At 62.9% G+C, this 53,868-nt stretch carries 52 protein-coding genes and 1 tRNA gene; 41 read left to right on the top strand and 12 right to left on the bottom strand.

Translation table 11 applies throughout. The features are described from left to right. Positions 1-94 precede the first annotated feature (94 nt). Positions 95-170: transfer RNA gene (locus ABF990_RS11005), tRNA-His, on the bottom strand. A gap of 73 nt (positions 171-243) precedes the next feature. Then, positions 244-1,422: an aminotransferase gene (locus ABF990_RS11000; RefSeq protein ID WP_415491826.1), complete on the bottom strand. Its 1,179-nt coding sequence runs from the start codon at positions 1,420-1,422 to the stop codon at positions 244-246. Between the two features lie 287 nt (positions 1,423-1,709). On the opposite strand from ABF990_RS11000, the gene ABF990_RS10995 reads away from it, so the two are divergent. The 9 genes from ABF990_RS10995 (at position 1,710) to ABF990_RS10955 (ending at position 13,139) form a co-directional block, all read left to right on the top strand. Continuing rightward, a complete protein-coding gene (locus ABF990_RS10995; RefSeq protein ID WP_415491836.1) occupies positions 1,710-2,048 on the top strand; it encodes a P-II family nitrogen regulator in 339 nt (112 codons plus the stop codon). Positions 2,049-2,153: 105 nt separating this feature from the next. Further along, entirely contained in the window at positions 2,154-3,599 is a 1,446-nt protein-coding gene (glnA, locus tag ABF990_RS10990; protein WP_415491825.1) for a type I glutamate--ammonia ligase, read from the top strand. A gap of 267 nt (positions 3,600-3,866) precedes the next feature. Then, entirely contained in the window at positions 3,867-6,278 is a 2,412-nt protein-coding gene (locus tag ABF990_RS10985; protein ID WP_415500993.1) for a glucose/quinate/shikimate family membrane-bound PQQ-dependent dehydrogenase, read from the top strand. 225 nt (positions 6,279-6,503) lie between these two features. Beyond that, complete coding sequence (locus ABF990_RS10980; RefSeq protein WP_415491835.1) at positions 6,504-6,740, top strand: hypothetical protein; 237 nt, start codon at positions 6,504-6,506, stop codon at positions 6,738-6,740. Next, positions 6,737-7,471, top strand: a complete 735-nt coding sequence (locus ABF990_RS10975; protein ID WP_415500281.1) for a helix-turn-helix transcriptional regulator — start codon at positions 6,737-6,739, stop codon at positions 7,469-7,471. The genes ABF990_RS10980 and ABF990_RS10975 overlap by 4 nt, the downstream gene beginning before the upstream one ends. A gap of 158 nt (positions 7,472-7,629) precedes the next feature. Continuing rightward, a complete protein-coding gene (lepA, locus tag ABF990_RS10970) occupies positions 7,630-9,435 on the top strand; it encodes a translation elongation factor 4 (protein ID WP_415491822.1) in 1,806 nt (601 codons plus the stop codon). A gap of 103 nt (positions 9,436-9,538) precedes the next feature. Then, complete coding sequence (metX, locus tag ABF990_RS10965; protein WP_415500282.1) at positions 9,539-10,711, top strand: homoserine O-acetyltransferase MetX; 1,173 nt, start codon at positions 9,539-9,541, stop codon at positions 10,709-10,711. Continuing rightward, entirely contained in the window at positions 10,711-11,319 is a 609-nt protein-coding gene (gene metW, locus ABF990_RS10960; RefSeq protein ID WP_415491820.1) for a methionine biosynthesis protein MetW, read from the top strand. The genes metX and metW overlap by 1 nt, the downstream gene beginning before the upstream one ends. A 536-nt stretch (positions 11,320-11,855) precedes the next feature. Further along, complete coding sequence (locus ABF990_RS10955; protein ID WP_415491819.1) at positions 11,856-13,139, top strand: DEAD/DEAH box helicase; 1,284 nt, start codon at positions 11,856-11,858, stop codon at positions 13,137-13,139. A 99-nt stretch (positions 13,140-13,238) separates the two neighbouring features. Here ABF990_RS10955 and ABF990_RS10950 read toward each other — a convergent pair whose 3' ends face one another. The 3 genes from ABF990_RS10950 to ABF990_RS10940 form a co-directional block, all read right to left on the bottom strand. Then, entirely contained in the window at positions 13,239-14,099 is an 861-nt protein-coding gene (locus ABF990_RS10950) for an endonuclease/exonuclease/phosphatase family protein (protein ID WP_415506607.1), read from the bottom strand. A gap of 196 nt (positions 14,100-14,295) precedes the next feature. Continuing rightward, positions 14,296-14,982, bottom strand: coding sequence for a carbonic anhydrase (locus ABF990_RS10945; protein WP_415491817.1), 687 nt, complete (start codon positions 14,980-14,982; stop codon positions 14,296-14,298). 127 nt (positions 14,983-15,109) lie between these two features. Further along, positions 15,110-15,727 carry an NYN domain-containing protein gene (locus tag ABF990_RS10940; RefSeq protein ID WP_415500285.1) on the bottom strand — a complete coding sequence of 206 codons (618 nt, stop codon included), beginning with the start codon at positions 15,725-15,727 and terminating at the stop codon, positions 15,110-15,112. Positions 15,728-15,935: 208 nt separating this feature from the next. On the opposite strand from ABF990_RS10940, the gene folK reads away from it, so the two are divergent. From folK to gloA, 20 genes are all read left to right on the top strand, one after another. After that, a complete protein-coding gene (folK, locus tag ABF990_RS10935; protein WP_415500286.1) occupies positions 15,936-16,454 on the top strand; it encodes a 2-amino-4-hydroxy-6-hydroxymethyldihydropteridine diphosphokinase in 519 nt (172 codons plus the stop codon). A gap of 87 nt (positions 16,455-16,541) precedes the next feature. Continuing rightward, entirely contained in the window at positions 16,542-16,913 is a 372-nt protein-coding gene (gene rpoZ, locus ABF990_RS10930) for a DNA-directed RNA polymerase subunit omega (protein WP_415491814.1), read from the top strand. Positions 16,914-16,984: 71 nt separating this feature from the next. Next, a complete protein-coding gene (locus tag ABF990_RS10925; RefSeq protein WP_415500301.1) occupies positions 16,985-19,264 on the top strand; it encodes a RelA/SpoT family protein in 2,280 nt (759 codons plus the stop codon). Continuing rightward, a complete protein-coding gene (acpS, locus tag ABF990_RS10920; RefSeq protein ID WP_415491750.1) occupies positions 19,261-19,668 on the top strand; it encodes a holo-ACP synthase in 408 nt (135 codons plus the stop codon). The genes ABF990_RS10925 and acpS overlap by 4 nt, the downstream gene beginning before the upstream one ends. Positions 19,669-19,818: 150 nt before the next feature. After that, a complete protein-coding gene (lepB, locus tag ABF990_RS10915; RefSeq protein WP_415491751.1) occupies positions 19,819-20,622 on the top strand; it encodes a signal peptidase I in 804 nt (267 codons plus the stop codon). A gap of 2 nt (positions 20,623-20,624) precedes the next feature. Next, positions 20,625-21,353, top strand: a complete 729-nt coding sequence (rnc, locus tag ABF990_RS10910) for a ribonuclease III (protein ID WP_415491781.1) — start codon at positions 20,625-20,627, stop codon at positions 21,351-21,353. An 8-nt stretch (positions 21,354-21,361) separates the two neighbouring features. Further along, positions 21,362-22,261 (top strand): GTPase Era, encoded by a 900-nt coding sequence (gene era / locus ABF990_RS10905; RefSeq protein WP_415491752.1) that lies wholly within the window; start codon positions 21,362-21,364, stop codon positions 22,259-22,261. A gap of 127 nt (positions 22,262-22,388) precedes the next feature. After that, positions 22,389-23,126, top strand: coding sequence for a UMP kinase (gene pyrH, locus ABF990_RS10900; RefSeq protein WP_415491753.1), 738 nt, complete (start codon positions 22,389-22,391; stop codon positions 23,124-23,126). A 139-nt stretch (positions 23,127-23,265) separates the two neighbouring features. Then, positions 23,266-23,787 (top strand): ribosome recycling factor, encoded by a 522-nt coding sequence (gene frr / locus ABF990_RS10895; RefSeq protein WP_415491783.1) that lies wholly within the window; start codon positions 23,266-23,268, stop codon positions 23,785-23,787. A 59-nt stretch (positions 23,788-23,846) separates the two neighbouring features. Further along, entirely contained in the window at positions 23,847-24,587 is a 741-nt protein-coding gene (uppS, locus tag ABF990_RS10890) for a polyprenyl diphosphate synthase (RefSeq protein WP_415491754.1), read from the top strand. Then, the gene (locus ABF990_RS10885; protein WP_415491755.1) at positions 24,584-25,414 is read left to right on the top strand and encodes a phosphatidate cytidylyltransferase; all 831 of its coding nucleotides are present in this window, start codon (positions 24,584-24,586) and stop codon (positions 25,412-25,414) included. Before uppS ends, ABF990_RS10885 begins: the two co-directional genes overlap by 4 nt. Positions 25,415-25,475: 61 nt before the next feature. After that, on the top strand, positions 25,476-26,633 hold the full coding sequence (dxr, locus tag ABF990_RS10880) for a 1-deoxy-D-xylulose-5-phosphate reductoisomerase (RefSeq protein WP_415500288.1): 1,158 nt from the start codon (positions 25,476-25,478) through the stop codon (positions 26,631-26,633). A 189-nt stretch (positions 26,634-26,822) separates the two neighbouring features. Further along, positions 26,823-27,932, top strand: coding sequence for an RIP metalloprotease RseP (gene rseP, locus ABF990_RS10875; protein ID WP_415500289.1), 1,110 nt, complete (start codon positions 26,823-26,825; stop codon positions 27,930-27,932). Between the two features lie 85 nt (positions 27,933-28,017). Next, positions 28,018-30,516, top strand: a complete 2,499-nt coding sequence (bamA, locus tag ABF990_RS10870; RefSeq protein ID WP_415491758.1) for an outer membrane protein assembly factor BamA — start codon at positions 28,018-28,020, stop codon at positions 30,514-30,516. 4 nt (positions 30,517-30,520) lie between these two features. Next, positions 30,521-31,387 (top strand): OmpH family outer membrane protein, encoded by an 867-nt coding sequence (locus ABF990_RS10865; protein ID WP_415491784.1) that lies wholly within the window; start codon positions 30,521-30,523, stop codon positions 31,385-31,387. Between the two features lie 2 nt (positions 31,388-31,389). Then, on the top strand, positions 31,390-32,475 hold the full coding sequence (gene lpxD, locus ABF990_RS10860) for a UDP-3-O-(3-hydroxymyristoyl)glucosamine N-acyltransferase (protein ID WP_415500290.1): 1,086 nt from the start codon (positions 31,390-31,392) through the stop codon (positions 32,473-32,475). Next, positions 32,472-32,996 carry a 3-hydroxyacyl-ACP dehydratase FabZ gene (gene fabZ, locus ABF990_RS10855; RefSeq protein WP_415491760.1) on the top strand — a complete coding sequence of 175 codons (525 nt, stop codon included), beginning with the start codon at positions 32,472-32,474 and terminating at the stop codon, positions 32,994-32,996. Before lpxD ends, fabZ begins: the two co-directional genes overlap by 4 nt. A 121-nt stretch (positions 32,997-33,117) precedes the next feature. Next, the gene (gene lpxA, locus ABF990_RS10850; RefSeq protein ID WP_415491785.1) at positions 33,118-33,972 is read left to right on the top strand and encodes an acyl-ACP--UDP-N-acetylglucosamine O-acyltransferase; all 855 of its coding nucleotides are present in this window, start codon (positions 33,118-33,120) and stop codon (positions 33,970-33,972) included. Continuing rightward, complete coding sequence (locus ABF990_RS10845) at positions 33,969-34,835, top strand: LpxI family protein (protein ID WP_415500291.1); 867 nt, start codon at positions 33,969-33,971, stop codon at positions 34,833-34,835. The genes lpxA and ABF990_RS10845 overlap by 4 nt, the downstream gene beginning before the upstream one ends. Before the next feature lie 44 nt (positions 34,836-34,879). Next, positions 34,880-35,272 carry a lactoylglutathione lyase gene (gloA, locus tag ABF990_RS10840; RefSeq protein WP_415491763.1) on the top strand — a complete coding sequence of 131 codons (393 nt, stop codon included), beginning with the start codon at positions 34,880-34,882 and terminating at the stop codon, positions 35,270-35,272. 67 nt (positions 35,273-35,339) lie between these two features. Here gloA and ABF990_RS10835 read toward each other — a convergent pair whose 3' ends face one another. Then, positions 35,340-35,774, bottom strand: a complete 435-nt coding sequence (locus tag ABF990_RS10835; protein WP_415500292.1) for a hypothetical protein — start codon at positions 35,772-35,774, stop codon at positions 35,340-35,342. A gap of 158 nt (positions 35,775-35,932) precedes the next feature. Here ABF990_RS10835 and rpmH point away from each other — a divergent pair, with 158 nt between their 5' ends. From rpmH to ABF990_RS10795, 8 genes are all read left to right on the top strand, one after another. Further along, positions 35,933-36,067, top strand: coding sequence for a 50S ribosomal protein L34 (rpmH, locus tag ABF990_RS10830; RefSeq protein ID WP_415491765.1), 135 nt, complete (start codon positions 35,933-35,935; stop codon positions 36,065-36,067). Positions 36,068-36,125: 58 nt separating this feature from the next. Beyond that, positions 36,126-36,503 carry a ribonuclease P protein component gene (gene rnpA / locus ABF990_RS10825; protein ID WP_415491766.1) on the top strand — a complete coding sequence of 126 codons (378 nt, stop codon included), beginning with the start codon at positions 36,126-36,128 and terminating at the stop codon, positions 36,501-36,503. A gap of 150 nt (positions 36,504-36,653) precedes the next feature. Beyond that, a complete protein-coding gene (gene yidC, locus ABF990_RS10820) occupies positions 36,654-38,408 on the top strand; it encodes a membrane protein insertase YidC (protein WP_415500293.1) in 1,755 nt (584 codons plus the stop codon). After that, a complete protein-coding gene (yihA, locus tag ABF990_RS10815; protein WP_415491769.1) occupies positions 38,405-39,085 on the top strand; it encodes a ribosome biogenesis GTP-binding protein YihA/YsxC in 681 nt (226 codons plus the stop codon). Before yidC ends, yihA begins: the two co-directional genes overlap by 4 nt. Before the next feature lie 30 nt (positions 39,086-39,115). After that, positions 39,116-40,033, top strand: a complete 918-nt coding sequence (gene argB, locus ABF990_RS10810; RefSeq protein ID WP_415500294.1) for an acetylglutamate kinase — start codon at positions 39,116-39,118, stop codon at positions 40,031-40,033. A 349-nt stretch (positions 40,034-40,382) separates the two neighbouring features. After that, the gene (gene dapD / locus ABF990_RS10805; RefSeq protein WP_415491771.1) at positions 40,383-41,231 is read left to right on the top strand and encodes a 2,3,4,5-tetrahydropyridine-2,6-dicarboxylate N-succinyltransferase; all 849 of its coding nucleotides are present in this window, start codon (positions 40,383-40,385) and stop codon (positions 41,229-41,231) included. A gap of 24 nt (positions 41,232-41,255) precedes the next feature. Beyond that, positions 41,256-42,596, top strand: coding sequence for a succinyl-diaminopimelate desuccinylase (dapE, locus tag ABF990_RS10800; RefSeq protein ID WP_415500295.1), 1,341 nt, complete (start codon positions 41,256-41,258; stop codon positions 42,594-42,596). Next, complete coding sequence (locus ABF990_RS10795) at positions 42,593-43,216, top strand: hypothetical protein (RefSeq protein ID WP_415491773.1); 624 nt, start codon at positions 42,593-42,595, stop codon at positions 43,214-43,216. Before dapE ends, ABF990_RS10795 begins: the two co-directional genes overlap by 4 nt. Positions 43,217-43,505: 289 nt before the next feature. Here ABF990_RS10795 and truA read toward each other — a convergent pair whose 3' ends face one another. The 3 genes from truA to def all read right to left on the bottom strand — a co-directional run bounded on the left by truA (position 43,506) and on the right by def (position 45,902). Next, entirely contained in the window at positions 43,506-44,285 is a 780-nt protein-coding gene (gene truA / locus ABF990_RS10790) for a tRNA pseudouridine(38-40) synthase TruA (protein WP_415491774.1), read from the bottom strand. Further along, positions 44,278-45,228, bottom strand: a complete 951-nt coding sequence (gene fmt, locus ABF990_RS10785) for a methionyl-tRNA formyltransferase (protein WP_415491775.1) — start codon at positions 45,226-45,228, stop codon at positions 44,278-44,280. The genes truA and fmt overlap by 8 nt, the downstream gene beginning before the upstream one ends. Positions 45,229-45,341: 113 nt before the next feature. Beyond that, positions 45,342-45,902 (bottom strand): peptide deformylase, encoded by a 561-nt coding sequence (gene def, locus ABF990_RS10780; protein ID WP_415500296.1) that lies wholly within the window; start codon positions 45,900-45,902, stop codon positions 45,342-45,344. A 251-nt stretch (positions 45,903-46,153) separates the two neighbouring features. Here def and ABF990_RS10775 point away from each other — a divergent pair, with 251 nt between their 5' ends. Together ABF990_RS10775 and ABF990_RS10770 are read left to right on the top strand one after the other, a co-directional pair. Further along, positions 46,154-46,654, top strand: a complete 501-nt coding sequence (locus tag ABF990_RS10775; protein WP_415491777.1) for an Hsp20 family protein — start codon at positions 46,154-46,156, stop codon at positions 46,652-46,654. Positions 46,655-46,670: 16 nt separating this feature from the next. After that, positions 46,671-46,937, top strand: coding sequence for a hypothetical protein (locus tag ABF990_RS10770; protein ID WP_415491778.1), 267 nt, complete (start codon positions 46,671-46,673; stop codon positions 46,935-46,937). Between the two features lie 145 nt (positions 46,938-47,082). Here ABF990_RS10770 and hpf read toward each other — a convergent pair whose 3' ends face one another. Further along, complete coding sequence (hpf, locus tag ABF990_RS10765) at positions 47,083-47,676, bottom strand: ribosome hibernation-promoting factor, HPF/YfiA family (RefSeq protein ID WP_415491779.1); 594 nt, start codon at positions 47,674-47,676, stop codon at positions 47,083-47,085. A 314-nt stretch (positions 47,677-47,990) separates the two neighbouring features. On the opposite strand from hpf, the gene ABF990_RS10760 reads away from it, so the two are divergent. Next, positions 47,991-48,269 carry a hypothetical protein gene (locus ABF990_RS10760; RefSeq protein ID WP_415506606.1) on the top strand — a complete coding sequence of 93 codons (279 nt, stop codon included), beginning with the start codon at positions 47,991-47,993 and terminating at the stop codon, positions 48,267-48,269. A gap of 97 nt (positions 48,270-48,366) precedes the next feature. Here the strand turns inward: ABF990_RS10760 and ABF990_RS10755 are convergent, their stop codons facing one another. Both ABF990_RS10755 and tauD read right to left on the bottom strand, forming a co-directional pair. Then, positions 48,367-49,794 (bottom strand): amino acid permease, encoded by a 1,428-nt coding sequence (locus tag ABF990_RS10755; protein ID WP_415500298.1) that lies wholly within the window; start codon positions 49,792-49,794, stop codon positions 48,367-48,369. Between the two features lie 106 nt (positions 49,795-49,900). Continuing rightward, entirely contained in the window at positions 49,901-50,830 is a 930-nt protein-coding gene (gene tauD, locus ABF990_RS10750) for a taurine dioxygenase (protein WP_415492447.1), read from the bottom strand. A gap of 283 nt (positions 50,831-51,113) precedes the next feature. On the opposite strand from tauD, the gene ABF990_RS10745 reads away from it, so the two are divergent. Further along, entirely contained in the window at positions 51,114-53,717 is a 2,604-nt protein-coding gene (locus ABF990_RS10745) for a TonB-dependent receptor (protein WP_415500299.1), read from the top strand. Positions 53,718-53,868 lie beyond the last annotated feature (151 nt).

Below are 53,868 nucleotides of genomic sequence, written 5' to 3'. Positions count from 1 at the left end.
GCACAGGGCACAGGGCACAGGGCACAGGGCACAGGGCACAGGGCACAGGGCACAGCCATATGCCGTAAAACAGGAGATGATCTGGGGAAAATGCTGGGGCGAACGACGGGACTTGAACCCGCGACCACCGGTACCACAAACCGGCGCTCTACCAGCTGAGCTACGTCCGCCGCACAGCAAGCGGACGTTTAGAGAAAAGAGCCTGGGCCGTCAATCGGCAGATGGATTTTTCATGCAGAAAAATCACGTCCGGGCATTTTTCCAGGCCTTGATCCGCAGCACGGCCTCGATCAGGATTTCCTCCCGCTTGCAAAAGGCGAAGCGGATGAGGTTGCGCGGTGGCTCACCCCCCTGTGCATCGTAAAAGGCAGAGGCGGGGATTGTGGTGACACGGGCCTGTTCGCTCAGCATGCGTGAAAACGCCACGTCGTCCATGCCGTTGGCCAGCGGTGTTATGTCGGCCATGACAAAATAGCTGCCCTGGCTGGGCAGGACATCAAAGCCCGCCTCCTGCAGTCCGGATGACAGGATCTGGCGCTTGCGTCCCATGTCGCGCGCCAGTTCGGCAAAATAGTCCGTATCCTTGTTCAGCCCGAAGGCCACGGCGCGTTGCAGGTTGGGCGGGGTTGAGAACACCAGGTTCTGGTGTGCCTTGGCCACGACGGATGCCAGCGCGGGCGCGGCCACCACGTACCCCACCTTCCACCCGGTCAGGGAAAAACTCTTGCCCGCGCTGCCAATGCGCAGGCAGCGCTCGCGCATGTCGGGCAGGGACATCAGGCTGACATGGGTCGCGTTATCGAACACCAGGTGTTCGTATACTTCATCGCAGATGGCGTAGGCGTCGTGGCGGCGCAGGAGCTGGGCGATAAATGCCAGTTCGTCAGGTGTGAACACCTTGCCCGTGGGGTTCATGGGCGTGTTCAGTACCATGACCTTGGTGCGGTCCGAAAACGCCTGTTCCAGGGCCGCGCGGGGCAGGGTCCAGTCCGGGGCTTCCAGCCGGACAAGGCGGGGTATGCCGCCAAGCTGGCGTATGACGGGCAGATAGGTGTCATACAGGGGTTCTATCAGAACCACCTCGTCCCCCGGTTCGATCAGGGCGAGGAAAGCCGCCGCCAGCGCTTCTGTCGCGCCCGATGTCACCACCACTTCCGAATCGGCGCATACCGTCATGCCCATAAAACGCCCGCAGGCGTCCGCCACCGCATGGCGCAGTTCGGGCAGGCCGGTCAGCGGTGCGTACTGGTTGCGTTCGTCCAGCAGGGCGTCGGCCGCAAGCTGCACCATGTCCTGTGGGCCCTGCGTGTCGGGAAAGCCCTGGCCGAGATTGATGGCGTCATGCTGGCGCGCCAGTTCGGACATGGTCGTGAAAATGGTGACGGGCAGGTTGGCGAAAGTCTGGTTAAGGGGTTTCGTCACAATAAAATTTCCTTACTCGCCCTGTGCGCCCGTCTATCGGGGGAGAGCAGAATGCAGCGAAATGGAATGGGCAGGAATGGCCGTTTTGCAAGGGATTGTCCATGCCCGCCTGCATGCGGCGATCTGTGTACGGGTGCGATACAAATTCGTCTCTATCCGATTGCCCATAAAGGCAAGGCGTGCAAGTGTGCGGCTATTCCGGCCGCGCGGCCCTGACGGGGCGCGTGGCGGGGAAAAAGGACAGGCCCGCATGGCGGGCGCAGCAACTGGTGTGCAGACGACGCGAGATGAAGAAAATCGAGGCCATTATCAAGCCTTTCAAGCTCGATGAAGTGAAGGAAGCCCTTCATGAACTCGGGCTGCAGGGCATTACCGTCATCGAGGCCAAGGGTTTCGGTCGGCAGAAGGGGCATACGGAGCTTTATCGCGGCGCGGAATACATCGTTGATTTTTTGCCCAAAATGAAAATTGAGGTAGTCTGCCCGACACCCATGGTGGAACGCGCGGTCGAGGCAATTTCGGCCGCGGCCCGGACCGGCCGGATCGGGGATGGCAAGATTTTCGTGATTCCGGTGGATGACGTGGTACGAATCCGCACGGGAGAACGGGGGGAAGACGCGATCTGATCCCCTCCGGTCAACCGGGGGTTCCAGGCGCGGATTTGTTCAGTATGACGACACAGCGCGTTTCGCAGGGTGCGGCGCGTGGATTGGCTTGTAGGTGAAGAGATTATGGTAAAGAAAACAGCTTCGGCGGGGGACAGCAAGGCTGCCGCGATCGCCAAGGTTTTTGACCTGATTCAGGAACATTCGGTCGAACTGGTGGACCTGCGCTTTACGGACCCGCGTGGCAAGTGGCACCACACATGCCAGCATGTCAGCACCGTTGAGGAAGACAGCTTCACCGATGGCTTCATGTTCGACGGCTCTTCCATCGGCGGCTGGAAAGCCATCAATGAAAGCGACATGGTGCTGCTGCCCGACCCGACATCCGCGGTCATGGACCCGTTCTCGGCCCGTCCGCAGCTGATCCTGTTCTGCGACATCATCGAACCGTCCACCGGGCAGCCCTACAACCGCGACCCGCGCTCCACCGCCAAGCTGGCCGAGCAGTATCTGCGGTCCTCCGGTCTGGGTGACACGGCCTTTTTCGGCCCCGAAGCCGAGTTCTTCATTTTCGATAACGTCCAGTTCGGCACGGGCCCCAACTACGGCAAGTTCCAGCTCGACAGCATCGAAGGCCCCGACGCCTCCCTGAAGGACTACCCCGAAGGCAATATGGGCCACCGTCCGGGCGTGAAGGGCGGGTATTTCCCCGTTGCTCCCGTGGACAGCGAAAGCGACCTGCGCGCCGAAATGCTGGCCACCATGGGCGAAATGGGCCTGGCCATCGAAAAGCACCACCACGAAGTGGCGCAGTCCCAGCACGAACTGGGCACCAAGTTCGAAACGCTGGTGCGTTCGGCCGACTTCATGCAGATCTACAAATACTGCGTGCATAACGTCGCCCATTCCTACGGCAAGACGGCAACCTTCATGCCCAAGCCGATCTATGGCGACAACGGTTCGGGCATGCATGTCCACCAGTCCATCTGGAAGGATGGCAAGCCGACCTTCGCGGGCAATGGCTATGCCGACCTGTCCGATACGGCGCTGTATTACATCGGCGGCATCATCAAGCACGCCAAGGCGCTCAACGCCTTCACCAACCCGTCGACCAATTCCTACAAGCGTCTGATCCCGGGTTTCGAAGCGCCGGTGCTGCTGGCCTATTCCGCCCGCAACCGTTCCGCGTCCTGTCGTATTCCCTACGCGACCAGCCCCAAGGCCAAGCGTGTGGAAGTGCGTTTCCCCGACCCGACGGCCAACCCCTACCTGTCCTTTGCCGCGATGCTGATGGCCGGTATCGACGGTATCAAGAACAAGATCCACCCGGGCGACGCCATGGACAAGGATCTGTACGACCTGCCGCCCGAAGAACTCAAGCAGATCCCGACTGTCTGCGGCTCCCTGCGCGAAGCGCTGGACGCCCTGGCCGCCGATCACGAGTTCCTGCTGGCTGGCGGTGTGTTCACCAAGGACCAGATCGAGAGCTACATCACCCTGAAATGGGACGACGTGTATCGCTTCGAACACACGCCGCACCCCATCGAATTCGAAATGTACTACTCCGTCTGAGAGCAGTTTCCCGGCCGGGCTTTCCATCGGGAAAGTCCGCGCCCTGGGGGCAGGCAGTTCTGCCTGCGGATAATAAAAAACGCGGTGCCGCTTGTGCGGGCCGCGTTTTTTATTATCCGCCCTGTCAGGGCCTATCCGGCACTATCGCACCCCCTGTCACGTTGAGTACGGGCGGCAACGATGTAGTGACTGCACAATACATTCATTTGCTGTATAAGATGATGGATATTCCTTTTTGTTATGACATAAATGAGTGGTTTAAACGTCATGATATCTGAGCGGACCGGTTTTCTACTCAAGGCAACGGCCATCATCATGGCCCTTCTCGGGCTCGTGCTTGGCGGTGGCGGCGCGTGGCTGGCCGCTCTGGGTGGGTCAGGGTTCTATGTGGGCAGCGGTCTGGCCCTGCTTGTGGCGGCGGCACTGTTATGGCAGCGTCGGCGTGAGGCGCTGTGGCTTTACGCCGCACTGGTTTTTGCGGTTCTGGCCTGGTCGGTCCACGAAGCCGGGTTCGATTTCTGGGCGCTGGCCCCGCGCGGGGATATCGTGCTGCCGCTGGGTGTGTGGCTGCTGCTGCCCTTCGTAACCCGTGGCCTCGTTCCCGCATCGGCCTGGAACCGCGCGCCTCTGGCCCTGGGTATTGTGGCCGCGCTGGGCGTGTATGGCTATGCCCTGACCCAGGACCCGCAGGATGTTGCGGGCGCTCTCCCTGAACAGTCCACCCACGCGGCCGTCGCGCTGCCCGGAGATGCAACACCCGTGGCCGCGGCTGACTGGCCCGCTTACGGTCGAACCCAGGCGGGGGACCGTTATTCCCCGCTTGCGCAGATCACGCCCGCCAATGTGCGAGGGCTGAAGGTGGCGTGGACTTTCCGCACGCACGATCTCAAGCGCCCGGACGACCCCGTTGAAATCACGGATGAGGTTACGCCCATCAAGGCGGGCAATACGCTGTATCTGTGTTCGCCCCACCAGATACTGTTCGCGCTGGATGCCGCAACCGGGCGGGAACGCTGGCACTTCGACCCGAAAATTACGTATAATCCGACATTCCAGCATATGACGTGCCGGGGTGTGTCCTATGTCGAAACTCCGCTGGATCAGGCGGTGGCGCATGGGGTCACCGCGCCGGATAGCTGTGCGCAGCGCATTCTGCTGCCCACCAACGACGGGCGGCTTTTCGCGCTGGATGCGCAGACCGGGGCACGGTGTTCAGCCTTTGGCAGTCAGGGCGAGTTGAACCTGACCGAAGGCATGCCCATGCGCACGCCTGGCTTTTACGAACCGACGTCTCCGCCGGTCGTCACGGGCAAAGTGGTGATCATTTCCGGGGCGGTGACGGATAATTTCTCCACCCATGAACCGTCGGGGGTTACGCGGGGGTACGACCTGTATAGCGGGCAGCTTGTCTGGGCGTTCGATCCCGGCAACCCCGACCCGAACGCGTTGCCGTCGGCCATGCATCATTACACGCCCAATTCTCCCAATTCGTGGATCACCTCGGCGTATGATGCGAAACTGAACATCATCTACATTCCCACCGGTGTGACCACGCCCGATATCTGGGGTGGTTCGCGCACACCCGATCAGGAACGCTACGCTTCGGGCATTCTCGCGCTCGATGCCGATACGGGGCGCAAGGTCTGGTTCTATCAGACCGTTCATCATGACCTGTGGGACATGGATGTACCCTCCCAGCCCAGTCTGGTGGACGTGACCCGGCCTGACGGCACGACGGTACCGGCACTGTATGCCCCGGCCAAGACCGGCAATATTTTCGTGCTGGACCGTCGGGACGGCCACCTGCTGGTGCCCGCGCCCGAAACGCCGGTGCCCCAGGGTGCCGCCGCCGGGGACCACCTGTCCCCCACGCAGCCTTATTCCGCCCTGTCGTTCCGCCCGCGCGAGAAACTGACAGATGCCGATATGTGGGGCGCGACCATGGTGGACCAGCTTGTCTGCCGGATCATGTTCAAGCAGATGCGTTACGACGGGCCGTTCACCCCGCCATCCGAGCAGGGAACGCTGGTCTTTCCGGGTAATCTTGGCATGTTCGAATGGGGAGGGCTTGCGGTTGACCCCGTGCGGCAGGTGGCCTTTGCCAACCCGATCGCCATTCCTTTTGTGTCCAGACTGGTGCCGCGCGGGCCGGGCAATCCGGCGCAGCCACCGGCCAATGGCGCGCCATCGGGCACGGAAACGGGGGTGCAGCCGCAATATGGCACGCCGTTCGGGGTGGACCTGCATCCGTTCCTGTCGCCTCTGGGTATTCCGTGCAAAAAGCCGGGCTGGGGCTATGTGGCGGGGATCGATCTCAGGACCAACCGCATTATCTGGATGCACCGCAACGGCACCACGCGCGACAGTTCACCCCTGCCGTTCGGCTTCAGACTGGGCATTCCCTCATTGGGTGGGCCTATCGTCACCGCAGGCGGGGTGGCGTTCCTGACATCCACGGCGGATTATTACATTCGCGCCTACGACGTTACGACCGGGCGGCAGATCTGGCAGGACCGCCTGCCGGCGGGCGGCCAGTCCACCCCCATGACGTATGAACAGAACGGTCGCCAGTATGTGGTCACAGCCGATGGGGGGCATGGTTCCTTCGGCACCAAGCTGGGAGATTACGTGGTGGCCTACGCCCTGCCGGACGGCCAGGGCGACAGCCCCCGGCAGTAAGGCGGTCAGGGCAGGATCTGTGGCAGGATCTTTGACCGGGCGCGTGACCGGGCGTGTGACTGGGGCTGTGGCTGAATCTGTGGCCGGGGCGGCTTGAGGGCGGGCCGGGGATGGGCCGGGGGGCAGGACTTCCGGCTGCCCCGGACCTTGCGTTTTGTGTTCGGTCAGGGAGCTGGCGCAAGGAGATGCTTGCTCACACGCGCCGGATCGACGATCCTGCGCGGTATGTGGAACGAGCCCTATCTTGAAACCTGCTGCCGGGCCGCCCTGCACAGGCTCTGTCTGGCGGGGGAGCATGGCCGTCCGTCCGGCCTGCAGGACGATCCGTGTCTCGCGCGCATGCGCGGGATGGGGTTTGTCGCGGCGACCGGTTCGGGCCGTTTTGTCGTGACGGATGAAGGTGCCGCCCGTCATGCGACGGAAGTGCTCAAACAAAAGCCAGCCATAGGGAAGGGGGCATGATCGCGCCGCAGGAGGTCTGGACAACGCTGGACCGCCTGGCGCTGGAACGCGGCTTTACCCCCTCCGCCCTGGCACGGGCGGCCGGTCTGGACGCCACGACTTTCAATCCCTCGCGCCGGGTGGGGGCGGACGGGGCGTATCGCTGGCCGTCGGTCAATTCGCTTTTGCGCGCATTGGAGGCGCTGCATATTCCGCTGACGGTTTTTGCCGCCAGCCTTGAGGGGGCGCGTGGGTCATCGGCCGCGGCACCGGGGCTGCCGGGGGGCATGCCCGCGGGCCAGATGTCCGGCAGGTCAGCGGGGGCACCGTATGGCATGCTTCCTCCCGCGTCGTCAGAGGGCGCGCAGGGGATGCGGCAGGTGTGCAGCCTGCCTTTTTCCCAGCTTGGCCAGTCAGGCCTGTTCGACCGTCAGGGCCACCCCACCGGCCCCGCCTGGGACGAGCAGGACTGCCCGTTCAGTATTGCCGCCCCCGCTTATATGGTAAGGATCGACACCGCGCGGATGGAGCCTGTCCTGCGCGAAGGAGCCTCCGCCGTGGTGGTGCCGGGGCTTGTTCCGCGTGCGCAGGACCGCGCGCTGCTGCTGCGCGTGGGGGCCGAACCCTGCGCTGGGTTCGTGCGGGGGGGCGAGTCCCTGTCGATCGAGCCCTTTGCCGCCCCCTGGCAGGTTCTTGCCGTTCCGCCCGGGCGCGATGTCTGGCTGCACCGGATTGTCATGGTCACGCTGTAATCCGGCGGGCAGGGGCCACGGTTTTGGCCGCTGCCGGACCCGGATGGAGCGGCTGCGTGGCACGGGCGGGCGGGGCGTGGAAAAAATAATGCGTCAAAGAGGGTCGGAGCCTCAGCAACCGGCTGACTTTTCCAATCATTTCCCGTAAAGGGTGCAGCATGACCGATACACCCCTTTCGCTCATCCGTAATTTTTCCATCATCGCGCATATCGATCATGGAAAATCCACTCTGGCGGATCGCCTCATCCAGGCGTGCGGCGCGCTGACCGCGCGTGAAATGACCAACCAGGTTCTCGACAACATGGACCTGGAGCGCGAGCGTGGCATTACCATCAAGGCGCAGACCGTCCGCCTGACCTATCCCGCCAAGGATGGCCAGACCTACGTGCTCAACCTGATGGACACGCCCGGCCATGTCGACTTCGCGTATGAGGTCAGCCGTTCGCTGGCCGCGTGCGAGGGGTCCTTGCTGGTGGTCGACGCATCCCAGGGGGTGGAGGCACAGACCCTGGCCAACGTCTATCAGGCGATCGAGGCCAACCACGAGATCGTGCCCGTGCTCAACAAGGTCGACCTGCCCGCGGCGGAGCCCGAGCGCGTCAAGGCGCAGATCGAGGAAGTGATCGGCATTCCCGCCGATGACGCGGTGGAAATTTCCGCCAAGACCGGCCTGAACATCGAAGGCGTGCTCGAGGCGATCGTCACCCGTCTGCCCCCGCCCGTGGGCGATGCGGAACTGCCCCTGCGCGCCATGCTGGTGGATAGCTGGTACGATCCCTATCTGGGCGTGATCGTTCTGGTCCGCATCAAGGAAGGGCGGCTCAAGCGCGGTATGAAAATCCGCATGATGTCGTCGGGGGGGGTGCATCAGGTCGATCAGGTGGGTGTGTTCGCCCCGCGCATGACCCCGGTTGAAAGCCTTGGCCCGGGCGAGATGGGCTATATCAACGCCGCCATCAAGACCGTGGCCGACTGTAACGTGGGTGACACCATTACGGATGACCGCCGCCCGGCACAGACGGCGCTGGCCGGGTTCAAGCCGTCCATTCCCGTGGTGTGGTGTGGGCTGTATCCGATTGTGGCGGACGATTTTGAAAAACTGCGCGACAGTCTTGCCAAGCTGCGGCTGAACGATGCGTCGTTCCATTACGAGGCGGAAACCTCGGCCGCACTCGGCTTCGGGTTCCGCTGCGGTTTTCTGGGGCTCCTGCACCTTGAAATCATCCAGGAACGCCTGTCGCGCGAATTCGATCTGGACCTGATCGCAACAGCTCCTTCGGTCGTCTACAAGATCCGTCGCACCAATGGCGAACTGGAAGACCTGCACAACCCGGCCGACATGCCCGACCCGTCCCTGATCGAGACGATCGAGGAACCGTGGATCAAGGCCACCATCATGGTGCCGGACGAATATCTGGGTGCGGTGCTGACCCTGTGCACGGAACGGCGCGGCGTGCAGGTGGACCTGACCTATATCGGCACCCGGGCCATGGCGGTGTACCGTCTGCCACTGAACGAGGTCGTGTTCGATTTCTACGACCGGCTGAAATCGCTGACACGCGGCTACGCCAGTTTCGATTACCAGATGGACAGCTACCAGGAGAGCGATCTGGTGCGTATTTCCATTCTGGTCAATCAGGAACCGGTGGATGCGCTGTCCTTTATCGCGCACCGTTCGGCGGCGGAAACACGCGGCCGCTCGATTTGCGCGCGCCTGAAGGAACTGATCCCGCGGCAGTTGTTCAAGATCGCCATCCAGGCGGCCATTGGCAGTCGCGTCATCGCGCGTGAAACCATTGGCGCCATGTCCAAGGACGTGACGGCCAAGTGCTATGGCGGCGATATTTCGCGCAAACGCAAACTGCTGGAAAAGCAGAAGGAAGGTAAAAAGCGCATGCGGCAGTTCGGCAAGGTCGAAATTCCGCAGAGCGCCTTCCTGGCCGCTCTCAAGATGGAACACTAGGTCAGGCCATGCGTTTTTCCGCTCATGCGCGAAGGGCGGGGGGCACCGGGCCGCATGGGGGTTCCGGTGCTGGTACGGTTTGGTTGGAGAAAGCAGCGCCTTCATGAACAGCACCACGCCTCTTGCCGTTGGCGAGCATCCGCATATCCGCATTGCCGAAGGGCTTGACCTGGACTGCGGTGTCCATCTTGCCCCGGTGGATGTGGCGTACAGCACCTATGGCACGCTTTCCGCGCGGCGCGACAACGCCATTCTGATCTGCCACGCTTTTACGGGCGACCAGTATGTGGCGGAACAGCACCCGCTGACCGGCAAGCCCGGCTGGTGGAGTGCCATGGTGGGGCCGGGCAAACCCATCGATACCGACCGGTTTTTCGTGATCTGTTCCAACGTTCTGGGCGGGTGCATGGGCACGACCGGCCCGCGCTCGGTCCGTACGGATGCCGAGGGCGACGGGCAGGAGCTCTGGGGCACGGCGTTTCCGCCCATTACCATCCGCGATATGGTGCGCGCCCAGTACAAGCTGGTGCGGGCTTTGGGGATCGAGAAGCTATTCGCGGTCATTGGCGGTTCCATGGGCGGCATGCAGGTGCTGGAATGGGCGGTGACCTACCCGCATATGATGCTGGCGGCCATGCCCATCGCCACGGCCCCGTTCCATTCCGCCCAGAATATCGCCTTCAACGAGGTGGGGCGTCAGGCAATCATTGCCGATCCCGACTGGCTTACGGGCCGCTACTGGCAAGCAGGGGTGGTTCCCGCGCGGGGGCTGGCTGTCGCGCGCATGATGGCGCATATCACCTACCTGTCCGAAGAGGCGCTGACCCGCAAATTCGGCCGACGTGTCAGGCAGGGGCCGCAGGGTACGGGGCCTGCCGGCCCGGTATCGCTGTTTGGCGATATTTTCGAGGTTGAATCCTACCTGCGTTATCAGGGGTCCAGTTTCGTGCGGCGTTTCGACGCCAATTCCTACCTGACCATTACCCGGGCGATGGACTGGTTCGATATCGCGGCCGATCATGACGGTGAAATGCGCGCGGCCTTTATCGGCACGCCGGTCCGCTTCTGCGTCGTGTCTTTTTCCTCGGACTGGCTGTTTCCCACGTCCTCCGCGCGGGTCCTGCTGCGCGCACTCAATCAGGCAGCGGCCAATGTCTCGTTCGTTGAAATCGAGACAGACAAGGGGCATGACGCCTTTCTGCTGGAGGAGCCGGGCTTTGAACGGACGGTGCGTGGCTTTCTGTGCGGTGTCGCCGAACATGCGGGGCTTGGCTGATGCGTCTTGACCAGCGTCTGATCGCCCAGATGATCGAACCCCGGACCCGGGTTCTGGATATCGGCAGCGGGGACGGTTCGTTGATCGACCATCTGTTCCGATCCCGCGGGTGCGATGCGCGCGGGATCGAGTTGAACATGCAGCTTGTCACGCGCTCGGTCGCCCATGGCCTGCCCGTCATGCATGGCGATGCCGACCACGACCTGGCCCATTACCCCGACCATGCTTTCGATTACGTGGTGCTGCAACGCACCCTGCAGGCGGTGGAAAACCCGCGCGAGGTGTTGCGCCAGATGCTGCGTATCGGGCGGCACGCCATTGTATCCTTCCCCAATTTCGGGCACTGGCAGCTCCGGCTCAAGCTGCTGTTCAGCGGCCGCATGCCCATGACCGCCGTGTGGCATACACCCTGGTACGAAACGCCGAACATCCACCCCTGTACCATCCGCGACTTTCTGGAGCTCTGTCGTCAGGACGGCTATATTGTTGAACAGTGGATGGCCGTGGATGAAGAAGGGGAAAGAGCTCCCTGGCGGCGTTCCATCCGGCTGGCGAACCTGTTTGGCGAACAGGCCCTGTTCCTGCTGCGCCGTCGTGGCGGGTCGTGAGGTCGGGTTTTCGAAGGTTGGGAGTCCCGGCGCGTGGTGGCTGCCGCATGCAGAGAATCGTCAGGCAATGACATTTGCGTGTGGCAGGGAACCGTACAGCGCAGAGATTATTTAAAAAATTGGTTAGGTTTGCCCGCCATCGTTTGGGCTATGTCTCTTATTCAAAGATTTCTGTAATTACGGAAAATTCTTTTATATTTAAAAAAGAACCGAATATTCAAAGATTTTTCCAGATGTTTTTTGGTCCGATAATACGACCGCAGGACGCCGTTATAACATTCTGCTTTGTGGGCTAAATCAGTCCTGAAGGGTTGTCGGGCACGGTCGCCTGTACCTATATACAAATCAGCCGACAGGAGCCGTGACGTCCCAGCGTCCGCCAGAGCGCTTTTTGTCGCAAATGTAATAAAATTCGTAATGACCCGCTTATCCGGCGCATAGGGGTTCGGATCCGGTTTGTTATGACCATCCAGTGGTGCATTGCTGAAAAAAGTGGCCGTGGCTCGCTTTCAGACTGCACGAAGAGGTTGCCTTACATGACTACTTTTTCGGATCTGAATCTTGCAGCACCTTTGCTTCAGGCTCTTGCGGATCAGGGGTACGAGACCCCCACTCCTATTCAGGCCGGTTCCATCCCCTACCTTCTGCAGGGGCGGGATCTGCTCGGTCTGGCCCAGACGGGTACGGGCAAAACGGCGTCCTTCGCGCTGCCTATCCTTGACCATCTGCTGAAAAACCCCGGCTCGGCCGGCCCCAAGCAGGCCCGCGTGCTGGTCCTGGCTCCTACGCGCGAACTGGTCGCCCAGATCAGTGACAGCTTCAAGGCCTATGCCAGGCACATGCGCTTTTCGCAGGCGGTGGTGTTCGGTGGTGTCGGGCAGGGGCGTCAGGTCGAGACCATGCGCCGTGGGGTGGATGTGCTGGTGGCGGCTCCGGGGCGCCTGCTGGATCTGATCGGGCAGGGGCATATCGACCTGTCCCGCCTGGAAGTGCTGGTGCTGGACGAAGCGGACCGCATGCTGGACATGGGCTTCGTGCGCGATATCCGCCGGATCATGTCCTTCGTGCCGGAAAAGCGCCAGACCCTTCTGTTCTCGGCCACCATGCCGCGCAGCATCGAAGATCTGTCGGCATCCCTGCTGAACAACCCGGCCCGTGTGGAAGTGGCGCCCCCGTCCAGCACGGTGGACCGTATCCAGCAGGCCGTCATGTTCGTGAACGGCACCGACAGCAAGCGCGACGCGTTGCTGACCATGGTGGCCTCCAACAAGGTGGTGCGCGCCGTGGTGTTCACGCTCATGAAGCATGAAGCCAACAAGGTGGCGGAATTCCTGAACCGCAACAACGTGGTGGCCGAAGCCATTCATGGCAACAAGTCCCAGGGTGCGCGCGAACGCGCCATGCGTGGCTTCCGCTCGGGCGAAGTCAAGGTGCTGGTCGCTACAGATATCGCGGCACGCGGGATTGACGTTGACGATGTCAGCCACGTGTTCAACTACGACCTGCCCAACGTGCCTGAAAGCTACGTGCACCGCATCGGCCGTACGGCCCGTGCCGGGCGTGACGGCTGGGCCGTGTCCCTGTGCGATGCCGAACAGCGCGCATGGCTCAAAGACATCGAACGCACGATCAGCAAGTCCATTCCCGTCGTGCGCGACCATCCGTGGCATTCGGACGAGGCCGAGTTCTCGACCATGCGTCCGCCTGTTCTGGGCGGCGGCGGCGGTGGTCGTGGCCGGGGTGGCCAGCGTCAGGGCGGTGGGCCGCGCCGTCAGGGTGGGGGTGGCCGTCAGGGCCACCGGGCGGCGGTTAACGCCTGATCCCGCGAGACAGACCCGAGATCTGGAAAGCCGCTGTGTCCGCACAGCGGCTTTTCTTTTGCCTGTGTCACATCTGGCCTGCTGTGCGGCAATGATCTGTCAGGCATGGCCCGCCGGGGGTGCGGGCAGGCGCAGGGTGATGGATACGGGGCAATGGTCGCTCAGGTTCGAGCCCAGCCCCTGTGGAACGTTCATTACCTGCAGGGAATGCGGCTCTTCCCAGCCGATGGCCGGACCGCCGAGAATAATATGGTCAATGAAATATTCTCCTCCCTGGCAGGGGCTGGCCTTGTTCGCGGTGACCAGGTCGAGCGGGGTTGCGCGGGCAAGCTGCGCCAGAAGCGGGTCATGCGGGTTCAGGCGGCGGTTGAAATCCCCGATAATGGCGAAAGCGCCTCCCTCACGCGCGCGATCGGCCACCCAGTCGGACAGAATGGCAAACTGCCGGAACAGCACGGGGCAGGCGTGCTGTGTCTGGGTTATGGGGTCATCCCAGCAGCCGGTCTTGAGGTGGACGACCAGTACGCGCAACTGCGCATTCCCTGAACCTAGGGTGATGTCCAGCCCGCTGCGCAGGTGATGGGGGGCGGCGGGCGCTGTCGTGTCCAGGGCCGTTATGTCCGGGTTGCGTTGCACGGGCAGGCCCGCGCGCACGACAAGCGCTGTTTTTTGCAGGACATGATCGTCTGAAACCACGATCCGATATGTGTCGGCGGGGAAAAGGCGGCCAATGCTGGCCGGGCTGTCGGTTTCCTGCAAGCCTGTCACATCGCTGTTCAGGCGGCGGGCAAGGGCTGCCAGCTGGCCATAATCGGCCTGCCTGCGCCGGGGCCTGTCAATGGGGGCTGTGCGGGTCTGCGGGGCCTGTTCGTCCAGCAGCCATTCCAGGTTCCAGGTGCTGATCTTGAGGGTTCGGGTGGCAGGTACTGCCCGGGCAATACCGGCGCAAAACCCTGGCAAGGCAAGTGCGAGAAGCACTGTCCCCGCAAGCTGGCATGCCCGTTTTACGGGAGAGGTCGCATTGCCCGTGGGCTGTGGGGTGTTTTGCCCCGCGTCATGTGCCGCGACCTGGCATAAGGCTATGCGCCTGATCGGGCCGCAGGGCGCAGGCCGAGGTGCCCCCGCGGGTGCGGGGGCGGAACTCATACGGTTCCGTTCAGGCTGCTTCTGCCTCGAACTGGCTGATGACATCGGCAATGGGCACGCTTTTGCGGGTCTGTTCGTCCAGAATGCTGATTTCGCCGGTCCCGATGTCATAGAACCAGCCTTGCAGGAACAGGGTGCCTCCCGCAAGGCCAGCCGCCACGGCGGGGTGCGTGCGCAGGTGCGAAAGCTGGAGCAGCACGTTCTGTTCCGCCAGGCTGCGCACGGTTGCGGGGCCGGCGTCCTCTGCGCGCAGGTTCTGCATGACCGTGGCGCGTGCGGCCTCGGCATTGCGCAGCCAGCTTCGCACGGTCGGCATTTTGTCCAGACCGTTCTTTTCCGGGTCCATCAGCGCTTTCATGGCCCCGCAGTCGGAGTGGCCGCAGACGATAATGGTGGAAACCCCAAGCCCGAGAATGGCGTATTCCACGGCAGAGGACACGCCGCCCAGCATTTCGCCGTAAGCGGGCACAAGGTTGCCGATATTGCGCAGAATGAACAGGTCCCCCGGTTCGCTCTGGGTAATCAGATTCGGGTTGATGCGGCTATCCGCGCAGGCAATGAACAGCGCCTTGGGGGCCTGGCCCGTGGCGAGTGTTGCGAACAGGGCTTCCTTCGAGGGGAAGACATCCGAGTTGAAATGTTCTGCACCCTGCAAAAGGCTCAGCAAGTTGCTTCTTGCTTCGGAACACGTGGGCATGGTCACTCCCGAAAATTGTGGATTGCCCGTTAGGGGCGCTTGGTTGGCATGCGGGCGGCAAAGGCCCGAACATCGTGCCTGGAACGCATGGCGTTCTGGCGTGTAACGTCCGGGCGGGGTGGAGGTTTCAGCTCAGCGGATCATCCTCGGGTTCGCTGAGCTGGTCTGCCGGGTGGCGTACCGGGGCCTGCTGAGTGCGCGGGCGCGGGGCCTCCATCTGGCGGCGGGTAAAGTTCGCGCCCAGGGCAGCCAGTTCCAGAAACTGGTCTGCCTGACGGCGCAGGTCATCCCCGATCAGCGGCGGCGTGGACTTCATGGAGGATACGACGGAAACCCGCGTGCCCTGGCGCTGCACCGCTTCCACAACCCGGCGGAAATCGGAATCCCCACTGAACAGGATGGCGTGGTCGATATGGGGGGCCATCTCCATCATGTCGACCGCGATCTCGATATCCATATTGCCCTTCACGCGGCGCTTGCCGGTGGAATCGGTGAATTCGCGGGCGGGCTTGGTCACGAGAAAATAGCCGTTATAGGACAGCCAGTCGGTCAGCGGCTTGAGCGGGGAGTAATCTTCCGTATCCAGAATGGCGGCGTAATAATAGGCGCGGATCACGTGGGTCCGTGCCGCGAAAAAATCGAGCAGCTTTTTGTAATCGACATCGAACCCCAGACTGCGGGATGTGGAATAAAGGCTCGACCCGTCGATAAAAAGGCAGGTTTTTTCGTCTTTTTTTACATTCATGTTTTTTGGTCCTCTAATGACGGGCGTGACGTTTTAAGACGAACGCTCATGAAATCGACGGAGTTTTCATTTCAGTAAACTTAAAGATCATGGTCTTTTTGTGGTTATCCGACCTGGGGAAAGGAAAAATAGTCTCAAAAGCCAATTGCTTTCATAAAAACAGTTTCATTATAACACGCCATGTCAGCCGTGTTGTTCAGGTCAAAAAATGCGTAACGCGCCCATACATACTCCATTGGTTCTGATCGCAATAGGCGCGAACCTCCCGCGTGATGGCCGCAGTGCGCTCCACACATGCCAGCATGCTGTGGACCTGCTGCGCGCCGTGCCGGGGGTGACGCTCAAGGCGGTGTCCCACTGGTATGAAAGCGCGCCCCAGCCTCCATCGGGCCAGCCGCCCTATGTGAACGGGGTGGTGCTCTGCGCCACGTTTCTCGCCCCTTCCGCGCTGCTTGATGTGCTCCAGCATATCGAAACGCATAACGGCCGCGAACGTTCCGTGCCCAATGCGGCCCGTACGCTGGATCTGGATATTATTGCCTATGGCAGCCAGTGCCTGGACAGCGAAAGACTGGTGCTGCCCCACCCCCGCGCCCAGGACCGGGCCTTCGTTCTCATGCCCCTGCGCGACGTCATGCCCGACTGGGTTCACCCGCGCTCGGGGGTGGGCCTCGGGCAGATGCTCGAGGCCGTTCAGGGGCAGCAAATCCGGCGGATCGGGGAATAATCCTTTTCTGCGGCGGGTGGATGCGGTAATAAGGCCGTTCAATCTTTTTGTTGTATCCGTAAGTGTATTGCCTGGAGGCTCTTCGTAATGGCCCGCGTCACCGTCGAAGATTGCGTAGAAAAAGTTCCCAACCGCTTTGAACTGGTGGTGTATGCCGCGCAGCGCGCGCGCAACATCTCGCGCGGTGAGGAACTGACCGTCGACCGCGATAACGACAAGAATCCCGTTGTCTCCCTGCGTGAGATCGCGGCTGAAACCGTGGTGCTTGGCGCGCTGCGCAGCGACCTGATCCGGTCGCAGGCGCGTGAGCCCGAGCCCGAGCCCGTCGAGGAAGACGTGCAGGATCTGGTGCCGACCGAGCAGAATATCTTTGGTCTGCAGGAAGTCTCGGCCGAGGAAGAGGCCGGGGATGAAGCGCGCGCCATCGAAGCAGCCCTGACCGGCCGCGCCAAACGGTAGGTGCCGGTGTGAGCCAGGCCGAAGGCGATATTCCAGCCCCCACGCTCCCGCCCGGGCGGGAAAGCGGGGGCGTGGCGCACGCATCGGCCAGCCTACCTGATGACCCCGCCGACAGCGGCCGCGGGCCCCTGACCTGCGAAAAGCTCGTCAACCGCGTTCTGAGCTATGCTCCCGGCGCGGATGCAGCCATGATCCGCCGGGCTTTCGATGTCGCCTCCAGGGCGCATGAAGGCCAGGAGCGCGACAATGGCGATCCCTACATAACCCACCCCCTTGCCGTCGCCATGATCATGGCGCGCTTCGGGCTGGATGTGCAGTCGGTCTGTACCGCGCTGCTGCACGACACCATCGAGGATACGGGCGTTACTTACGCCACCCTCAAGCAGGAGTTCGGCCAGACTGTGGCCGACCTTGTGGACGGTGTTACCAAGCTGACACGGCTTGAACTCCAGTCTGACCGCACCAAGCAGGCGGAAAACTTCCGCAAGCTGGTGCTGGCCATGTCCAAGGACATCCGTGTCCTGCTGGTCAAGCTGGCCGACCGCCTGCACAACATGCGCACCCTCCACTTTGTGGACCGCCAGGACCGGCGGCAGCGCATCGCGCGGGAAACGCTCGATATCTACGCCCCCCTTGCCGAACGTATCGGTATGGACCGGGTCAAGACCGAGTTGCAGAACCTGTCCTTCGCGCAGCTCGAACCCGAAGCCGACGCCACTATCCGCACCCGCCTGAACTACCTGCGCGGGCAGGGTGCCGATGTGATCGAGGACGTGCGGCGCGAACTGCTGAACCTGTGCCGCGATGCCGGGCTGAAGGATGTGCAGGTTACGGGGCGGGAAAAATCGCCATACTCGATCTGGGAGAAAATGCAGCGCCGCAACGTGGCGTTCGAGCAGTTGTCCGACATCATGGCGTTCCGCGTGACGGTGGGCACGCGGGAGGAATGTTACATGGCGCTGGGGGCGGTGCATGCCGCCTACCCCATGATCGCGGGGCGCTTCAAGGACTATATCTCCACCCCCAAGGCCAACGGGTACCAGAGCCTGCATACGGGCGTGACCCTGCGTTCGCCCCGCAACCAGAAGATCGAGGTGCAGATCCGCACCCAGGCCATGCACGACGTGGCCGAGAACGGTGTGGCGGCGCACTGGGCCTACAAGGAAAGCACGGACACGCAGGAAGGCGGGTACGGTGGCCTGCGCCGTCCGCGCTGGGTGCAGGACCTGCTTGAAATTCTCGAGGATTCGGCCGCTCCGGATGAATTCCTCGAAAACACCAAGCTTGAGCTTTATCAGGACCAGGTGTTCTGTTTCAGCCCCAAGGGGCAGCTTATCTCGCTGCCGCGTGGCGCAACGCCGGTCGACTTCGCTTATGCCGTGCACAGCCAGATCGGCGATACGTGCGTCGGGGCCAAGATCAACGGCCGCCTGATGCCCCTGCGGCATGAACTTGAAAACGGCGATCAGGTCGAGATCATGACCGCGCGTGGCGGCGCGCCGTCTCCGTCGTGGGAGCGTTTTGTCGTCACCGGCAAGGCGCGGGCGCGTATCCGCCGTTATGTGGCCCAGCAGCAGCGTCAGGCCTCGCTCGATAACGGGCGGGCGGCACTTGCCAAGGCGTTCCGTCAGGAAGGCGTGGACGGGTCCGAAAAAATCATCGAACCCACGCTCAAGGCGCTCAAGCAGAGCAGCCTGACCGATCTGTACGTGGCGGTCGGCACCGGCAGTCTTGGCGCGCGCGACGTGGTGCATGCCGCCTACCCGGAACTGCGGCGCGGGCCGCGCGGGCCGCGCATGCTTGCGGGCCTGCCCGGCGTGCTGGGCACGGCGGGGCCGCGCCCGCGCGGGGCAGGGGCCGCACCGGGGCGCAGGCCGTCGGGCGGGGCCATTCCGCTTGTGGGGCTGGGGTCGGGTATTGCCGTGCATTACGCCGCCTGCTGCCATCCGCTCCCCGGCGACAGGATTGTGGGTGTGGTGGCAACGGGCAAGGGTGTGACCGTCCATACCCGCACATGCCAGACACTGGAGAGCTTTGCCGCCACCCCCGAGCGTTTCCTGGATGTGGACTGGGATTACGACGCCATGGCCCGTTCGGGCGATATGGGGCCGATGCGCGTGGGGCGGATCAGTATCGTGGCGGAGAACGATGCCTCGGTCCTGGCGTCCATCACCAATGCGATTTCGCGGAGTGATGCGGCCATCGTCAACCTCAAGATCGTCAATCGCCAGCTCGATTTCATGGAAATCCTGGTGGATGTCGAAGTCAGGGATCTGCGGCATCTGTCCTCGGCCATTGCCAGCCTGCGTGCCGTGTCGGGTATTACCCAGGCGGACAGGGCACGGTCATGACCGTGCTTGCCGTCGGCATAGATCTGTGCGACATGCGCCGCATAGAACGGGTGCTCGAACGCTTCGGCCCCCGGTTTATCGAGCGGGTTTTTACGCCCGAGGAACAGGCGCGCGCGCAGTCGCGGTCCGGGCAGGCGCGGATCGGCACATTCGCCAAGCGCTGGGCCGCCAAGGAGGCCTGCGCCAAGGCGCTGGGCACGGGCTTTGCCCAAGGGGTGGCTCACAGCCAGATCGGCGTGGAAAACCTGCCTTCGGGGCAGCCGGGCCTGCGCCTGAGTGGGGCCGCCGCCGCAAGGCTCGCACAGATCACGCCTGCGGGGTGTGTGCCGGTCATGGTACTGAGCCTGACGGATGAACCACCTTATGCGTTCGCACAGGTGTTCATATCGGCCGTGCCGGGCTAAGGCGGCAGGGACGGCGGAAAGCGGGCCGGGCAGGGTAGAACCCGGCCGGGTCATTGAACGGGGCACGGGGTGCCGGGTTGACATTACACAGCCCGCACGGCTTGATCCGCCAGAATTTTTTCAGAACACGCAGCGGGCGAGGCAGTGCAGATGAGCAGACCGGATCACTCTCCAGCAACACAGGATACGCCCGTCTCCGCTGCCCAGACGGTGCTGGAGTATCTGCGCACGCTGGTTTCCGTCGTGCTGGTCGTGCTGGTCGTGCGAACGTTCCTGTTCGAATCCTTCGTCATTCCTTCCGGCTCCATGATCCCGACCCTGCAGGTGGGGGATTATATCTGGGTGTCCAAATATACTTACGGCTATTCCAGGTTTTCGCTGCCGTTCTCGCCGGACCTGTTCTCGGGGCGTATCTGGGGGGCTGAACCGCACCGGGGCGACGTGGTGGTGTTCCGTTTCACCAAGGATACGTCGATCGATTACGTCAAGCGCATCATCGGGCTGCCGGGCGATCATGTGCAGGTTACTGACGGGCATCTGTACCTGAACGGGCAGAGGGTGCCCTGCCTGGACCCGCACCCCTATGTCGCGCGGGACGAAACCAACACGGCGCTGGAGGGCGAGGCCTGCGCCGAACAGGTGCCCGGGAGTGCGGGGGCCGGCACGGTCAGCCACGAGATCCTGAAACTGACCGATGACGGACCGCAGAACAGCACGCCCGATTATGTCGTGCCGCAGGGGTATTTTTTCGCCATGGGCGATAACCGTGACGACAGCGCGGACAGCCGTTTCATGGGCGATGGCCCCAAGGACCTTGGCTTCGTGCCCATGGAAAACCTTGTCGGCAAGGCGCAGCGGGTCTTTTTCTCGGTCACGGCCGAGCATCCGCTCTGGCAGGTCTGGTACTGGCCGGCCGAAATCCGCTGGAACAGGCTGATGCGGGGCATCCAGTGAGTGTGGATGACCGCTATGCGGGCGCCCAGGCGTTGCAGGATCGCCTGGGGTACCAGTTTACCAACCAGTCCCTGCTGCGCGAGGCGCTGACACATCGTTCCGCCGCCAACCAGAAGGCAGGCGGCCGCAGGCGCCAGCAGCAGGTCAAGGGGGCCGGTTCGAACGAGCGGCTGGAATTTATTGGCGACAGGGTTCTGGGCCTGCTGATGGCCGAATGGCTCCTGGAGCGCTATCCCGGTGAGCAGGAAGGCGCTTTGGGTTCGCGGCTTGCGCATCTGGTATCGCGCGTTGCCCTGGCCGGTATTGCCGACACGCTCGACCTGCCAGCGGCTCTGGCCGTGGCGGAGCACGAGGCACGGGCCGGGGTGCAGACGGCGGCCAATGTGGTGGCTGACGCGCTGGAGGCCGTTCTGGGCGCGGTGTTTCTTGATGGCGGGCTGGAACCCGCACGGCGTATGGTACGCCAGTGCTGGAAGCCCGTGCTTGAAGCGCAGGCCCGTCCCCCCAAGGACCCCAAGACAGCCTTGCAGGAATGGGTTCTGGGGCGCGGGCTGGGCCTGCCCGTTTACGAGACGATCGGGGCCGACGGCCCGTCCCATGCGCCGCTTTTTGTGGTGCGGGTCAGCGCCGCCGGCCAATGGGGTGAAGGACATGCGGGCAGCAAGCGGGCGGCTGAAAGTGCGGCCGCCGCAGTCCTGCTTGAAAAACTGGAGGGCGGCCCGCAAGGCTGAGACACGGCATGGCAGATACAACACGGTGCGGGTTTGCAGCCCTTGTGGGGGCCCCGAACGCGGGCAAGTCCACCCTGCTCAATCGTATGGCGGGGGCCAAGCTTTCCATCGTCTCGCCCAAGGCGCAGACCACGCGTTTTCGCGTGCTGGGCATTCTCATGCGCGGGGCGTCGCAGATCCTGCTGGTCGATACGCCCGGTATTTTCCGCCCGCGCCGCAAGCTTGACCGTGCGATGGTGGCGGCCGCCTGGACCGGGGCCGAGGACGCCGACATCACCCTGCTTCTGGTCGATGCCCGTTCCGGCCTGACCGAGGCGGTGGAGGAAATCGTCACCCGTCTTGCCCAGACACGCCGGCGTGTCTGGCTGGTGCTGAACAAGACCGACCTCGTGTCCCCCGGCGCGCTGCTGCCGCTGACGGCGGCCATTACCGAAAAACTGCCGGTCGAGCACGTGTTCATGCTGAGCGCGCGCACAGGCAACGGGGTGGACGACCTGCTGGATCGCCTGGCCGAAAGCCTGCCCGAAGGGCCATACCTCTACCCGGAGGACGACCTGACCGACCTGCCCGACCGCCTTCTGGCCGCCGAACTGGTGCGGGAGCAGATTTTCATGCAGACGCATGAGGAAGTGCCCTATGGTGCCACCGCCGAGACCGAAAGCTTTACCGAACGCCCCGACGGATCGGTGCGGATCGAGGTGACGATCTATGTGGCCCGCGCGGGGCACAAGGCGATCCTGATCGGTGAGGGCGGGCAGAGAATCCGCCAGATCGGCGAGCGGGCGCGCAAGCAGCTGGGCTCCCTGCTGGAACGTCCGTGCCATCTGTTTCTTAACGTCAAGGAACGTTCGGGCTGGGACGAAGAACGGGCCCGTCTGCGGGCGATCGGGCTGGATGACGTGCCATAAGCCGGACTTGTCGCCACTGGCGGCTTGTGGCGGTGCGCCATGAAGGATAAGAGAGGGCGATCTTGACATACCGCGCCCCGGAGCGCGGGCGGGATCTGTCCTGGACTGCTTGCATGATTGAGGGCCTATGACTGCTTCTGTCGGCGAAACGCCAAATCGGAAACGCGTGCTGCTCAAGGTGTCGGGTGAGGCGCTGATGGGGGATGGCGCCTTCGGGGTCGACCAGAAGACAGTCGAGCGTATCGCCCACGATATCGGCGAGGTCGTGCGCGACGGGGTCGAGGTCTGCCTTGTGGTCGGGGGTGGTAACATCTTCCGTGGCCTGGCAGCCGCCGCCAAGGGCATGGACCGCGCGCAGGGCGACTATGCCGGCATGCTGGCAACGGTCATCAACGCGCTGCTGCTGCAGAACGCGCTGGAACGCGAACAGGTCGCATCCCGCGTCATGTCGGCCATTCATATGGCGTCCGTCGCCGAACCCTATATCCGTCGCCGCGCCATACGGCACATGGAAAAAGGCCGGGTGGTCATTTTCGCGGCGGGTACGGGCAATCCGTTCTTCACGACCGATACGGCCGCTGCCCTGCGTGCGGCGGAAATGGAATGCACCCTGCTGCTCAAGGGCACGCAGGTGGATGGCGTCTATTCCGCCGACCCCAAGCGCGACCCGGGTGCCACACGCTACGACGAACTGACCTATATGGACGTTCTGGCCAACGACCTGAACGTGATGGATGCCGCCGCTATCAGCCTGGCGCGCGAAAACAGATTGCCGATCATCGTTTTCAATATTGGTGAAGATGGCTCCTTCGGTCGCGTCATGCGCGGGGAAGGGCCCTATACCCGTATTATCGAAGCTGCCTGAACACCCCCGCACCGTGCTGTATGCGGTGCCGGAGCTACACTGACAGGCGAGGGCAGCCCGTACCGCCCCCGCCCCAGAGGAACGGGAGAAAACCGCCGTGTCTGACTTGAATGCCCTGCTCGACGACCTGAAACGCCGCATGGAAGGCGCGCTTGAAAGCCTGCGTCGCGATTTTTCCGGCCTGCGTTCGGGGCGGGCAAGCCCGGCCCTGCTTGAGCCGGTGCGGGTGGAGGCCTATGGCGGCGAAGTTCCGCTTACGCAGGTCGGTTCCATTGCCGTGCCCGAAGCGCGCATGATTACCGTGCAGGTCTGGGACCGTGCGCTGGCGGGTGCGGTCGAACGCGCCATCCGTGATGCCGGGCTGGGGCTTAACCCCGCATCGGAAGGCCAGAGCATTCGCGTGCCCATTCCGCAGCTGACCGAGGAGCGCCGCAAGGAACTGGCCAAGGCTGCCGCGCGCTACGCGGAAGGTGCGAAAATTGCCGTACGCGGTGTCCGGCGTGACGGCATGGAAAAAGCCAAGGGCTTTGAGAAAAAGGGCGATATCAGCCAGGACGACGTCAAGACCTGGTCCGACGCGATCCAGAAGCTGACAGACCAGCACGCGAAAAAAATTGATGACATGCTTGCCGAAAAAGACAAGGAAATCAAACAGGTCTGATATGTCTGAGGCATGTCCGGTTCTTCGTTCTTGCGCCGGGTCGATGGATTTTTCTCCTGATGTCACCTGATCGTATGGAAAAAAACGCCGCTGTTCCAACCCATGTCGCCATTATCATGGACGGGAACGGTCGCTGGGCGCGTGAGCGTGGCCTGCCACGCCTGGCCGGGCACCGTGCGGGGGCGGAGGCCGTGGCGCGGTGCCTGCGGGCCGCCATGCAGCGTGGCGTATCCTACCTGACCCTGTATGCGTTTTCGTCCGAAAACTGGTCACGCGGTCCGCAGGAGGTCGCGGACCTGACCGGCCTGCTCTGCTATTACCTGCGGCACAAGGCACGGGAACTGCATGCCGAAGGCGTGCGCCTGCGGTTTATCGGTGATCTGAACCGCTTTGACGACTCCCTGCGCGCCGAACTTGCCCGGGCCGAGGACCTGACCCGCCACAATAGCCGGCTGGTCGTGCTGTTTGCCCTGTCCTACGGCGGGCGGGGCGATATCGTGCAGGCGGCCCAGCATCTGGCCCGCGCCGCCAGCGAAGGCCGGATCGCCCCCGAACAGATTACCGAGAGCATGTTTGCCTCCCATCTGTGGACGGCGGGTGTTCCCGACCCGGATGTGATCGTGCGCACCAGCGGGGAATGCCGTCTGTCCAATTTCCTGCTCTGGCAGAGTGCCTATGCGGAACTGGTGTTCCAGGACGTGTTCTGGCCCGATTACACCGAAGGCCATTTTGCAATGGCGCTGGACCTGTATGCCCGGCGCGAGCGGCGCTTTGGCGCGAGACCGGCTGCGTCGGCATGAGTGCTGCCGACCAGTCCGCTTGGCGCGACCTGCGCCCGCGTCTGTTATCCGCCCTGGTCATGGTCGCGGTGGCCACGTTCTGCATCGGTGCTGGCGGGGTGGCCTATGCCGTCATGGTCGTGGCGGCCATGGCGGGTATGGCGGCCGAAGCGGCGCGCCTGTTCTCTCTTGCGGTCAAAAGCTGGCGCGGAACGCTTTATGTGCTGTGGGCGGCTTGCGCGGGCCTGTCCGCGGCAACCGGGCACTGGCGTTATTTCGCGCTGTTCTGTGTATCCTCCCTCGTGTTCGGGGCGCCGCTATGCGCCATCATGTGCGTGATCATTTCCGCGGGGACCGCCCTGTTGTGGCTGCGTGAGGCCACGGCCTGGCCTGTCGTGTTCGTGGTGGCCGTGGTGGTGGCCAGCGACAGTTCGGCCTATCTGGTCGGCAGGCTGGTGGGCGGGCCCAAGCTTGCCCCCCGTATTTCTCCGGGCAAGACCCGTTCGGGTGCTGTCGGCGGCCTGCTGGGCGCCATGGCGGCAGGGGGGGCGGTTGCCGCCCTGTCCGGTCTGGGTAGCGTCGGGGGCGGGGTGTTCTGGGGTGGCGCGCTGGGCATTGCCGCCCAGGCGGGCGACCTGGCCGAAAGCGCGCTCAAGCGGGCTCTGGGGGTCAAGGATTCTGGCACCATGCTGCCGGGGCATGGTGGCCTGCTGGACCGGTTTGACGGTCTGGTGGTTGCGGCGCCGGTCGCTGCTGCGGTTTCGTTATGTGCTGGCGCATCCGCACCGTTCTGGAGTGTGGGTGCAAGGGCGATCATGGGGGCTCTGACCGGGCTGGCACCGGGCTGAGCGTGGTGGCGCAGGCACCGCTGGCAGGGTGCGGGCGCTTTTTGCAGTTTGGAAGTAGAGCATGAGAACCGTCACCGTTCTGGGTAGTACCGGCAGCATTGGCTGCTCCACAGTGGATCTGCTCCAGCAGGCGCGCGACCAGTTCAGGGTGCGGGCTCTGGTGGGTGGCAAAAATGCCGCCAGGCTGGCCGAGCAGGCGCTGAACCTCAAGGCGGAACTGGCCGTCCTGGCTGACGAAAGTGCCCTGGATGAACTCAGGGGCCTTCTGGCGGGCAGCGGGGTCAAGGTCGCGGGCGGCCGTCAGGCGGTGATCGAGGCGGCGGCGGTGCCTGTGGACTGGACCATGGCCGCGATCACGGGGGCGGCGGGGCTGGAGCCGACGCTTGCCGCCGTGCGCAATGGCGGGTCCATCGCTCTTGCCAACAAGGAGGCCCTGGTCTGCGCGGGGGATGTCATGCTGCGCGCGGTCGCTGATGCAGGGGCAACCCTTCTGCCGGTCGATTCCGAACATAACGCGGTGTTTCAGGCCATGGCCGACCGGCAGACGGATGAGGTCGAGAAAATCATCCTTACCGCTTCTGGCGGTCCTTTCCGCAAGGCCACGCTTGAGGAGATGCGCGCAGCCACGCCGGCACAGGCCCTCAAGCACCCGACCTGGAGCATGGGCGCCAAGATCAGCATCGATTCCGCCACCATGTTCAACAAGGGGCTGGAAGTCATTGAGGCGGCCCGTATTTTCGGCCTGACGGAAGACCGTATCGGCGTGCTGGTGCATCCGCAGTCCGTCGTGCATGGCATGGTGCAGTACACGGATGGCAGCCTGATCGCCCAGATGGGTTCGGCCGACATGCGTATTCCCATCGCCCATACGCTGGCCTGGCCCAGGCGCATGGGCACGACCTCATCCCGCCTGGATCTGGCGGCGTTCGGCACGCTCGAATTCACCACCCCTGACGAGGTACGCTTTCCCGCGCTGCGGCTGGCGCGTCAGGCCTTGCGGGCGGGGCGTGCCGCGCCTGCCATCCTGTCCGCCGCCAATGAAATCGCTGTTGAGGCGTTCCTGCGTGAGCAGATCGCTTTTCTCGACATCGCCCGGGTGGTGGAAGAGGTCATGGACGCGCTGGGCGCGCCACCGGCCGACACGCTGGAATCGGTGCTGCATTGGGATGCCGAGGCCCGTCGTGCGGCAACCAGCCGCATTCCGGCCTGCGTGGCTTGAGATCAGCCACCCACAACCCGATATACACAGCCACCGGGGCAGGATCGCGCAGGAACGCCGTGGCGGCGGTTCGTCCGGGCTGGCCCGTTGTCATGGGTCTCACGCCGGTTGTGTGCCGGGCGTGACAATACGCCGACAGCCTGGTTGCCGGCATGCGGGTAAAACGGCCCGGACAGGGGCGGAGGGACGATGATACACGACTATCTGCGCACAATACTGGCTTTTGCGTTCGTGCTGGGCGTGCTGGTGAGTTTTCACGAACTGGGGCACTACCTGGCAGCGCGGTGGCGCGGCGTGCATGTGGAGGTGTTCTCGCTCGGGTTCGGGCCGGCCGTGTTCAAATGGCACGACCGTACAGGCACCGAATGGCGTATCTGCCCCATTCCGCTGGGGGGTTATGTCCGCCCCCACGGGTTCGAAGACCCCGATGACGCGACGGATGCGCAGAAGGCGGCATGGATTCCCGGCCGTACTTTCCACGACAAGTCCGTGGGTTCGCGGGCGCTGGTTATTCTGGCTGGGCCTGTCTTCAATTTCATTCTCGCCTTCGTGCTGTTTACCGTGCTGTTCGCCAGCACGGGTGAGCCCCGCGTGCGGGACGAGGTCGCGGCTGTCCTGCCCGGTAGTGCGGCGGCGGTCGCGGGGGTGCAGCAGGGCGATGTCATTCAACATATTGGTACGCGTGACATAAAAAGTGTTGACGACGTCCTGGCCGCCGTAACCCCCCTTGCGGGTGTGCAGACGACGCTGGGCGTGCAGCGTCACGGGCAGGATGTGGACCTGCCGATCACCATAGGTGCCGCCCCGGAGTCGAAAGGCAGCGCCCCGCACGGGCAGCTCGGTGTGACGTTTGCGGTGGAGCGTGGCCAGCCAATGTCGCTGGGTTCCGCGGTTGTGGCGGGGGCCAAGGCCACATGGCACACCACGGTGCAGACGCTGGCCGGGCTGTGGCAGATCATCAGCGGGCAGCATTCGGCGCGCGAGATGGGTGGGCCGCTCAAGATCGCGCAGCTTTCGGGGCAGGTGGCGCAATACGGTTTTGCCAGCCTGCTTTCCTTCATGGCGCTGCTGTCGGTCAATCTGGGGCTTATCAATCTCTTTCCGGTTCCGCTTCTTGATGGTGGACGTCTGGTTTTTTATGCCATAGAGGCAGTAAGGGGACGCCCGGTTTCCAAGCGGGTGCAGGAGATCAGTTTCCAGGCCGGATTTGCGGTTCTGGCGGGGCTGTTCCTGTTTTCGACATTCAATGACCTGTCAGGTTTCGGCCTGTTCAGGTGGGTTGCATCGCTTGCGGGTTGACAGGTTGCCGAATGCGGAAAGGGAAGAGCTTGCGCGACAAGGGTAATTTCGGATACGTCCCTTGCGGGCGAGAACACGACGGGAGATGGGCTTCCGTGCTGAAAGCGACCCCGATGGAGGGAGGCAGATCTTGACGGGTAAGCGTTCAGCCCTGTTCGTTTCTGTCTGCGTGCTGCCGTTTTTCATGGTCAATGGACGGAAGGCACATGCCGCTCCGGTCCGGTCCGTGCAGGCACAGAGGCCAGTTTCTTCCGCCGTGCCGGGTGCCGAGCCCGCACGGCAATATTCCGCAGCCATGCCCGCGCCATCACGCGCGAATGGCGTGATCGAAGATATCCGCGTGTCGGGGAATACGCGTATCGAAACCAACACCGTGCTGTCCTACATGGTGGTGCGGCCGGGCGATCCGTTCAATCAGGACGATCTCGACCGTTCGCTCAAGACGCTGTACGCGACCGGCCTGTTCCGCGACATTACCCTGCGGCGCGAGGGCGGAACCCTGCTGGTACACCTGCAGGAAAACCCGATCGTCAACCGGATCGTGTTCGAGGGTAACCACGCCGCCAAGGACGAGGACCTGCGCAAGGTGCTGTCCCTGCGGCCCCGTGCGGTTTTCTCGGCGGAAACCACGGGCGACGACCGGCAGCGTATTCTGGAGGTCTATGCCCAGAAGGCGCGTTTCGCCGCTGTCGTGACCCCCCAGATCGTACGCCTGGCCCATAACCGCGTGGATGTGGTGTTCCAGATCAACGAGGGACCGCAGACCCTTATTCGCAAAATCTCGTTTGTCGGCAACAAGGCCTATAGCGAGGCCAGTCTGGCGGGCGTTGTTTCCTCCAAGGAGACGGCCTGGTACCGCTTCATGGGGTCGAGCGACGAATATAATCCCGACCGCCTGAAATATGACGGCGAACTGCTGCGGCGGTACTACCTGCGCAATGGTTACGTGGACTTCCAGATCAAGGACGTGAAAGGCGAGCTTTCGCCCGACCGCAAGTCGCTTTACGTCACGTTCACGATCGATGAAGGGATCCGTTACAGGCTGGGCAAGGTGGATATCCGCTCAAGCCTGCGGCATGTGCCGGCGCAGTCGCTGCGCAAGGACATCGAGCTGTTCTCCCACCAGTGGTACGACGCCAAGGCCATCCAGACCAACGCCACCGACATGGAGGAAATCCTTCAGTCGCAGGGGCATCCCTTCGCGCAGGTACGGCCGACGATCGCCCGTAATCCCGAGAAGCATACCGTCAACCTGCTGTTCGATGTCAGCGAAGGGCCACGGCGTTACATCGAGCGGATCGATATCAACGGCAACACCATTACCGAAGACAAGGTCATCCGTCGGCAGTTGCCCTTCGCCGAGGGCGACCCCTACACGCCCAGCTACAAGAAATACGCCAAGGAAGGCATTAACGACCTTGGGTTCTTCAAGAGCGTCGACATAGCGGATTCACCCGGATCGTCCCCCGACCGCGCCAACGTTGCGGTCAACGTGGTGGAAAAGCCGACCGGTGAATTCTCGCTCGGTGGCGGGTATTCGACCGACGTGGGCGTGATCGGTAACGTGGGTCTCAAGCAGCACAACCTGCTGGGCACCGGTGTGGATGCGGGCATATCCGGCACGCTGTCCCTGTGGCAGCAGCAGGCCGATATTTCCTTCACCAATCCGTCCTTCCTGGACCGCAATCTGGTGGCCGGCGCCGATATCTTCTTTGTCGAGAACAATTACCAGACGTACCAGAACTACTCGGAAGGGCGTTACGGTATTACCCTGCGCATGGGGTATTCCTACAACCGCTACCTGTCGCAGTCCTGGAACTACTCCCTGATCCGCCGGTGGCTTGGCAATACCTGGAGCGAATCGTCGTGGTACGTGCTGGACCAGGAAGCCAAGTCGCTTCTGTCGCAGATCAGCACGACCATGATGTACGACCGCCGCGACAACCGTGCGGCGCCGCATAGCGGGTATTATATCTCGCTGGGTGGCGATGTCGCGGGTGTCGGGGGTGACGAAAAATACGTGCGCGGCAAAATGAGCGGTGGTTATTACATTCCGCTCGATGACGTGACCAACAGCCACGACTGGACGCTCAGCTTCCGTGGCGGGCTTGGCTATATGGCCGATTGGGGCCATGGTCGACACGATATCATCGACAACTTCTATCTGGGCGGCAGCAATCTGCGCGGCTTCCTCGATGGTGGTGTGGGGCCGCGATCGGTCGGCCGGCCGGGTGGTCAGGCGTCGGAAGATCTGCTGGGCGGGCGTTTCATGTATAACGCCTCCATCCAGCTCAATTTCCCGATTCCGTTCCTGACCGATATGGGCATTGCCGGTCGCGCCTTTGTCGATGCGGGGAGCGTCGCGGGTGTTCGCGTAACACGGCTCTATACCAACCCCGCCACGGCTGGCAGCCGTTACACCGCAATCAGCGGTGACAGGGTGGAGCCACGTGTCAGTGCCGGTCTGGGTGTGTCGTGGAAGAGTCCGTTCGGTCTGGTCAATATCGATCTGGGCGTGCCGATCATGCGGAGCTACAATGACCGCACGCAGCTTCTGCGCTTTGGTTTCGGGCAGCAATTCTGAGGTAATAATGCGTTTATGCACAAAAGCAGCCCTGCTTGGGGCGGTTTGTCTGTCTTTTTCTGCGAATATCGTCTCCAGCGCGCATGCCCAGAGCGGTGGCGGCTGGTTTGTGCCCAAGGCCAGCCAGCCTGCGGCTCCGGCCCAGGCCGGGCGCCATGCGGCCCCTGCTCCGGTGGCCATGCCCGCCGCCCCGGCTGACAGCCAGGACGCCGCGGACCAGACACCGCCCGTGCTGCCCCAGCCGAATATTCCCGCAGCCCCCGATGTCGCCAAGGAGGCGCCGCCTCCGGCTGCCATTATCGGCGTGATCAGTGTGGGTGGCGTCATGCGCCAGTCTTCCGCTGCCGTGCAGATCGAACGCGTGCTTGGCGGCCGGCGTGACGCCCTGGCCCAGGATCTGCAGAAGGAACAGGCCGCCTGGCGCGACGAACAGCAGACCCTGCAATCGCAGGCCAAGTCCATGAGTTCGGACCAGATCCAGACGCGTGAACGCGCCCTGCAGGCCCGTGTGATGAAGGCGCAGCGCGATTTCCGCAATCGTAACCGCATCATCCAGGAAGCGGCACAGGTTTCCCTCAACCAGATCGAACGCGAACTGGTGCAGGTGATCCAGAAGGTTTCGACCGCGCATGGCATGAACCTGGTGCTGCATAGCGAACAGGTTGCCCTGCATGTCGACGGCCAGGATATTACGAACGAAGTGGCCGTTCAGCTCAACAAGGTCCTGCCTTCGGTCTTTATTCCCGACGCGAATGTAGACCCCGAGGAACTGGCCAAATCCGGCAAGATGCCCACCACGGCCGATGCCCAGCAGCAGGGTCCGGCGACCGGGCCCGCCCCGGTTGTCAATCCGGCGGCTGGAAATCAGTAAGGATGACATCCAGGAAGGCGACTTCCGGTCCGGCTGACCCCCGTTTTTTCAAGCGTGCCGGACCGTTCGATGCGGCGGCGCTGGCCGAAGCGGCGGGGGCCGAGCTGGTGCCCGCGCGTGCCGCCCCGGCTTCCGCTGGCGGTTACACGGGCATAGCTCCCCTGCAGGGGGCAGGTCCGACGGATGTCAGCTTTCTGGATAACCGTCGTTACGCCCCCCTGCTTGAGCAGACGCAGGCGGGGCTGGTTATTGTGGCGCCGGCCTTTGCGGGCAAAGTGCCGGACCATAGCGCGGCACTCGTCACGTCCACGCCCTATCTGACCTGGTCCCGTGTGGCCCGCCTGTTCCATCCGCTGGTGCCGGCAGCGCCAGGCGTGCATACGCTGGCATGTGTCGACCCTGCCGCCCATATCGACCCCACAGCCGAAATCGGACCTTTTGTGGTTGTAGGCCCCCGGGCCGAGGTCGGGGCCGGGTGCATTGTCGGCCCCCATGCCGTGATCGGGGAGGGGGTGCAACTCGGGCGTGACTGCCGTATAGGCAGCCATGTCGTGCTCTCCCACGCGGTTCTGGGCGAACGGGTCTGCATTCTGCCCGGTGCGCGGATCGGGCAGGACGGGTTTGGTTTTGCCGTGGGGCCCAACGGGTTCGAGACCGTTCCGCAGCTTGGCCGGGTCGTTCTTGAGGACGATGTGGAAATTGGCGCCAACAGCACCGTCGATCGCGGGTCGGTCAACGATACGGTTATCGGCGCGGGTTCACGGCTCGATAATCTGGTGCAGATCGGCCATAACGCGCAGCTCGGGCGATGCTGCATCGTTGTGTCGCAGGCTGGTATTTCCGGCTCCACCGTGCTGGAAGACTATGTGACGATCGCAGCGCAGGCCGGTCTTATCGGGCATATCCGCATCGGGGCCAAGGCGCGGATCGGCGCGCAGTGCGGCGTGATGTCGGATGTCGAGGGCGGAGCCGATGTCATCGGCAGTCCTGCCATGCCGTTTCGGGAATTTTTCCGGAATGTCGCGGTGTTGCGCAAGCTGTCGAAAAAAGCGTCCAGCTCGCCCCAGGGTGGTGCGGACAAGGTATGAACACAGGTCGGATTTCTTCCGCCGCAAGGGGTGGTTTAACGGACGTGGAGACGAAACAAGAATCGCAGGACGACGTTCAGACGATCGACCGGATTGACGTAACACGTATCATGCAGGCGATTCCGCACAGATACCCGTTTCTTCTGATCGACAGGATGGATGACATCACCCTTGGCAAGGAAGCCACGGGTGTGAAAAATGTCTCGGTCAACGAACCGTTTTTTCCCGGTCATTTTCCGGGGCGGCCGGTCATGCCGGGCGTGCTGATCGTGGAAGCCATGGCCCAGACCGCGGCAACCCTTGTGGTGCTGACCCTGGGTGAGGCGTTTGAAGGCAAGCTGGTCTATTTCATGACTATCGAAGGTGCGAAGTTCCGCCGTCCGGTGGAGCCGGGCGACCAGCTTCGCATTCATGTGGTCAAGGAACGGCACCGCGCGAATGTCTGGAAATTCCGGGGCGAAGCCAAGGTCGACGGCGTTGTGGTGGCCGAAGCCACATTCAGCGCCATGATCATGGGGTGAAGACGCACCAGATTGCGGCAGTATCTGCCTCTAAACCGCCAGCTTTTTATGAGATCTGGCACATCATTGACGGATCTGTCGTAAATTGGGCGCAAAACGGGTGGAGCAAGGAGCAGAGGTGGTGCACGCTTTAGAGGAAGCCAGGCCGACGGTCATTCATCCCACTGCTCTTGTTGCTTCTGGCGCACGGATTGGTCTTGGGGTGAAAATCGGCCCCTGGTGCTCCGTTGGCCCGAATGTCGTGATCGAGGACGGTGTTGAACTGATCTCGCACGTGGTGGTGGACGGGCAGACCCGGCTTGGTGCGGGGTCACGGTATTTTCCGTTCTGTACGGTGGGCATGGCCCCCCAGGACCTGAAATACAAGGGTGAACCTACCCGCTGTGAAATAGGTCCCCGTACGGTCGTGCGCGAGCACGTCACCATTCATCGCGGTACTGCAACAGGCAGCGGTGTCACGCGCGTCGGCGCGGATGTGCTGGTCATGGCCAATGCCCATGTCGCGCATGACTGTGTGCTGGGTGATCGTGTCATTATCGTCAATAACGTCGTCATGGGCGGGCATGTCACCATCGGTGACGATGCCCGGATCATGGGGTCGGCCGCCATCCACCAGTTCGTGCGGATTGGTCATGCGGCACTGGTTGGCGGTGTTGCCGGGGTCGAGGCCGATGTCATTCCCTATGGCAGTGTGCTGGGCAATAGGGCGCGACTGATCGGCCTGCACTGGATCTGGCTGCGCCGTAACGGTGTGCAGTCCCAGGACATTCATCACATGCGCAAGGCGTTCCTGACCCTTTATCCGAAAAATGGCGGGGATCAGCCTTTTGCCGTGCGGCTTGACGCGGTGCGGCGCGATTTTACGGATAATGTCCGTATTCAGGAAATTCTGGCCTTTATCGACGCACCCAGCCGACGTGGGCTGGTTCGTCCCGCCCGGGGCGACGCTTCGGGACTGGATACCGAAGGCGCGTGAGCGAAAGCCGCGCGGGCGTTGGCATTCTTGCTGGTGGCGGACCGCTGCCGGCCAAGGTTGCCCAGGCTGTAGAGGCTGCGGGGCGGCCTGTTTTCATTATCGGTTTCGAAGGCTTCGTGCAGCCCGACCTTGTCGCGCCCTGGCCGCATGAAATCGTGCGCCTGGGGGCCGCGGGTCGCATGTTGGGCCTGCTGCGCGCCCATGGTTGCACGGAACTGGTTCTGATCGGCCCGATCCGGCGGCCGTCCATGCGCAGCCTGTACCCCGATGCCGAAGGCGCGCGTATTCTTGCCCGACTGGGACGTGCGCTGTTCGCGGGGGATGACGGCCTGCTGGGCGCGCTTGTCCGCATTCTGGGCGAAGAGGGCTTTCAGGTGCGCGGCGCGCATGAGTTCCTGAACCATGCGGTGGCGGGGCCGGGCGTGCTGGGCAGCGTTGTTCCCGACGATCAGGCCCGCCAGGATATTCGCCGTGGGGTGGAGGTGGTGCAGGCTCTGGGCGCGCTGGATATCGGGCAGGGCTGCGTGGTCCAGAACGGTGTTGTTCTTGCGGTCGAAGCCATGGAAGGAACAGACCGCATGCTGGCCCGTGCGGGGGAATGCAGTCAGCCGGGTATTGGCGGCGTTCTGGTCAAGCTGCTCAAGCCCGGGCAGGAAAGGCGCGCCGATATGCCCACCATAGGTCCCGCGACCGTGGTGAACGCGCATGCGGCCGGGTTGCGCGGTATCGCGTTCGAGGCTGGCAATACGCTCCTGACCGACCGCGATGCCTGCGTGGAGACCGCGGACAGGCTGGGAATTTTTCTGGCAGCTATCGTGCCGGATGGATCAGGGCTGGATATATCGGCCACGCGGGTCGGGTAATACGGCCCGGGACAGAAAGACCGTCAGGGAAGGAAAGAGAGACCATGCCTAGTTTTCTGCACACCATGCTGCGCGTGAAAAATCTGGAACAAAGTCTGGCCTTTTACAGCCTGCTGGGCATGCATGAACTGCGCCGTCGCGACGTACCCGCCGGACAGTACACACTGGTGTTCATAGGCTTTGCGGATAATGACGCGGGCCAGGCGGAAGTGGAACTGACCTATAACTGGGGTCAGGACGATGGATATGAAATCGGCACCGGTTTTGGCCATCTGGCTGTGGGGGTGGCCGATGTCGCGGCTGCGGTGGAACGGGTGCGGGCAGGCGGGGGCAAGGTCACGCGCGAAGCCGGGCCTGTCCAGTTCGGCACGACCGTGATCGCGTTTGTCGAAGACCCCGACGGATACAAGATCGAACTGATCGAACGCGCGGACTAGACAATAAGGCCGACAGTGCGGGCAGGTGCTCCGCGGCCTGTCCCGGCGGCACAGCGCGCGCAGGGGGTCAGGCTGCCGGTGGCTTCTGCCTGAGGCGTGCGGTCAGCCTGTCCAGGGCCGCATTGATGGTGTCGGCTGCTTTCTGGATCTGGGGGTCCGGGTTCAGGGAAAGCTGTTCTGCGGCGAGCATGGCTGGTGACATCAGGCCCCGCAGGTCATGGCGCAGTTTGGGGTCCGGGTCCGTGCCCTGGGGGGCTGTCGCGCCGGAGGGTGTGGGGGGCTGTGGTCCCGTCGGCGCTGCCGGCGGCAGATGTGCGGCGGCAGAGCCAGGCTGAACCGGCTGAACCCGTATGGCCACCCATGCGCTGATGGCGGTGCCCGCGATCACGGGGAGCAGCATGGCCGGAAAACCCAGCCCCATCGTTCCGCCCAGTATTGCGCCCAGCACGGGCGGGCAGAATACGGTCAGGCCAGTGCGAAGCGGCGTGGGGGCAGGGGGCATGGCAGAAAGCATCCGGATGAGAGTTGTAGCTGGACGGTGCCGCGACTCTGCGCCATCCATTGACGTTCCCTGTTCTGAACTCTATAAGCCGCCTCTTCAAGAGAGTGGCGCATCTGCAGCCACTGGCGAAGCATATTCAAACAGAAGGGAGTGCTGTCATGAAGCGCACTTATCAACCGTCTCGGCTGGTCCGCAAGCGTCGTCACGGCTTCCGCAGCCGTATGGCCACTGTCGGGGGGCGTCGCGTTCTGGGCAACCGTCGTGCAAAAGGCCGCAAGCGTCTTTCAGCCTGAGGCTGACAGGTCGCCCGGTTTGGCCGACGGACCCTGCGGGCCTGAACAGGCACCCTGCGTGACCGAACGGTCCCTGCGGCTGAAGAAGAGGAAAGACTTCCTCTTCATGGCTTCAAGGGGGCGCAAGGCACCGGTGCCCGGTCTTGTCCTGCAACTTGTCCACCGGCAGGACACGGACGCCGCGCGGGTCGGTTTTACGGTGACCAAAAAGGTCGGTAATTCCGTGGTACGGAACCGGGTGCGGCGCAGGTTGCGCGAAGTCGTGCGGAGCGTGGAAGCCGATACGCCGCTGAACGGCCTGGATCTCGTGCTGATCGGCCGTGCGGGCACCAGAACCCGCCCGTTCGACGCCCTTGTGGCTGATTTTCGCAAAGCGCTGAAGCTCTGCGGCAAAGACAGCCCGGCCAGAACCGCTCAAGCCGGTGCCGCGACTTAGGCCCGGACCATGTCCCAGCCCGTCTCGCGCCCGGAAAAATGTTGACCCAGGGGTTGTCCGCCATAGCGCTCCCCCTGGCCTGATCTGCGGGCCATTCCGCGATTGAGTGCTTTATTTCCAAAGATGCAGGGGGCCGACAGGTCAGGGCTTATGGATACAAGACGTCTGATACTGGCCACCATCCTTTCGGCGCTGGTGCTGATCGGGTTCGATTATTTCTATCCCCAGGCCAAGCAACCTGCGCCACAGGCTACGTCCCAGGTGGCGGGTTCCGCCAGCAGCCCGGCCGCACCTGCCGCCTCGCAGTCTCCTGCTGCATCCACGGCTGAACAGACCCCCGCACCCGACACAACGCCTGTTCGTCTGGCCATTAACGCGCCTGCCGTGCAGGGCACGCTGAACCTGCGTGGCGCACGGCTGGACGATCTGGTGCTCAAGCAGTACCGCGAGACGGTCAAGCCCGACAGCCCGGATGTGCGCGTGCTCAGTCCGGTCAGCACGGCCCGGGCCGATTATGTCGATTTCGGCTGGCGCGCGGCCAGTGGCGATGCATCCGTCAAGCTGCCCGACAGCCAGACAGTGTGGCATGCATCGGGGGATGTGCTCGACAGTGAACACCCCATTACCCTGACCTGGGACAACGGCCAGGGGCTGACGTTCGAAGTGCGCGTGGCGGTGGACGCCAATTACATGTTCACCCTGACCCAGCAGGTGCACAACGCCACCGCGCAGGCGGTTACGCTGTATCCGTTCTATCGCGTCAATCGTGGCTATACGCCGGAGGAAACGGGCGGCATGCTGGTGCATGAAGGCCCCATTTCCGTGGTTGACGGACGCCTGAACGAAGGGTCCTACAAATCTGTCCGCACCAGCGGTGTCCCGCCCGAGAACGTGTCCTGGAGCCACCAGGGCGTGGGCGGCTGGGCCGGTATTACCGACAAATACTGGCTGATGGCCGTTCTTCCCGACCAGACCAGCAATGTCGTGGCGACCTATGACTGGCAGGCGGCGCAGGGTGTTTATCAGGTCGGCTTTACCAATGCCGCCCCCATGCAGGTTGCCCCCGGGCAGACCGCGTCCACACAGGCGCATGTGTTCGCGGGTGCCAAGGAAGTGCGCCTGCTCGACCAGTACGAAAAAACACTGCATGTGCCGATGTTCTGGAAAGCGGTGGATTTCGGGTGGCTGTCCTTTCTGACACGTCCGGTTTTTTTCGTGCTGGATCTTCTGAACGAAAAGCTGGGCAGTTTCGGTCTGGCGCTGCTGACCTTTACGGTTATCGTCAAGCTGGTGTTCCTGCCGCTGACGATCAAGCAGATGCGCATGACCTGGAAAATGACGCGCCTGAAACCACAGGTTGATGTGATCCGTGCGCGCCACAAGGACGACCCCATGGTCATGCAGCAGCATATCATGGCGCTGTACCGGGCCGAGAATGTCAGCATGTTCGGCGGTTTCCTGCCGCTGCTGATTCAGGCGCCGGTGTTCTGGTGCCTCTACAAGGATCTGTACGTCACCATAGAAATGCGTCACGCCCCGTTTGTGGGCTGGGTGCGTGATCTTTCGGCCCCCGATCCCACCAACCTGTTCAACCTGTTCGGCCTGATCCCGTTTGATCCCGCGCAGATCATGCCCTATCTGGTGCTGGGTGCGTGGCCGATCATCTACGGCGCCACGTTGTTCCTGATGCAGAAGGTCAGCGCCAGTTCGAACAGCATGGACCCCGCGCAGCAGAAGATGATGGCGTTCATCCCGCTGCTGTTCACCTTCTTCATGGCGCGCCAGCCGGTGGGTCTTGTCATCTACTACTGCTGGAGCAATATCCTGACCGCCATCCAGCAGGTGCTGATTATCGGCAGGCTCAAGGCGGCGGACGCCAAACCGCAACTGGTCAGTAAAAAATGAGCGGGCTTGCCCCTTCCTTCAGGGAACTCACGAACGAAACCGACATTGCCGCTGCCGTGGAGGACGGGCGGCGGCTGTTTGCCGGTCCGTGCGACTTTATTTTCGGGGCGCAGAAGCTCGGCCAGCTTCCGCCGCAGACCCTGCCTGAAATCGCGTTTGCCGGGCGCTCGAACGTGGGCAAGTCCAGCCTGGTCAATGCGCTGACAGGCCGCAGGACGCTGGCCCGGGCATCGTCCGAGCCGGGGCGCACCAAGCAGCTCAATTTCTTCGATCTTGCGCAGCGTCTCATGCTGGTGGACATGCCGGGCTACGGCTACGCCCGTGCGGCAAAGTCGGTCAAGGAAGACTGGCAGGACATGATGTTCGATTACCTGCGCGGCCGTCCGGTACTGCGCAGGGTGGTGGTACTGTGCGACACCCGGATCGAGATCAAGTCCCATGACCGCGAGGTGATGACCCTGCTGGACCGTGCCGCGGTCAGCTTCCAGGTGGTGCTGACCAAGTGCGATACCGTAAAGCCCGCCCAACTGGCCGCCAAGCGGGCGGAAATGGAAGCGGAAATCCGCCAGCACCCGGCTGCACTGCCCTTTCTGTCCGTGACCAGCAGCCAGACCGGGGAAGGGATCGAGGCCCTGCGCGCTGAACTTGCCGAATTTGCCCTGCCCAAGGCAGAGTGACCGACAGACGATAAACAGGATTTTCCGAGCATGACTGATCCAAGGCTGCCCCCTTCGGGCGTTCACCTCGACGCAGCGCAGGAAGCGGCTGTGCTGGCGGGGGCCCTGCCATATCTGCGCCGGTACGCGGGTGATACCATTGTGGTCAAATACGGCGGCCACGCCATGGGCAATGCCGATCTGGCCAGAACCTTCGGTCGGGATATCGCGCTGCTGAAACTGGTGGGTATCAACCCGGTTGTGGTGCATGGCGGCGGCCCGCAGATCAACCAGATGCTCAAGCGGCTGGATATTCCGTCCACCTTTGTCGATGGCCTGCGTGTGACCGACGCCAACATGGTGGACGTGATCGAGATGGTGCTGGCCGGTTCCGTCAATAAGGAAGTGGCGGAACTGATCAGCCAGGCGGGCGCTCTGGCGGTGGGGATTTCGGGCAAGGACGGCAAGATGATTACCGCCCGCAAGCTCAAGCGCACCGTGCGCGATACCGACAGCGAGATCGAACGGGTGCTGGATCTGGGCTTTGTGGGTGAGCCCACAAAGGTCGACCCGCGCGTGATCTATGCATTGTCCGGCTCGGGGCTGATCCCGGTGATCGCACCCGTGGGGCTGGGCGAAGATGGCGCAACCTACAACATCAACGCCGATACCGCGGCCGGTGCGGTGGCGGGCGCCGTTCATGCCACCCGGCTGCTGATGCTGACCGACGTGGCGGGCGTGCTGGATGCCAAGGGCGAGCTGATCCCGGAACTGACGGCCACACAGGCGCGGCAGGCCATTGCCGATGGCGTGATCACCGGGGGCATGATCCCCAAGGTGGAAACCTGTATCGAAGCGGTACAGGGTGGCGCGCATGCGGCGGTCATTATCGACGGGCGTATTCCGCATGCCTGTCTGCTGGAACTCTTTACCACGTCAGGCTCGGGCACGTTGATCCGCGCGGACTGATGCTGGCCCGACCTGCCGCCGGGCGATCATGCGCCCCCCGGTATTCCGGCCGGTGACCTGAGCGGCATACGGGTGGCGGATGTTCTGGCAGAACCTGCGTGGCTTTGCGGGCTGCCTGCCAGATGTATTGGCCTTCGGGGCAGGGCGGGCAGTGTTCCCCGGCTTGGCGGGGCTTTGCTGTGCAGGGGGGCTTCGCGCACCACGGTGCTGCCGGGCCTGGTCCACGCCGGGCGGAACGCACCGGACAATGCGTTGACAGGGCTGGCTCCTGTCCGCATGGTCCCTTTCATGATCGGCTGCCAGGCCATGCGGTGGGCTGGCGTATGTTTATTTTCTTTAACGGTGAACCATGACTGACGAAACTCTTCGCGCCCAGATCGAATCCCTGTGGGAGGGCCGCGACCGTATCTCTTCCGCCACGACAGGTGCTGACCGCCTTGCCATCGAAACGGCGCTGGACGCGCTCGATTCCGGCCGTCTGCGCGTTGCGGCCCCGCAGGAAGATGGCTGGGTCGTGCATGAATGGCTCAAGAAAGCGGTGCTGCTGTCCTTCCGCCTCAACGACAGCATTGTCATGCCCGGCGGTGCCGCCGGTGCCCCGGCCTATGACAAGGTGCCGCTGAAGTTTGCCGGCTGGGATCAGGCCCGGTTCGATGCGGCAGGTTTTCGCGTGGTTCCCGGTGCCGTCGTGCGCCGCTCGGCCTATATCGCCCCCGGTGCGGTGCTGATGCCCAGCTTCGTCAACGTTGGCGCGCATGTGGCGGCCGGCACCATGGTGGACACATGGGCCACGGTGGGAAGCTGCGCGCAGATCGGGCGGAACTGCCATATCAGCGGTGGTGCCGGTATTGGTGGCGTGCTCGAACCCCTGCAGGCCGCGCCGGTCATCATCGAGGATGACTGCTTTATCGGTGCGCGTTCCGAAGTGGCGGAAGGTGTCATTGTCGAACGGGGTTCCGTGCTGTCCATGGGCGTGTTCCTGGGGGCTTCCACCAAGATCGTCGACCGTGCGACGGGCGAGATCTATATGGGCCGCGTTCCTGCCTATTCCGTGGTGGTGCCGGGCACCATGCCGTCTTCCAACCCGGTTGGCGCGGACGGCCGCCCCAACCCGGCTCTGGCCTGCGCCGTGATCGTGAAGCGGGTGGACGAGCGCACGCGTTCCAAGACCTCCATCAACGAACTGCTGCGCGACTGAGCGTGCTGTAAAAAAGGCTGCGCCATGACGGAGACGGCCCTGCAAACCCCAGCCTTCCCCGAAGGGCGTGGCGACGCGCCCGTGGGGGGGAACAAGCCTTCCGGGCACGAGGCCGGGAAGGCTGACGGGCATGCCACGGGGAATGCCAACGGGAACGCCGCTGGAAATCCCGGCGGATACTCTGGCGGACACCCCGCCGGGCAGGACTGTTCGGCGGGCGTGCCGGAGGATCTGACGGACCCGCTTGCCGTGGCGCAGGCGTTGATCCGGCAGGCATCGGTAACACCTGACCCGGGTGGGGCGCAGCAGGTTCTGGCGGCCATGCTGGAACGGCTGGGTTTTGCGGTGACGCCCCTGCCGTTCGGGGAGGGGGCGGCCCGGACTCCCAATCTTTTCGCCCGGCTGGGCACGGCTGGTCCCCATATCTGCTACGCGGGCCATACCGATGTGGTGCCGCCGGGGAACGAGGCCGACTGGCGTGTGCCGCCTTACGCGGGCACGGTGGTGGACGGCCTGCTGTACGGGCGCGGCGCATGCGACATGAAAGGCGGTATAGCGGCCTTCGTGTCGGCTGTTGCCCGTCTGGTGGCCCGTGGCGCGCCACGCGGCAGCATCAGTTTCCTGATTACGGGGGATGAGGAAGGGCCCGCTACTTACGGCACGTGCAAGGTGCTGGAATGGATGGCGCAGAACGGCCAGATTCCGTCCTATTGCCTGGTGGGGGAGCCGACAAACCCCGCGACATTGGGCGACATGCTCAAGATCGGGCGGCGGGGCAGCCTGAACGCCCATATTGTCGTCGAAGGCACGCAGGGTCATGCGGCCTATCCGCACCGTGCCGACAACCCCGTGCACCGGCTGCTGGCCGTGCTTGCGGCCCTGCGCGAGACACCGCTGGACCACGGCACGGCGTATTTCGAACCTTCAAGCCTGCAGATTACCAGCATCGATGTGGGAAATCCGGCTACCAATGTCATTCCCGCACGGGCGCAGGCGCGGCTGAACATCCGCTTTAACGATCTGCATACGGGGGCGGCGCTCAAAGGCTGGGTAGAGACGACATGCCGCAGCCATGCGCCACGCTCGACGGTGGATGTGCGGATCAGCGGCGAATCTTTCCTGACCCAGCCGGGGCCGGAAACCGAACAGCTTGTGGCGGCCATTACGCAGGTAACAGGCCTGGTGCCCGCGCTGGATACGGGGGGCGGCACGTCCGACGCCCGGTTTATCGCGCAGTATTGCCCGGTTTCGGAATTCGGGCTGGTGGGGGCCAGCATTCACAAGGTGGATGAACATACCCCGGTCGCGGACCTGCGGAAGCTGACAGAGATTTACGAAACCTTTCTCAAAGGGGTGGGGATGTGATTCCCGATACGGACAGGCCGGCAGCCATCAAGCGCATTCTGCAGGGCATGCTGCTGCTGGCCAGCGGCAGGCGTGAAGGTCTGGCCTGTTTTGAAGGCACGGTGGATGCCTTTGGCGCGGCTCTGGCGCCCCAGCTTGCCTTTTTGCTTGTGGGCGCGATCCAGGTCTTTTTGCAGCCCGACAAGATCATGGAGGCGACAAAGCTGCTGTTGTCTCTGTGCGTGCTGTTCATACCCGCCGTGGTGACGCATGCCTACGCAAAGCACTGGGGGCGGGAAACCCTGTGGCTGCGCTATATTACCGCCGCGACCTGGTGCAACTGGGTGGTGGTGCTGGTCTCCCTGGTCTGTACCATTCTGGCGTCGCTGCTGTTCCCGGCCCTGATCAGCCAGCCGGGTTTCATGGCGGCTCTGGTGTTTGTTGCGGCGGCTTATGAGATGTGGCTGCAATGGTTCGTGGCCCGGACGGGGCTTGGCATTGGTGGTGTCAGGGCCGGCCTGCTCTATGGTTCGGTTCTGGCGGCCAGCTTTGTGCTTTACGGGCTGGCAGCGCTGTTTCCGCCGCATTATGTGGTGATCAAGGACCTGCTTCAGCCCATGATCGCACTCAAGCAGAACTGAGCGACTGAAAGCCAGAAGCTGTTCCGGAGGTCGGAGCGAGGAATTTTACTGGCACCTCCCGCACCCGCAAAGGTGGCGGCGGCTTCCCTTATCTTAAGACAGATGGGTTCTCAGCCCTATGGCGGGGTTTCGGGGCAACGCCCCAAGGGCACTGGCCTGGCTATCGCGGAAAAAGCAGTGCCTGGAACAGCTTTGTGTCGCGGGCGCAGGCCCGGCATCTGGCTTCATATACAGGCGCCTGCCTGTGTTCTCCCCCACTATTCGCCAGCCCGGTATTGTGCCGGGTGTGTCAGGCAAACGGGTCGGGTTCGTAGCCCACACCGTTGAGGTAAAGCCCCTCTGGCGGGGCGGTGGGTCCTGCTGCGGCACGTGCGCGGGCCTGAAGGGCCTCGGCTACGCGCTCCGGTGCCCATTGCCCGGTGCCCACCAGCTTGAGTGTGCCCACCATGTTACGCACCTGATGGTGCAGAAAAGACCGCGCCTTGGCAAAAACAAGAACATGATCGCCCTCGCGCCGGATGCTTAACGCATCCAGCGTGCGCATCGGGCTGTTTGCCTGACATGCGGCCGCCCGGAAGGACGTGAAGTCATGCGCGCCCAGCAGGTGGTTGGCGCCCTCCTGCATGCGGGCGATATCCAGCGGGGATTTGACGTGCCAGACATGGCCGGCCGCCAGTGCAGGCCGGGCGCGGCGGTTCAGGATCCTGTACTGGTAAGACCGCCACGTGGCTGAAAACCGCGCACTCCACTCGGGGCTGACGGGGGCTGCGTCCAGCACGACCACGGCGTGGGGGCGCAGGTGGTAGCTCAGCCCCTCGCGCACGGTATGGGGGGTCAGTCGCGCATGGACAGGAAAATCCAGATGCGCGACCTGTGCGAGCGCATGCACCCCGGCATCGGTCCGGCCAGCGGTAATGCTGGGCACTGTTGCCCCACCCGCCAGATGGCTGGCCGCTGTTTCCAGCAGGGCCTGCACGGACACGCCCGAGGCCTGGCGTTGCCAGCCCACCAGCCCCGTGCCGTCATATTCGACCCGCACCGCCCAACGCTGGAAGGCTGCGTCAGTCATGGTCGGGGTGGGGGTTGCCCAGCAGGGTGCCGGGTGGCAAAGGCTGGCCACGCAGGAAATCCGCGGCCTCCATCATGCCGCGACCGGGGCGTTGCAGCCGGGTCAGGCGGATGGCCCCGTCCTGGCAGGCAATGGTCAGTCGTGTGTCCAGCACCGTGCCGGGCAGGGCCGTAACCGGCCGGTTGTCCAGCGGGGCGTCCACCAGTTCGACAGCGCCGATTTTCAACACTGTGCCGTCGTCCAGCGTGGTGAAGGTGCCGGGCCAGGGGGTCAGGGCGCGCACACGCCTGTCGACTGCCTGCGCGGTCTCGGTCCAGTCTATGCGCCCGTCATCGCGCGTCAGGCGTGGGGCGTAGGTGACCCCGGCTTCCGGCTGGGGCCGGGGTGCCGGGTTTTCGGCCAGAACGCGCAGGATCATGGCCCCCCCCAGTTCTGCCAGCGTGTCATGCAGGGTGCTGGCGGTGGTGTGGGGGGTAATGGGCACGGCGTGCGAGAGCAGCATGGGGCCGGTATCCAGCCCGGCTTCCATCTGCATGATGGTGACCCCGCTTTGCGTATCGCCCGCCAGAATGGCGCTCTGGATGGGGGAGGCCCCGCGCCAGCGTGGCAGCAGGCTGGCATGGATGTTCAGGCAGCCCCGGCGTGGCGCGTCCAGCATGGTCTGGGGCAGGATCAGCCCGTAGGCGGCCACAATGGCTGCGTCGGCCTCCAGCGCGGCAAAGGCGTCCCATTCCTCCTGGTTGCGGCGCAGGGATACCGGGTGCCGGACAGGCAGGCCAAGCGCTTCTGCCGCCTGCTGTACGGGGGAGGCGCGCAGCGCCTTGCCGCGCCCGGCGGGGCGTGGTGGCTGGGAATATACGGCTGCGATATCGTGCCCGGCATTGTGCAGCGCGCGCAGGGCAGGCACGGCGAAATCGGGCGTGCCCATGAAGACAAGACGCATGGCGAAGGGTTCCTGATCTCGGGCAACCGGCAGGGGTGCTGCCACAGCCCGGCGCGGCCGGGCCATGCTGGCAGGGGAGCCTGCGTGCCTGTGGCCCGTCCCGTGGCCGGGGGCTAGTTGCGTTTGAGGTCCTTGGCCAGGCGGCGCAGGATCATGTTGCGGCGCAGGGTGGACAGGTGGTCCACGAACAGAACCCCTTCCAGATGGTCGATTTCATGCTGGATGCAGGTGGCCAGCAGGCCATCGGCCTCGCGCTCCATGGTCTCGCCCGTTATGCTGGTCCAGCGCACACGGATGGCTTCGGGGCGCACCACCTCGGCATACTGGTTGGGCAGGGACAGGCAGCCTTCCTCGCGCACGGCCATTTCCTCGGTTTCATGCACGATTTCGGGGTTGATCATGATCATGGGCGCGCGGGCGTCGTCTTCGCCCAGGTCCACCAGCACGAAACGCTGGCTCAGCCCGACCTGCGGGGCCGCCAGCCCGATGCCCGGAGCCTTGTACATGGCCGCGAACATGCCGGGCAGGATCTTGCGGATCCCGGGCATGTCCTCGGGCGTAACCAGCCGGGCTTTCTTGCGCAGCACGGGGTGCGGCGGATTCAGGATCTCGACCGGTGTTGCCGTGGCCGACGCTGCGGCAAAGTCGGTATCTGTCATGGCTGCGTGTGTCATACTGCCCGATTTAGCGCTCTGCCTGGTCCGATACCAGAGGAAAAGCAGCCTTTTGCTTCTTGTGTGACCAGAATCTGTTACCATATCGCCACAGGGTCCGGCGGAATGACCGGGGTGCTACGCCCCATGTCCCGCCACTGTGGCTGCCGGGCTTGCGTGCGATCCGGCCTATCCCATATCGTGAGCAGACCAGATGCCACAACGGGTCTGGTCTGTGTCTCGCTCAAGACTGAGGAGGGGGCTTTAACCGAATGTCAGGCAGGCTTTTTGGCTCGCCCATGTTTTTGGGATTTGATCATCTGGAGCAGATGCTCGAACGCGCCAGCAAAGGCGCGGGCGACGGGTATCCGCCCTACAATATCGAACAGATCGCGCCCAACGGGCTGCGCATTACCCTGGCGGTAGCCGGTTTCAGGATGGACGACCTGCAGATTACGCAGGAAGATAACCAGCTTGTCATTCGTGGCCGGCAGACGGAAGAAGCGGAGGAACGCGTCTACCTCCATCGCGGTATTGCCTCGCGCCAGTTCCAGAAAGCCTTCGTTCTGGCCGAAGGAATAGAAATTGGCGGCGCCTGGCTCGATAACGGGCTTTTGCACATCGATCTGTTCCGCCCCCAGCCGGAGGTCCGCGTTAAACAGATAGAGATCGTACAGGGGGGGCAGAAACGCCCGGCGAGCGGTGGGGCCACCTTCAAGGCCCGCCCGGCCCCCCGTGTGTTGCGTCCGGTCACGGATGTGAGCGATAGCTGAAACGAAGGAGGACGCCATGAAAAGTACTCTCGAAAACGATCTCCGCCCGCTCGCGCCATTGCGGGCCGAAAGCCCGGTCGATGTGCGTCAGCTCTCGGATATGCAGTTCCGTTCACTTGGCCTGCGCAAGGTTGCCTACATGCGTCCAACCGAACTGGATGACGGGGAGGAAGGCTGCGCCATTTACGCGGCCGACGGCGCCCTGCTGGCCGTGGTGGAAGACATGGAAACCGCATGGGGGGCGATCATGCAGAACGACATGGTGCCGGCTTCGCTCCAGTAAGGGGCGACCTGTGCAGGAAAAAAGGACCGGCATGACCGGTCCTTTTTTTATGTCCGTTTCGTTTTTTTGCTGGTTTTTTATGCCTGTTACTGGCCCCGTTTTTGACGCCGCAGGGCCAGTCCGCCCTGCACGGGGCCGATCGGGCTTATACCGGCGATGTATCCACCCAGCCGATATGATTGTCATCGCGGCGGTAGACCAGGCTGATCTGCCGGTTCGCGGCGTTGCGGAACAGCAGGAAGTGGTGGCCCGAAAGATCAAGCCGCATCACGGCCTCGCCCACGGCCAGCAGGGGAATATCGGTCGCCCGTTCGGCGATAATGGTCGCGAAGGCTGCGTCCGGTGCTATGTCCTCCCCGTCGGCGGGGGCTTCGCCTTCCTCTTCCACGGGTTGCAGCACGTAGGAGCGGGCGCGCTGGGGTGCTTCCTGCCGGGTGGTGGAGCGGGTATGGGTGGTGACACGCTTGTGGTAGCGGCGCAGGCGCTTGGCGATATGTTCGGCCGCGTCGTCGAAGGCGGCATTCGCGTCGGAGGCTTCGCCCTCGCCCCGCAGGACAAGGCCGCCGCCCGCCCGGACATTGATATCGCAGGTAAAGAAAGAGCGCGCCCGACTGAAAGTGACCTGCGCGGCCAGCCCCTTGTCGAAGTATCGCTCCGCAAGCGTGCCGAGATGCGCGTTCACCCGATGTTTCAGGGCGTCGGAAAGATCAACCTGTTTACCGGAAACCTGAATATGCATAGGACATCGTTCCTTGCTGCTTGAGCAGGTCCGTCACGCCTGAAAAACCGCTGCCACTCCGCAAGCGGAATTCAGGCCCTGGCGGCTTGCCATCTGCGATGCGCTTCTAGCGTGCATCGCTTCATCTGTATTTGGACATGGGCTGTGAACTCTGTCCATGTCTTTGTTACAGTTATAAGGCACGCGGCATGCCTCGGGTTGCCTGATTTCTGAAATAGCCCCGAAGGATTTGCCCCGCGCGGCCTGCAACGCGTATAGAAGGAGCGAACTGGTCCAGCCCCTTCAGCCTCACCATGCCCGGATACCCCTTGCCCATGCTTTTGCGCTCAGCCCCGCCCCAGAACATGCCGAAAATGCCGGGAGGGTGGTCGCTATGGCGTATCAAGATCGGCTGCGTGTTTGTGCTGGCAGCGGTGTATGGCGGGTTTGTCTGGTACACGGCGCACCAGAAAATTCCGCGTGAGCTGATCCATATTCCAGCAACGGTTATCCGCATGCCGCAACCCCCGGCACCGCCAGCCCCGCCCATTCTGCTCCAGCAGCCCCCGACCCCCAGTTTTCCGACCCCCGACCTGCGGCCGGGGCGGGGCTGAGCGCCGCCTGGCGCCCATGAGCGGTCCAGAGTCAGCCCATGGGTAGTCCAGAATCAGTCCAGAGTTAGCCCACGGGTAGCCAGAGGTCAGTCAGAGGTCAGCCCGCGGTTATCCCGTGCCTGTCCCGTTCGGGGGCATCGCCGGGTGGCTGGCGCATAACCGCCGGCCCGAAGGGTGAAAAACCGATCCCGGTCAGGACCCCCACCACGCCCAGCGCCAGCAATGCATCCAGCCGTGCGGCCCGGAGGGCGAGCATGGTGGCGAACAGGCCAGGCACGACCCCCACCACCGCCAGCGCCATGACGCGTGTTTTGCGACCGGCCTTGCTCCGTGCGGATGTCGCGCGCCCTTCATGCAGGAAAGCCAGAGCCGCGAGAAAATAGTCGATCATGATCAGACTGCCCGAAGCACCCAGCAAAAGCGCATAAACGCGGGATGGCGACCACGCGGCCGAACACACGATCAGCAGTTCCAGGGCCGATGTCACGAACACCGCCCGCACCGGCACGCCGCCCTTGCTGGCCTGTTGCAGGAAACGCGGCGCGCAGTTCCCGGCCGCCAGTTCGTTCATGACGCGTGAGACCACGTATTTCGCCGAATTCAGGCAGGACAGGATGGCCAGCAGCGTTACCCCCACGACGAAGCCTTCCGCCATGCCGATATCCAGCCGCCGCATGACCGCAAGAAAGGGGGACTGGCCGGAAACGACGTTCCTCCAGGATATGACGGACAGGATGGCCAGCAGCGCGGTAAAGTAGAACAGCAGCACCATGACCGGCAGGCGGTTGACCGCGCGGCGGATATTGCCCTGGGGGTCATCGCTGTCCGCTGCCGCCACGATCGCGATTTCGCAGCCGGTGAAGGTCTGGACGATCATGGGAATAACCGCGAGCACCGCCCAGCCGCCAAGGGGAAAAAAGCCGCCATCGCCCCACAGATGGGCCGCAGCCTGCTGCCCTGCATGCGGTGTCAGCAGGCCCCAGCCCGCGCACAGCACGACAAAAAGCGCAAGGGCCACCAGCTTCAGCACCGACAGCGCGGATTCCGTTCGGCCGTAGGTCCGGACCGAAACAAGGTTGAGCAGCAGCGCGACTACAAGAAAGCCCACGGCGCCAGCAAGGGCAGGCACGCCGCACAGGGACTGGACCAGCATGCCCCCCGCCACGGCCTGCGCCCCGGCGGTCACGATCCAGAGGAACGCGTAGCTCCAGCCCACGACAAAGCTCCAGCGCGGCCCCAGCGCCTGCCCGACATGGCTGATGAACGACCCCCGCCCGCCCGAGCGCACGGCCAGTTGTTCCAGAATAAGCATGACGGCCCAGATAAAGCCCCCCGCCAGCAGGTAGGAGAGCAGAACGGCAGGCCCGGCGGCGGAGATCGTGGCCGACGCGCCAACAAGCAGCCCGGCCCCCATGATGCCGCCAACCGAGATCATGGAGACATGCCACGATGCAAGCCGTGTCGCGCCCGCCCCCGTTGTGAACGACCCTTGGGCGACTGGCCCCGTTCTGGCTGTTCCCGGCATGTCCGGCCCTGTTACGTCCGACCCTGTTACGTCTGGCTCTGTTGCCTCCGCTTTTGCTGCGCCTGCTCTCGTGGCCTCCGAATCCGGCATGCTGTCCTTTCGCACGTTACTGTCTGGAGGCCGCCGGCCCGATGGGCCTGTCCCCCTCGATGGTCACGCGGTGCATGATGCGCCGGTGCGGGCGATAATCATCCACCGCGTAATGCTGTGTCACACGGTTGTCCCAGAAGGCGACATCGCCCTCCTGCCAGCTCCAGCGCAGGGAAAACTCCGGCCGCGTTACATGCTGGAACAGGAAGTTCAGCAGGCTAGCACTTTCTTCCGGCTCCAGGCCGCAGATTTCGGTCGTAAAGCCCTGATTGACGAAAATCGCCCGTTCTCCGGTTTCGGGGTGGACCCGTATGACCGGATGTTCGACCGGCGGGCAGTTCGCGCGGGCCTGCATCCAGTCCCGCTTTTCAGCCTCTGTCCGCCCAAAGCGCGACAGCGGGAAAGAACGGGTGAACTCATGCACGGCCACAAGCCCTTCAAGCCGCTGCTTCATGCCCGATGACAGGGCCCGCCACGCGGCGGTACCGCTTGCCCACAGCGTATCGCCGCCGGACGGGGGCAGAAGCCGCGCCGCCAGAACAGAGCCAAGCGGCGGCGTGGGGCTGAATGTTACATCCGTATGCCACAGCGCATTGTCCTTGAGGTCGTTGCGGTCCGTATCCAGCAGGATGGCCTCAGGCACGCCCGGCACGGTGGGATAGACCGGGTGAATATGCAGCGGGCCGAAGGCCGCGGCGAAGTCTCTCTGCGCCTGGGGCGAAAGATCCTGGTTGCGGAAAAACAGTACCTGGTGGCGTAAAAGCAGGTCCCGGACCGTTGCCAGGTCTTTCTGCGCCAGCGGTCGTGCCAGATCCAGCCCTTCCACCACGGCGCCGATCGCGGGGGAAAGCGGGCGCACGGCAAATACATCCTCTGCCGGGTTACGATATACGCCTGTGCGGATCAGGGCTTCGGGCGGTGGCTGGAGGGATGAGCGGGAAGACATGACACATTCCTTTCAGGCAGGGTCCATTCCACGTCTGAGGAATGGTGAATTCACATACATATTTTACGAAAATATAGAGTTAGTCAATCAAGGTATCTGGGCAGGAGTATGATTGGAGTTGCTGTCTTTTGGGGGTGAACCAATAAAAACAATCAAAATTCATAGCAGAATTGATAATAACGCATAAACAGTCGTGTGTTTATGGCGCTTTGAGACTTGATAAAATTAATTGATCTGAATTACACGTTAAAAATATGATTTAACTTTTTACGGTAGTTAATTAATGACCCGATCGCGCACCCTAACCCGCATAGGCCTGACCGGCCTGCTGGCCAGCACGCTGCCTCTTCTGCCGGCTGTGGCGGAAAGCAGTGCCCGTAAACACGCCAGCGGACCTGCCAATGGGCATACTGGCGGACAGGCCGGTGGCGGACAGGCTACTGGACAGGCCGGTAAAGAAGCGGCCAGCAAGGGCGTGGGGCAGGCATCGGCAACGGTATCGGGGCAGGAAGCCGGGCGGGTGGCCGACGCCCCTCATGTGTCGCGTGCAGGGGCTGTATCCCGCGCGGGCCGGTCTGCCGCGCCCCGCGCTCTTGCTGCCAGGGGAGAGGAAATATCGGTCGCGGCCGAGCATGCCGCCCGTGGCACGCGCATCAGCCTGTCGCACCATGTTCTTGAACAGCAGGTGCCCGGCACCAATCCGCTCAAGACCCTTGCGCAACTTCCCGGCGTGCAGTTCCAGTCCGACGACCCGCAGGGGATCGACACCTATGCGGTGCAGTTTTACATGCACGGTTTCGTCCAGAACGAAATTGGCATGACGCTGGACGGCATGCCGTTGGGCGAGCCAACTTTTCGCAATTATAACGGTCTTAACCCGCTTCAGGCCATTTCGTCGGAAAACGTCGAACGGCTGGACGTGACGCAGAGTGCCGGTGCCGAATCCACTGCCAGCACCAATAACCTTGGCGGCAGTATCAATTATGTGTCGTCAACACCGCATGACAAGACCGGTGGCACCATTGCCCAGAGCTTTGGCAGCAACGCGCTCTACCACTCCTTCTTCCGTTTCGATTCCGGAAAACTGAACGAGACAGGCACCAAGTTTTTCGTATCCTATATGCGTAACGATACGGATAAATGGAAAGGCGGTGGTGACCAGTTCATGCAGCAGGTCAACGCCAAGCTCGTCCAGCCCATAGGCCAGCAAAGCCAGATCAGCGCATTTTTCGACTGGGATGCCCTGCAAATGGTCAACTATCAGGACTATACGCCTGACTGGCTGGCCAATAACGGTAGAAACCTCGATAATTTCTACGGTTTGCCCAATGCGTGGAAAAACGCATACAATGCCGCACGCGGTATTTATCCCGCCTCCTATAAAAACGTCACAGATCCCAAAGACGCCTCCTATTACGACAGTACCGCGACATCGGGCGATTATTTCGGCGGAATTACAGCCGATCTTGTCCTGACCGACAGGCTGCGCTGGCGTACGACTGCCTACGGGCATGAGGAAACCGGGCACGGCACCTACACCAACCCCTATGCCTGCGGCGGTGACGGCAGCGCCATGACCTGCTCTGCCGCGACGGACACCGTAAGCCTGAACGGCAGCCGCCTGTTCGAACAGGTCCGCAAGCCGACGGTGGAGCGGTATGGTATTCTGTCCTCGCTGGATTATACCATTGCGCGCAACGCTATTTCAGCCGGGGTCTGGTACGAAAACAACCATTATTCCACCTATGAATATGCCTATCAGGAACCCATAGGGGACCAGGGCACGCCGCTCGACCCGTTTGGCAGCTTTGCCGGTGTGCCGCGCCGCACGCTGTGGGGGCAGCAGTACAACACCAACACCTTTACCGCCTTTGTGCAGGACACCTACCGGCCGTTGCCGTCCCTTGCCCTGCATTTCGGTTTCAAGTCCGTGCTGAACACCACCCGGGTGGGGGATGCGGTCAACTGGGCAGGGCGTTTTCCGGCCCTGGCCACGAGCGAAAGCCTGACAACCGCAAAAGCTTTTCTGCCGCATATCAGCGCGGAGTGGAGTTTCCTGAAAGAGCATAGTATTTTTGTAGATATTTCAGAAAACGTTCATACCTATCCGCAGTCGGGCTATAATTCCTCCAACGCGCCCATGGCGGTGTCGCAGGTGGCGTATGACGCGGTGCGCAATACGCTCAAGCCTGAAACTGCCTGGACCTTTGCCGCGGGGTACCGCTACACCAACCGGCTTTTGCAGGGCAGCCTGTATCTGTACCGCACGAATTTCAACAACCGCCTGCAACAGATCCTGGGCAGCGTGGGGCAGGGCGGCTTTCTGAGCAACAACACGGCAACGGTGCAGAATGTTGGCGGCGTGACAATGAACGGTGTCGATGCCGGGCTGACGCTCACCCCCATCAGGGGCCTCGAATTCTTCAACAGTGTCAGTTATAACCATTCCACCTACGACCAGAACATGACCAGCGGTGGCGAAACCTACAATACCCGTGGCAAGCAGGTCGTGGGGTACCCGCAGTTCATGTACAAGACGCGGCTCTCGTACGAATGGCGTAATGTGCAGGCGTTTGTCGATGCACAGTATTACAGCGCCAGAAGTTTCGACTATGTGGGCGATTACAAAATTCCATCCTACTGGATGAGCGATCTGGGCGTGTCCTACACCTTCCACGATATCGGCCTGCACACGGGGCAGAACGCCATACTCAAGCGGCTTGTCGTGTCTTTCAATATCTACAATCTTGCCAACCAGACTTACGTTTCCACAATGGGGCAGAACGGTTACACCATGAACAATGCGGATAACGCAGCGTTCGAGAACCAGTCCATCCTGCTGGGAGCCCCCCGCCAGTTCTTCGGATCGGTTCGGGCGGAGTTCTGAAAAGAGATGACATCGCAAGCCGGTATGCTGAAAAATATGACCCGGCCTGCGGTATGAGGGTACCTGCCTGACGTTTATGCGCTCGAACGTCAGGTATCAGGTATCAGGTATCAGGTATCAGGTATCAGGTATCAGGTATCAGGTATCAGGT

The sequence above is a fragment of the Acetobacter sp. genome, assembly GCF_047723915.1.
Taxonomy (GTDB): domain Bacteria; phylum Pseudomonadota; class Alphaproteobacteria; order Acetobacterales; family Acetobacteraceae; genus Acetobacter.
Note: the sequence above shows the minus strand (reverse complement) of the source record. Positions and strands in the feature narration are given on the sequence as shown.

Excerpts from the sequence above, each read along its gene's own strand:
- ABF990_RS10955 (WP_415491819.1), top strand. The coding sequence starts at position 11,856 with ATGACTACTTTTTCGGATCTGAATCTTGCAGCACCTTTGCTTCAGGCT.
- lepB (WP_415491751.1), top strand. The coding sequence starts at position 19,819 with ATGAGCAGACCGGATCACTCTCCAGCAACACAGGATACGCCCGTCTCC.
- uppS (WP_415491754.1), top strand. The coding sequence starts at position 23,847 with ATGTCACCTGATCGTATGGAAAAAAACGCCGCTGTTCCAACCCATGTC.
- yidC (WP_415500293.1), top strand. The coding sequence starts at position 36,654 with ATGGATACAAGACGTCTGATACTGGCCACCATCCTTTCGGCGCTGGTG.
- acpS (WP_415491750.1), top strand. The coding sequence starts at position 19,261 with ATGACCGTGCTTGCCGTCGGCATAGATCTGTGCGACATGCGCCGCATA.
- lepA (WP_415491822.1), top strand. The coding sequence starts at position 7,630 with ATGACCGATACACCCCTTTCGCTCATCCGTAATTTTTCCATCATCGCG.
- ABF990_RS10885 (WP_415491755.1), top strand. The coding sequence starts at position 24,584 with ATGAGTGCTGCCGACCAGTCCGCTTGGCGCGACCTGCGCCCGCGTCTG.
- frr (WP_415491783.1), top strand. The coding sequence starts at position 23,266 with ATGGAAGGCGCGCTTGAAAGCCTGCGTCGCGATTTTTCCGGCCTGCGT.
- pyrH (WP_415491753.1), top strand. The coding sequence starts at position 22,389 with ATGACTGCTTCTGTCGGCGAAACGCCAAATCGGAAACGCGTGCTGCTC.
- dxr (WP_415500288.1), top strand. The coding sequence starts at position 25,476 with ATGAGAACCGTCACCGTTCTGGGTAGTACCGGCAGCATTGGCTGCTCC.
- truA (WP_415491774.1), bottom strand. The coding sequence starts at position 44,285 with ATGACTGACGCAGCCTTCCAGCGTTGGGCGGTGCGGGTCGAATATGAC.
- ABF990_RS10770 (WP_415491778.1), top strand. The coding sequence starts at position 46,671 with ATGAAAAGTACTCTCGAAAACGATCTCCGCCCGCTCGCGCCATTGCGG.
- metX (WP_415500282.1), top strand. The coding sequence starts at position 9,539 with ATGAACAGCACCACGCCTCTTGCCGTTGGCGAGCATCCGCATATCCGC.
- yihA (WP_415491769.1), top strand. The coding sequence starts at position 38,405 with ATGAGCGGGCTTGCCCCTTCCTTCAGGGAACTCACGAACGAAACCGAC.
- metW (WP_415491820.1), top strand. The coding sequence starts at position 10,711 with ATGCGTCTTGACCAGCGTCTGATCGCCCAGATGATCGAACCCCGGACC.
- def (WP_415500296.1), bottom strand. The coding sequence starts at position 45,902 with ATGACACACGCAGCCATGACAGATACCGACTTTGCCGCAGCGTCGGCC.
- ABF990_RS10975 (WP_415500281.1), top strand. The coding sequence starts at position 6,737 with ATGATCGCGCCGCAGGAGGTCTGGACAACGCTGGACCGCCTGGCGCTG.
- folK (WP_415500286.1), top strand. The coding sequence starts at position 15,936 with ATGCGTAACGCGCCCATACATACTCCATTGGTTCTGATCGCAATAGGC.
- ABF990_RS10775 (WP_415491777.1), top strand. The coding sequence starts at position 46,154 with ATGTCAGGCAGGCTTTTTGGCTCGCCCATGTTTTTGGGATTTGATCAT.
- rpoZ (WP_415491814.1), top strand. The coding sequence starts at position 16,542 with ATGGCCCGCGTCACCGTCGAAGATTGCGTAGAAAAAGTTCCCAACCGC.
- argB (WP_415500294.1), top strand. The coding sequence starts at position 39,116 with ATGACTGATCCAAGGCTGCCCCCTTCGGGCGTTCACCTCGACGCAGCG.
- ABF990_RS10835 (WP_415500292.1), bottom strand. The coding sequence starts at position 35,774 with ATGCCCCCTGCCCCCACGCCGCTTCGCACTGGCCTGACCGTATTCTGC.
- ABF990_RS10980 (WP_415491835.1), top strand. The coding sequence starts at position 6,504 with ATGTGGAACGAGCCCTATCTTGAAACCTGCTGCCGGGCCGCCCTGCAC.
- gloA (WP_415491763.1), top strand. The coding sequence starts at position 34,880 with ATGCCTAGTTTTCTGCACACCATGCTGCGCGTGAAAAATCTGGAACAA.
- fmt (WP_415491775.1), bottom strand. The coding sequence starts at position 45,228 with ATGCGTCTTGTCTTCATGGGCACGCCCGATTTCGCCGTGCCTGCCCTG.
- ABF990_RS10755 (WP_415500298.1), bottom strand. The coding sequence starts at position 49,794 with ATGCCGGGAACAGCCAGAACGGGGCCAGTCGCCCAAGGGTCGTTCACA.
- hpf (WP_415491779.1), bottom strand. The coding sequence starts at position 47,676 with ATGCATATTCAGGTTTCCGGTAAACAGGTTGATCTTTCCGACGCCCTG.
- glnA (WP_415491825.1), top strand. The coding sequence starts at position 2,154 with ATGGTAAAGAAAACAGCTTCGGCGGGGGACAGCAAGGCTGCCGCGATC.
- ABF990_RS10940 (WP_415500285.1), bottom strand. The coding sequence starts at position 15,727 with ATGAATGTAAAAAAAGACGAAAAAACCTGCCTTTTTATCGACGGGTCG.
- tauD (WP_415492447.1), bottom strand. The coding sequence starts at position 50,830 with ATGTCTTCCCGCTCATCCCTCCAGCCACCGCCCGAAGCCCTGATCCGC.
- rseP (WP_415500289.1), top strand. The coding sequence starts at position 26,823 with ATGATACACGACTATCTGCGCACAATACTGGCTTTTGCGTTCGTGCTG.
- ABF990_RS10995 (WP_415491836.1), top strand. The coding sequence starts at position 1,710 with ATGAAGAAAATCGAGGCCATTATCAAGCCTTTCAAGCTCGATGAAGTG.
- fabZ (WP_415491760.1), top strand. The coding sequence starts at position 32,472 with ATGAACACAGGTCGGATTTCTTCCGCCGCAAGGGGTGGTTTAACGGAC.
- ABF990_RS10985 (WP_415500993.1), top strand. The coding sequence starts at position 3,867 with ATGATATCTGAGCGGACCGGTTTTCTACTCAAGGCAACGGCCATCATC.
- ABF990_RS10945 (WP_415491817.1), bottom strand. The coding sequence starts at position 14,982 with ATGCCCACGTGTTCCGAAGCAAGAAGCAACTTGCTGAGCCTTTTGCAG.
- rpmH (WP_415491765.1), top strand. The coding sequence starts at position 35,933 with ATGAAGCGCACTTATCAACCGTCTCGGCTGGTCCGCAAGCGTCGTCAC.
- ABF990_RS10760 (WP_415506606.1), top strand. The coding sequence starts at position 47,991 with ATGCTTTTGCGCTCAGCCCCGCCCCAGAACATGCCGAAAATGCCGGGA.
- era (WP_415491752.1), top strand. The coding sequence starts at position 21,362 with ATGGCAGATACAACACGGTGCGGGTTTGCAGCCCTTGTGGGGGCCCCG.
- dapD (WP_415491771.1), top strand. The coding sequence starts at position 40,383 with ATGACTGACGAAACTCTTCGCGCCCAGATCGAATCCCTGTGGGAGGGC.
- lpxD (WP_415500290.1), top strand. The coding sequence starts at position 31,390 with ATGACATCCAGGAAGGCGACTTCCGGTCCGGCTGACCCCCGTTTTTTC.
- bamA (WP_415491758.1), top strand. The coding sequence starts at position 28,018 with ATGGGCTTCCGTGCTGAAAGCGACCCCGATGGAGGGAGGCAGATCTTG.
- ABF990_RS10745 (WP_415500299.1), top strand. The coding sequence starts at position 51,114 with ATGACCCGATCGCGCACCCTAACCCGCATAGGCCTGACCGGCCTGCTG.
- dapE (WP_415500295.1), top strand. The coding sequence starts at position 41,256 with ATGACGGAGACGGCCCTGCAAACCCCAGCCTTCCCCGAAGGGCGTGGC.